At 58.6% G+C, this 46,402-nt stretch carries 30 protein-coding genes (1 of these 30 running past the window's edge); 16 read left to right on the top strand and 14 right to left on the bottom strand.

Annotated elements, in window-relative coordinates:
* Nucleotides 1-45: 45 nt before the first annotated feature.
* Together AC1DVF_RS17410 and AC1DVF_RS17405 are read right to left on the bottom strand one after the other, a co-directional pair.
* Entirely contained in the window at nucleotides 46-1,146 is a 1,101-nt protein-coding gene (locus AC1DVF_RS17410; protein WP_186624236.1) for a polyamine ABC transporter substrate-binding protein, read from the bottom strand.
* Nucleotides 1,147-1,394: 248 nt separating this feature from the next.
* Nucleotides 1,395-2,801: a purine-cytosine permease family protein gene (locus AC1DVF_RS17405; RefSeq protein ID WP_102902122.1), complete on the bottom strand. Its 1,407-nt coding sequence runs from the start codon at nucleotides 2,799-2,801 to the stop codon at nucleotides 1,395-1,397.
* A 324-nt stretch (nucleotides 2,802-3,125) separates the two neighbouring features.
* On the opposite strand from AC1DVF_RS17405, the gene AC1DVF_RS17400 reads away from it, so the two are divergent.
* Together AC1DVF_RS17400 and AC1DVF_RS17395 are read left to right on the top strand one after the other, a co-directional pair.
* Nucleotides 3,126-3,611 carry a flavin reductase family protein gene (locus AC1DVF_RS17400; RefSeq protein ID WP_016987069.1) on the top strand — a complete coding sequence of 162 codons (486 nt, stop codon included), beginning with the start codon at nucleotides 3,126-3,128 and terminating at the stop codon, nucleotides 3,609-3,611.
* A 152-nt stretch (nucleotides 3,612-3,763) separates the two neighbouring features.
* Nucleotides 3,764-4,807, top strand: a complete 1,044-nt coding sequence (locus tag AC1DVF_RS17395; RefSeq protein WP_077573303.1) for an LLM class flavin-dependent oxidoreductase — start codon at nucleotides 3,764-3,766, stop codon at nucleotides 4,805-4,807.
* 114 nt (nucleotides 4,808-4,921) lie between these two features.
* Here the strand turns inward: AC1DVF_RS17395 and AC1DVF_RS17390 are convergent, their stop codons facing one another.
* From AC1DVF_RS17390 to AC1DVF_RS17360, 7 genes are all read right to left on the bottom strand, one after another.
* Nucleotides 4,922-5,413 carry a hypothetical protein gene (locus AC1DVF_RS17390; RefSeq protein ID WP_477782855.1) on the bottom strand — a complete coding sequence of 164 codons (492 nt, stop codon included), beginning with the start codon at nucleotides 5,411-5,413 and terminating at the stop codon, nucleotides 4,922-4,924.
* Between the two features lie 205 nt (nucleotides 5,414-5,618).
* Entirely contained in the window at nucleotides 5,619-5,975 is a 357-nt protein-coding gene (locus AC1DVF_RS17385) for a hypothetical protein (RefSeq protein WP_477782854.1), read from the bottom strand.
* A 168-nt stretch (nucleotides 5,976-6,143) separates the two neighbouring features.
* The gene (locus AC1DVF_RS17380) at nucleotides 6,144-6,836 is read right to left on the bottom strand and encodes a transposase (RefSeq protein ID WP_477782853.1); all 693 of its coding nucleotides are present in this window, start codon (nucleotides 6,834-6,836) and stop codon (nucleotides 6,144-6,146) included.
* Nucleotides 6,837-7,086: 250 nt separating this feature from the next.
* A complete protein-coding gene (locus AC1DVF_RS17375) occupies nucleotides 7,087-7,614 on the bottom strand; it encodes a hypothetical protein (RefSeq protein WP_477782852.1) in 528 nt (175 codons plus the stop codon).
* Between the two features lie 2 nt (nucleotides 7,615-7,616).
* Nucleotides 7,617-18,002 carry a two-partner secretion domain-containing protein gene (locus AC1DVF_RS17370; protein ID WP_477782851.1) on the bottom strand — a complete coding sequence of 3,462 codons (10,386 nt, stop codon included), beginning with the start codon at nucleotides 18,000-18,002 and terminating at the stop codon, nucleotides 7,617-7,619.
* A gap of 24 nt (nucleotides 18,003-18,026) precedes the next feature.
* On the bottom strand, nucleotides 18,027-19,733 hold the full coding sequence (locus AC1DVF_RS17365) for a ShlB/FhaC/HecB family hemolysin secretion/activation protein (protein ID WP_477782850.1): 1,707 nt from the start codon (nucleotides 19,731-19,733) through the stop codon (nucleotides 18,027-18,029).
* A 167-nt stretch (nucleotides 19,734-19,900) separates the two neighbouring features.
* Nucleotides 19,901-20,350 (bottom strand): winged helix-turn-helix transcriptional regulator, encoded by a 450-nt coding sequence (locus AC1DVF_RS17360; protein ID WP_477782849.1) that lies wholly within the window; start codon nucleotides 20,348-20,350, stop codon nucleotides 19,901-19,903.
* A 186-nt stretch (nucleotides 20,351-20,536) separates the two neighbouring features.
* Here AC1DVF_RS17360 and AC1DVF_RS17355 point away from each other — a divergent pair, with 186 nt between their 5' ends.
* Nucleotides 20,537-21,355, top strand: a complete 819-nt coding sequence (locus AC1DVF_RS17355) for an alpha/beta fold hydrolase (RefSeq protein WP_477782848.1) — start codon at nucleotides 20,537-20,539, stop codon at nucleotides 21,353-21,355.
* A 119-nt stretch (nucleotides 21,356-21,474) separates the two neighbouring features.
* Here AC1DVF_RS17355 and AC1DVF_RS17350 read toward each other — a convergent pair whose 3' ends face one another.
* On the bottom strand, nucleotides 21,475-27,420 hold the full coding sequence (locus tag AC1DVF_RS17350) for a peroxidase family protein (RefSeq protein ID WP_477782847.1): 5,946 nt from the start codon (nucleotides 27,418-27,420) through the stop codon (nucleotides 21,475-21,477).
* Between the two features lie 73 nt (nucleotides 27,421-27,493).
* Between AC1DVF_RS17350 and AC1DVF_RS17345 the strand changes: the two genes are divergently transcribed.
* Nucleotides 27,494-28,972 (top strand): sensor histidine kinase, encoded by a 1,479-nt coding sequence (locus tag AC1DVF_RS17345; protein ID WP_477782846.1) that lies wholly within the window; start codon nucleotides 27,494-27,496, stop codon nucleotides 28,970-28,972.
* Here the strand turns inward: AC1DVF_RS17345 and AC1DVF_RS17340 are convergent, their stop codons facing one another.
* Nucleotides 28,973-29,671, bottom strand: coding sequence for a response regulator transcription factor (locus AC1DVF_RS17340; protein ID WP_320337042.1), 699 nt, complete (start codon nucleotides 29,669-29,671; stop codon nucleotides 28,973-28,975).
* A gap of 315 nt (nucleotides 29,672-29,986) precedes the next feature.
* Between AC1DVF_RS17340 and AC1DVF_RS17335 the strand changes: the two genes are divergently transcribed.
* The 7 genes from AC1DVF_RS17335 (at nucleotide 29,987) to argE (ending at nucleotide 38,338) form a co-directional block, all read left to right on the top strand.
* Nucleotides 29,987-31,723: a type I secretion system permease/ATPase gene (locus tag AC1DVF_RS17335; RefSeq protein ID WP_477782845.1), complete on the top strand. Its 1,737-nt coding sequence runs from the start codon at nucleotides 29,987-29,989 to the stop codon at nucleotides 31,721-31,723.
* A complete protein-coding gene (locus AC1DVF_RS17330) occupies nucleotides 31,724-33,070 on the top strand; it encodes an HlyD family type I secretion periplasmic adaptor subunit (RefSeq protein WP_477782844.1) in 1,347 nt (448 codons plus the stop codon).
* Between the two features lie 10 nt (nucleotides 33,071-33,080).
* Nucleotides 33,081-34,415: a TolC family outer membrane protein gene (locus AC1DVF_RS17325; protein ID WP_477782857.1), complete on the top strand. Its 1,335-nt coding sequence runs from the start codon at nucleotides 33,081-33,083 to the stop codon at nucleotides 34,413-34,415.
* A gap of 187 nt (nucleotides 34,416-34,602) precedes the next feature.
* A complete protein-coding gene (locus AC1DVF_RS17320) occupies nucleotides 34,603-35,922 on the top strand; it encodes a flavin-containing monooxygenase (protein WP_116255458.1) in 1,320 nt (439 codons plus the stop codon).
* Between the two features lie 57 nt (nucleotides 35,923-35,979).
* Nucleotides 35,980-36,396 carry a RidA family protein gene (locus tag AC1DVF_RS17315; RefSeq protein ID WP_007910844.1) on the top strand — a complete coding sequence of 139 codons (417 nt, stop codon included), beginning with the start codon at nucleotides 35,980-35,982 and terminating at the stop codon, nucleotides 36,394-36,396.
* Nucleotides 36,397-36,515: 119 nt separating this feature from the next.
* Entirely contained in the window at nucleotides 36,516-37,193 is a 678-nt protein-coding gene (locus AC1DVF_RS17310) for a DUF1028 domain-containing protein (RefSeq protein WP_477782843.1), read from the top strand.
* Entirely contained in the window at nucleotides 37,190-38,338 is a 1,149-nt protein-coding gene (gene argE, locus AC1DVF_RS17305) for an acetylornithine deacetylase (protein WP_477782842.1), read from the top strand. The genes AC1DVF_RS17310 and argE overlap by 4 nt, the downstream gene beginning before the upstream one ends.
* 18 nt (nucleotides 38,339-38,356) lie before the next feature.
* Here argE and AC1DVF_RS17300 read toward each other — a convergent pair whose 3' ends face one another.
* Nucleotides 38,357-39,268 carry a LysR family transcriptional regulator gene (locus AC1DVF_RS17300; protein ID WP_095050050.1) on the bottom strand — a complete coding sequence of 304 codons (912 nt, stop codon included), beginning with the start codon at nucleotides 39,266-39,268 and terminating at the stop codon, nucleotides 38,357-38,359.
* 235 nt (nucleotides 39,269-39,503) lie between these two features.
* Between AC1DVF_RS17300 and AC1DVF_RS17295 the strand changes: the two genes are divergently transcribed.
* Nucleotides 39,504-40,919, top strand: a complete 1,416-nt coding sequence (locus AC1DVF_RS17295; RefSeq protein WP_460128140.1) for a purine-cytosine permease family protein — start codon at nucleotides 39,504-39,506, stop codon at nucleotides 40,917-40,919.
* A 100-nt stretch (nucleotides 40,920-41,019) separates the two neighbouring features.
* Nucleotides 41,020-41,643 carry a glutathione S-transferase gene (locus tag AC1DVF_RS17290; RefSeq protein WP_477782841.1) on the top strand — a complete coding sequence of 208 codons (624 nt, stop codon included), beginning with the start codon at nucleotides 41,020-41,022 and terminating at the stop codon, nucleotides 41,641-41,643.
* A gap of 6 nt (nucleotides 41,644-41,649) precedes the next feature.
* On the opposite strand, the gene AC1DVF_RS17285 is transcribed toward AC1DVF_RS17290, so the two are convergent.
* A complete protein-coding gene (locus AC1DVF_RS17285) occupies nucleotides 41,650-42,147 on the bottom strand; it encodes a winged helix-turn-helix transcriptional regulator (protein ID WP_460090582.1) in 498 nt (165 codons plus the stop codon).
* A 98-nt stretch (nucleotides 42,148-42,245) separates the two neighbouring features.
* Here AC1DVF_RS17285 and AC1DVF_RS17280 point away from each other — a divergent pair, with 98 nt between their 5' ends.
* On the top strand, nucleotides 42,246-42,884 hold the full coding sequence (locus tag AC1DVF_RS17280; protein ID WP_093437504.1) for a cysteine hydrolase family protein: 639 nt from the start codon (nucleotides 42,246-42,248) through the stop codon (nucleotides 42,882-42,884).
* Nucleotides 42,881-44,446, top strand: a complete 1,566-nt coding sequence (locus tag AC1DVF_RS17275) for an aldehyde dehydrogenase (NADP(+)) (RefSeq protein WP_477782840.1) — start codon at nucleotides 42,881-42,883, stop codon at nucleotides 44,444-44,446. Before AC1DVF_RS17280 ends, AC1DVF_RS17275 begins: the two co-directional genes overlap by 4 nt.
* 27 nt (nucleotides 44,447-44,473) lie before the next feature.
* On the opposite strand, the gene ptrR is transcribed toward AC1DVF_RS17275, so the two are convergent.
* Nucleotides 44,474-45,352, bottom strand: coding sequence for a putrescine utilization regulator PtrR (ptrR, locus tag AC1DVF_RS17270; protein WP_093437993.1), 879 nt, complete (start codon nucleotides 45,350-45,352; stop codon nucleotides 44,474-44,476).
* A 103-nt stretch (nucleotides 45,353-45,455) separates the two neighbouring features.
* On the opposite strand from ptrR, the gene AC1DVF_RS17265 reads away from it, so the two are divergent.
* On the top strand, nucleotides 45,456-46,402 hold the 5' portion of the coding sequence (locus AC1DVF_RS17265; protein WP_320337052.1) for an aldehyde dehydrogenase family protein. 445 nt of this gene lie beyond the right edge of the window; the window shows 947 of its 1,392 coding nt (coding positions 1-947); it begins with the start codon at nucleotides 45,456-45,458; its stop codon lies off the right edge, out of view.

Here is a 46,402-nt window from a genome sequence, read left to right as displayed (position 1 = left end):
GACAGACCGCTATCGCGAGCAGGCTCACTCCTACAGGGGATCGTGTTACTTATCGGACTTGATGTTGGTCCACACCCGCGTACGCACGCGCTCGAGCTTCTGCGGTAATGGCTGCACGACGTAGAGATTTTTCAGCGCTTCGGGGGTCGGTGTCAGGTTCGGGTTGCCGGTGATTTCCTTGTTGATCAGCGGCATCGAATCCTTGTTTGCATTCGGGTAGCCGAGGAAGTCGCTGATCGGTGCGATCACTTTCGGATCGAGCAGGTTATTGAGGAATTCATGCGCCTCGGCGACGTTTTTCGCGCTCTTCGGAATCGCGAAGGTGTCGAACCAGATCGGCGCGCCTTCCTTGGGCAGACGCCAGTCGACCACTACGCCGTTTTTCGCCTCTTTGGCGCGGTTGCCGAACTGATAGAAGCTGCCGGAGTAACCGATCGCCACGCAGATGTCGCCGTTGGCGATGTCGGTCATGTACTTGGCCGAGTTGAAGTAGGTCACGTACGGGCGAACCTTGAGCATCAGCTCCTTGGCTTTTTCATAGTCGGCGGGGTTCTGGCTGTTCGGGTCGAGGCCCAGGTAATGCAGGGCCAACGGGAGGATTTCCGTCGGCGAGTCAAGCATCGCCACGCCGCAGGATTTGAGCTTTTCCATGTTCTCCGGTTTGAACACCAGATCCCAGCTGTCGACCGGCGCGTTGTCGCCCAGTGCAGCCTTGACCTTGGCCGGGTTGAAGCCGATCAGCACAGTGCCGACCATGTAAGGCACGCCGTACTGGTTGCCCGGATCGTTCTTGCCCAGCAGTTTCAACAGTTCCGGATCCTGATGGCTCCAGTTCGGCAGTTTCGATTTATCCAGTTTCTGAAATACGCCAGCCTTGATCTGCGTTTCGAGGAACTGGTTCGACGGCACCACCAGGTCGTAACCGGAGTTGCCGGTCAGCAGCTTGGCTTCGAGGGATTCGTTAGTGTCGAAGGTGTCCCAGGTCACTTTGATGCCGCTTTTTGCAGCGAAATCCTTGGGCACGGACGGCAGGATGTAGTCCGCCCAGTTGTACACGCGCAGTTCGCGTTGCTCAGCCTGGACAGCGCCGGCCAGCAGCGTCAGCCCACACACAGTGGCACCCAGAATGCGTTTCATCGTGACCATGGTTGTTCCCCAAAAGGCAGCGTGAGTTCGATGGTTTTTATGTTCTGTACACGGCAGCGGCTGTAAAGGTAGCCAAGGGTAAAAAGGTTCAGCGTCTGGTTATGGCTTTGATTCTTGCTGACAGCGTAGCCGCAGCACAGTGGGGGATGGGCCAAAAGGGGATAGATGTGGCCAATTTGATTGACCGCCGGGATGCGGAAACAACAATGCCCGGCACTTGGCCGGGCATTGTCGAGTAACGGATCAGCTCAGTCGGTGTAACCCAATCTCGCCGCCCTGCTTTGCTGAGTCTGGCCGCGTGTGGCCAGGCAGTAATACAACGGCACGGTGACCACCAGGCCCACCAGCCAGGACAAGTCCGCGCCCTCGACCAGATTGGCGTACGGCCCGACGTATAGCGAGGTGTTGGCGAATGGCAACTGCACAATAATGCCGATGAAGTAGGCAATGATCGCGTGGAGATTAAAGCGCCCGTAAACCCCGCCATCAGCGCGGAAGATCGAGGTGATGTCGTAGCAGCCGCGCTTGATCAGGTAGAAGTCGATCAGGTTGATCGACGCCCACGGCACCAGCACCAGTAACAACGCCAGAATCAAACCGATGAACTCGGAAATGAAATCCGCCGATGCACCCAACGCAACCACGCAGCAACCCGCCAGTACCACGCTCGACAACACTACGCGCACCTTGATGCTCGGCGTCCATTGGCTGGCGAAGGTCTGGATCGAGGTGATGATCGACAGCACCGCGCCATACAGATTCAGCGCGTTGTGGCTGATGATATTCAGCAGAAACAACACCATCAGAATCGGCCCGAGCCACCCGGTCGATTGCTTGACCGCGACCATCGCTTCGGTGCCTTCCGGGGTCGCCAGCACCGCAACGGCGCCAAAGCTGAACGACAGAATCGTGCCCAGCGTCGCTCCCAGATAAGTCGCCCAGAACGGCTTGGCAATGCCAATGTCCGCCGGCAGGTAACGCGAGTAATCGGACACGTACGGCGAGAAACTGATCTGCCAGATGATCCCCAGCGATACCGTCGCCAGCCAGCCGGACAAGTTAAAACTGCCGCGAGTGAGAAAGTCCGCCGGCAAGTCATGGGCAAAGATATAGATGAACCCGGCGAGCAACGCGCTGCCCATCACCCAAGTGCCGATGCGGTTCAGCGTGTGAATGAAGTTGTAGCCGATCACACCAATCGCCGTGGCCGCCAGTGCGCCGATCAGAATGCTCAATGGCGCCGGCACAGACGGCGCAATGCCGACGATGGATTTACCCGCCAGGACGATGTTGGAAATAAAGAAACCGATGTAGATGAGCGCGGCGAAGAACACGATCAGCAGCGCGCCGTAACGCCCGAACTGGCCGCGACTCTGGACCATTTGCGGAATACCCATGCGCGGACCTTGCGCCGACGCCAGCGCGATCACCACGCCGCCGATCATGTGCCCGAGCGCAATCGCCAGCAGCCCCCAGAGCAAATCGAGATGGAACACCTGAACCACCATTGCGCCGGTGACGATGGGCAGTGGCGCAATGTTGGTGCTGAACCAAAGGGTGAATAGGTCGCGGGCCTTCCCGTGGCGTTCCGCGAGTGGGACGTAGTCGACCGTATGGTTCTCGATCAACGGATCTTGCCGGGACATCTGGGACATATGCATGAACTCGAGTTTGTCTGTTCTTATCGTTGTATGAAGCCAAACCGGGGGGACTCTGTGGCCGCCCCTCAGATGCAGACCATATTATGGTATTCCAAACAATTCACAAGACTGATCCGTAGTTTACGGCGCCAGCTGATACACCATCCTCGCTGAAACCGTGGCCTGCATACCAGCCGAAAGCCCCGTAAATACTGAGTTTCCGACGAACGCGGCACGTTTATCGGTTCAGCTTAAAAGGCCTTGCAAAGATCGAATACTGGTATACCATCAGACCAACAAACACATAAAAACAGCAGCACCACACCCGAGGACCGACCAATGATCGATGCCGCCATCTACAAACAAGTCATGGGCTCGTTCCCGTCCGGCGTAACCGTTATCACCACGCTGGACGATGACGGCCAGATCGTCGGCCTGACGGCCAGTGCGTTCAGCTCGCTGTCGATGGACCCGGCGCTGGTGCTGTTCTGCCCCAACTACAGCTCTGATTCCTACCCGGTGCTGATCAAGAACAAGCGCTTTGCCATTCACGTTCTCTCCGGCGGACAGCAAAGCGAAGCCTACGCCTTCGCCCGCAAAGGCAAGGACAAGGCGCAAGGCATCGAATGGACCTTGAGCGAACTGGGTAACCCGATCCTGGCCAACGCGACAGCTATCATCGAGTGTGAGCTGTGGCGCGAATACGAAGGCGGCGACCACGCCATCATGGTCGGCGCGGTGAAGAACCTGATCGTTCCCGAGCAAATCGCCGGACCGCTGGTGTATTGCCACGGCAAGATGGGCGCCCTGCCCGTCCTGGCCTGATCGTCAGCCCCGCACAAATCAACTGTAGGAGTGAGCCTGCTCGCGATAGCGATTTATCCGATGTCGATATGTTTTCTGACACACCGCCATCGCGAGCAGGCTCACTCCTACAAGTTTTGTAGCCTCAACAACAAAAGATCCGAGGAAGCGTCATGAAATTTTCCCTGTTCATCCACATGGAACGCTGGGACGAAAGCGTCAGCCACCGCCAACTGTTCGAAGACCTCACCGAACTGACCCTGATGGCCGAAGCCGGCGGTTTCAGCACCGTGTGGATCGGCGAACACCACGCCATGGAATACACCATCTCGCCAAGCCCGATGCCATTGCTCGCCTACCTCGCCGCCAAAACCACCACCATCCACCTCGGCGCCGGCACCATCATCGCGCCGTTCTGGCACCCGTTGCGCGTTGCCGGTGAATGCGCGTTGCTCGACGTCATCAGCAACGGTCGCATGGAAGTCGGCCTGGCCCGTGGCGCCTATCAGGTTGAATTCGATCGCATGGCCGGCGGTATGCCTGCCTCCAGCGGTGGCCAGGCACTGCGGGAAATGGTCCCTGTGGTCCGCGCCCTGTGGCAAGGCGACTACGCACACGACGGCGACATCTGGAAATTCCCCACCTCCACCAGCGTGCCAAAACCGATCCAGCAGCCTAACCCGCCGATGTGGATCGCCGCCCGCGACCCCGACTCGCACAACTTCGCAGTGGCTAACGGTTGCAACGTGATGGTCACGCCGCTGATGAAGGGCGACGAAGAAGTCCTCGACCTGAAGAACAAGTTCCAGACTGCGCTGGATAACAACCCGGATGTGCCGCGTCCGCAACTGATGGTGCTGCGCCACACTCACGTGCACACCGCTGACAATCCGGATGGCTGGAAAGTTGGCGCAAAAGCGATCTCACGTTTCTATCGCACCTTCGATGCGTGGTTCGGCAACAAGCAAACCCCGGTCAACGGCTTCCTCGCACCGAGCCCGGAAGAGAAGTTTGCCGGACGTCCGGAGTTTGAGCTGGAAAGCCTGCACAAGACGGCGATGATTGGTACGCCGGAAGAGATCATTCCGCGGATCAAGTACTACCAGGAACTGGGGGTGGATGAGTTCAGTTTCTGGTGTGACAACAGCTTGCCACATGAGGAGAAGAAGAAATCGCTGGAGCTGTTTATCAAGCATGTGGTGCCGGCTTTTCGCTGAGTCACTGCTGATTGCCTGCGCCAAATAAAAAAGCCCCGAGCAGTTCGGGGCTTTTTCTTTTAAATGGGAAAATGCATATTCCTGCCTGCGAACTCAACCACTTTTAAAGCAACATCACACTCGCGCCAATAAACGGCGTGCATGCTCGGACATTTCAGCGTTATCAACTTTGGTCAGCAATCGCAATTTTTCTCTAGCCTTATCGGTACCAATCTCGTGTAAAGCATAAAGGCATTTCACACCCAGAGCATGCTCGGAAGCGATATACGGATAGCAGGTCAGCGCCGTCTTGAATAAATAGTCGACCGCCCCAGAGTATCTGAACCCCTTCAATTCCCTTGCAATATTCTCGTGACTGATGTGCCAGTCTTCAACGAGTAAACGGCATAACACATCCGCACAACCCTGAGTGAAACCGAACACCGCACCGAATATCAGCAAGCATTCCACACTGTCAGCGTCTTTAATTTCAAGCGCAGTTTCGAGCTCAGCACGCAGGTAATCTTCTGGGATCTCCCCACCCTCAAATAGAGACTCAAGAAAACAGTCTTTTGAGATCCGATGCGACACCAGATCAATCATCAAGTCCTGCTGTTGTTGATTCATAGCCCGCCTCCGAAAAAACTGCTCTCATCGCCAGATTTCTATTCATATCCAGGAAAATCAGACGTGATTTCACAAACAAAACCCGCTAACACAAGAAAATTTCTAGCCTGAGAGAAAACGGAGAAACCGGGAGAAACCGGGGACAGACCACGTTTTCGGAGTTCTTTCTAATCGTGGCCTGCCCCCCATTTACCCTCAAGCCCTCCTAACTGATTGAAACGGGACAAATTCCATGTCGAGTTGTGAGAACATAAGATTCAAGACCATTTTCCTCAGGAATTATCTCAAGCAACTTACGATCATCAAACGTTATTACTAACTTTTCTCCTTTTTCTAAACCCGCCTCTTTCACACAACGATTCAATAGTTCAAAAAGGACGACAGCACTATGAAGATGTTCGCCGTGCCCATGTTTCAACGCCCCCTCATCACCGCAGGCGAAGGGGCACTGAATCAGCACTGACACACCATTATCAAAAATCAGAACAAACGATCCTATTCCGACAATCACGCCTGTAAGAATTGCTGATTTAAACTCAGCCAAATCTCTCTGTTCAATCATTATTACCACCTCATCTTTTTGGCGGAAAGGTATCAGGTGCCAAAGGCACATGTGTATGTCCTCTCGTGCCGGTTCCGCCTGTCGCCGGGTCAATCGGTTGCCCATTTTTCACCGAGATCCAATAACCGTTTTCCAATCCTGAAAAAATGGGGACAGACCACATTTTCACTAGATGGTCGATTTTTTTGGCCGCCCCGGGCTCCCTCGCTGCACGCGACGACCGATGATTGCCTCGACATCAACAGCAAACTTTGAACCGCCAAAAACATTATTTCCATTGGTCGCGTCACGAAGCTGGTCAACCAACTCTGACTCTAAGTCATTTTTGAACAGTTCGCGGTAAGCGTTTGCCGGCTGCCCGCCCTGCCCTCCAAGCGCCAAATACTGAGCATGAGGGGTAACAATGTGCGACCGCTCTGATTGTGCGTTAACACGGTAACTTGACCAGCGATATTTTGCCGGATGATTTACCATTTTCGCTCTGACGGGATTCATTTCGATGTATCGATAACAGCACAACAAATATTGTTCACTCTCAACAAGGCATGAACGAAACCGGCCTTCCCGCAAACTTCCGCTGCGACTATACGTACGATTTATATATTGAACGTATCGCTGCCCGACACCTTTCATCAGCAGGCTTGCGCTGTTGGCACTATGAGGACTGACTAACAAATGAACATGATTGGTCATTAAGCACCACGCATGAATATCACAATTATTTTTAGAAGCGTGCTCGACCAAAAGCTCCAAATAAAAAAGGTAATCTTCCTCGGTAAAAAAACAGACAGATCTATTGTTTCCTCGCTGAATCAAGTGCAATGGTACGCCTGGTATCAAAACTCGGGGTCTACGCGGCATCGATGAATCCTTTCAATTGGTCGAACTGAAAGCTTAGCGGGCCGCACAGCACAAATGACGGCAAATTTTTACGTATTGTTGCAGTCAACTACATTAAACGTGGTCTGTCCCCTTTACCCCCTTTACCCTTTCCTCAGTACCCTTTCCTCAGGGTCTGCTCCCATTTCCCCTTGTCCCCATTTACCCGATCCCGGATGACTCTAGCTGGAGGCGATTTGCTAAGCCCCTTCGGTGTCTGCCTCTTTCATCTTTATCCGCAAGAGGTAAAACTTTTCAACAAAGCCATTTTATCAAGGTCCAGGCATGACACTTCAATCGATAACAATTCACCGCTTGATGAAACCCCAAAACTCACTGAACCATTTCTTACTAACTGAACAATGTCCTGCTGCACATCAAAGACGATACAAGCTCTATCGGCATCCACAAACAGATCAAATCCAACACTGAAATCATCTAAAAATCTATTTGAATAACTTTCACCACTCGCCCACCCATCCACACAAAAAAGCGGAACCCCGACATCAAACGCGCAACTTTTCGCCTGACATTCGTAATGCTGCAATGCCACAGAATGAATAGTTACAACAGTTACACTTACAATTTTCCCAGTGGAGGCACTTAAACCGACTTCCAAAAGAGAATCCTTACCATTGCCCGCACGCCAATAGAGGGGCGACGCATCGCGGCCCGACCCAAACCGAACTGTCAAAGGCACGTATTCATCGACTTCGACAACATTGTCTTCACACTCACCAATACTATTAATTTTCAGCATGATTATTTATAAAGTGCATGTTTAACTACCGGAAGCGGCTCTCCGGGACGACCAGCGCTGATAATCAATTCCCATCGCCCCACCTGCATTACCTCCCCATATTTAATTCCCTGTGCTGCAGCGTTGTTAAGAGCAATCTGGAAACTGCTCAGCATCGCTTGGCTAGCCAAGGAAGATGAATGCGAGAGCCCATTGCGCGTCAAAAACTCTTCCATATGCTTAGTGGCATTTGGATGAACCCAGAAACTACCACCATCTGTAGAAATTTCAAACGATTTCGGGATCGATGTACCACGCAACGAAGGGTCAGTAGGTTTGACCTTATCCCAAACTGTACTCGTTAATTTTCCTCCGCCCTTACCTCCACCCAGCATTCCCCCCATGACCGCTAACAGATCACTAAGCCATCCGGCTTTCTCAGGTGAAACCCCTCTATTTATCAAGTCCAACTGTGACTGCGCTTGAGTCAATGTCGTAATAGCGGAGTTATTTTGGAGCTGCAAGCGATGCAGATCCTCCTTGAACATCGAAGGAATATTATCGTCGAAATACATATGCGCGAGGCGTTCTTGCAGACTGTATCGATCGTGGAGTAAATCACCATAGTACTGAACACATTGTTCTGGACTGATTTTACACAAAGAGGCAAGAGCATCATCATCTGCAACCGACTGATTTCGAATATCTTTTTTGACCTTTTCGCAAGTTCCTTTTGATTCGCAGGTGCGTGCGGAGTTTTCAAAATCGTCTAGTTCTTGGTGCCCAGAAAAGTTAAATTGAGTCGCGTTATTGGTAATCCAAGCCGTTTGTTGCAACGTGCTTGCATCTGTATTACCTAAAGCGGTAGCCGAAAGAACTCCAACAATTTGCGACCCCATCAGCAATAAATTTGGATTGCCCTTGAACCAACTGCTCATCTCTTTAACGAGGGCCTCATTCGCACCAGCCGCCAACGCGCCAGTCGCAAAATCCCCACCGGTCATTTCCGACAACAACCCGCCAACCGCAGCATGAATGATGACTTTGCTCGCAGAACCATCATCGACCACACCTTGTGTGAGATCACCCACCAAGTTAAAGCTGAACGCAGCTACTGTATTGAAAAGCGCGGTTTGCAGCAGATCACCAATATCTGCATCGCCGCCCACTGCCTTGGTGATCAGCGCAGAAGTACCGCCTTGAAGGATCTGGCTTCCCGCGAACTTGCTTACACCTTCCCACGTAGCTAATGAGGTCCCGGCATATTTGCCGTTCGCGTCGAATTTCACGCCGGTTAGTTTGGTCAGATATTCAGACATCAATCCGGCCGTCAGCCCGGAAATCACATAGCCCTGCAGCGCATCGGATGAAGTCACGTCCGCGAACACCGCTCCAAGGTTTCCGCCGTTATTGATGAAGCTTGTCGTGGCATTCGTAGCCGCTCCGGTAGCCACAGCAGCAAAGGTTGCGGCCCAGAACGTGCCCATTCCGCTCAACGCTGTCAGGGCAGCCGGTCCGACGACGGCGGCCATGACGATCGCGATGATCATCTGCGATGCCGGACCAAGCCCCGAGTTGTTGTATTTGAACGACTCGTGAATCTCCTTCACAAGCCGCCAATCCACATCCCCCCGCGCCTCGGCTTCTTTCAACCATGCCAACTGCGGGTCAGCCTTGACCATGCTGTCGATGGTCTGGCTGACGGACTGCTGGTTCACATCCTTGATGTCGATTTTCAGACCGTCAACGGCCTTGATCACGATGTTGCCTTTGGCAATCATCTGGGTCTGGCGCAGGGTTTCGTCAGTGTTGCCGCGACCTTTTGAAGAGACCCAGGCGGCGTTGTTATTGGTCTTGGTGTGGCTTTCATTGTGAAGGTCTTTGACACCTTCAAAGGTGATCGCCCCACCGCTGTCCAGGGTGATGTCGTTACCACTTTCAAGCTTGGCAACCTGATAAAGCTGATCGCCCTTGCTCTTGAGCGTCAGATCGCCGCCAGACTTGATCTCGGAGCCGACATACTTGTTGTCGGTCACCTCGTCGTGCTGCATCTTCAGCTTGCCGAAGCTGCCCTTTTTCTTCTTGTCATACAGGGAGTAATCGGTGTCCTGCAGGGCCAGGATTTGCAGGTTGTCACCCGCAACCAGATAGGCTTCGTCTCCTGCAGTAACGCGACTGGAAATCACACTCAGGTCTTTACCCGCATCCAGTCTGACGTCACCGCCCGCGGTAATGCCGGACATGACCTGACTGACATGGTCTTCCTGGCGTGTCACCTTTTTGTTTTTGGACAGCGAGTGCTCCTCATCCGCCGCCGAGGTGATCACCATGTTTTCGACAGCTTTCATCGCCACATCACGCTTGGCATCGATGTCACTGGCAATGATATTGATGTCGCGCTTGGCGTCGGCCTTGAAGTCACGCCCGGCATCGATGTCGGCACCCAGTTGAGTGACGTCACTGCGGTTGTGCTTCGCGTCCAGATATACGCTGTTGTTGACTTGCACTGACGACACGTTAATGTCGCGACCGGCGTTCAACGCCATGTCGCGGCCGCTCGCCATCACGCCGCCGACGATATTGATATCCTTGGCCGCTTCGACAGTCAGGTCATTGGCTGCCTCGATCCGTGCCGCGCTATCGGCATAGTCATGTTGCTGAGTGCCAAATCGGGTGCTGTTGTCGGACGAGGTGATTGTCCTTTCGTTGATCACATCGCCCGTGCGCGTGGTCAGGCTGACATCGCGTCCGGCAATGATTCCGCCAGCCTTGTTGACGATGTTGTTGGTTGCCAACAGATCCAGACGATTGCCAGCCTCGATCGATCCACTGTTAACCAGATCCTTACCCGCCGTCGCCGACAGATTATTCGTCGCCTTCAACGTCCCGACGTTGTCCAGGTTCTCACCGGCAATCAGCGTCACATCATTACCGGCAATCAATGCCCCGGTCGGGCCCAAACGGCCATTGGCCTGCGCCAGATACACCACCGGCACCAGCACTTTTTCGCCATTCACTTCATGCTCTTCGAGCCAGACAATGTCGTGGGTCAGTGCCGCGACTTGCTGCGAGGTGAGACCGACGCCGACCGACAGGTTGAGTGCGTCCTTGCTGGCGATGGCGTTGTTCATCAGGTACTTGAACATGCCCTCGTTGGAGGTCTGGCCATCAAGGAAAGCCTGGCCGGTTCGGGCGGTGACGGCTTGCTGGATCAGGCGTTGTTCGTAGAGACCGTCGCCCAAGCGCTTGGCGCTCTGGTCGGGGTCATAACCGAGTTTTTCCAGCAGGTAGTCGGAGCTCATGAACGACTTGAGGTCGGTGAGTACCGGATTGGTTTCGATCAGGTATTTGTGCGCGCTGGACGGCGCCTTGGTGTCCGGCAGGCCGGCGACGCGGGTCACCGGGCGGTTGTCGATCGAGTCTTTGGCGTCGCTGCCAACACTCGGCGTGCGACGGAATGTATCGACTGCGCGGGTGCTGTCGGAGACCTGAGCCGGCGCGTCAATAAACAGATTGCGCGGACCGCCAGTGGTCGCGACGGCCACATGGTCCTGAGCACTGATCGCGCCACCGCCGACAGTCCAGGTCGGCGCTGGGCCGTTGCCGGACGACGCGGTGCTGCTGCCCTGCCCGCTCAAACGAAACAGGCCGTTTTCACCGGTGGGCAGGGAGAAGCCCGGCAAGCTCAGCGGATTGACTTGCTGCTGCGCAAGATCTGGCGGCAATTGGCTGTTGATGCGGACAACGGTGGTGCCACTCTTGCCGACGTTGGTGTCGGCGATTTTGTTAGTACCGCCAGCGGAGCTGTAGTCCTCATGGATAACGCTGTTTTCGACTTCCCGGGTGGCCGTGATCGAGACTTTGCCGCCCGCCTGGATGACCGCGTTGCGACTGGTGACTGTACCGGTGGAGCCGGTGCTGTCAGTGGGTAGCTCGATGGCATCGCCTTGCTGGTATGGCGCCAGTTCGCTCGGTAACGCAACCAGGTTATTGGGGTCGTACAGCGATGGCATCGAGGTTTCAAAGCCATATTTCAGCCCCGATAGCCCCCGACCATACTTGCGATCACTAACGATTTCGCCTGTTTCACTGTCTGTGAGAATAACGACTCGAAAGGTCTCTCCGTCTCGCCCGCCCTCCCTTTTACTGCCTGATTTCGCGATGGCTTTGCGCACCGTGCTATCAGGGGCGAGGTAATACACATACGGAAAATCGGGGTTGTTGTGCTGGTTGTAAGGCGCAACGTAGTCGGCCATGAAATTTTCCGTGCTGCCGCCCCCCATCTCAAAGGCGTAATTGCGGGTGACTTCGATAGTTCCGCTTTTTGCGCCAATGTTCTTCAGGCTCACGGCGTTAATATCGACGTTGCCACCGGCTGCCACGGTGCTTTTACTGTTGAGAAACGTGCCTCCCTGGAACACAAAATCCTTGCCGACGTTTAGAACGGCAGAGGCACTGACGTCAGTGTCGACACTTTCATAAATCTCACGGGAAGTGAGGAAGTTGCTGAAAGTACCTCCGACGCAGTCGCCACAGCTTGCCGCGATATACCCCGATATCAGCTTGCGTTCAGCCACCGTCGTCGGGCCTTCAGTTCGGTTCTCGAACACATCGGCATTGAGCGTGAACCCGCCCACGCTCTCCATCGAGCCGGAAATGTTGTAGACCCCGGCAGCCCTTGCCGCACCGCCATACCCGCCGATCAGGACATTGCCCAGACTGTAGGAATCACCGCTCTGGTTGGTCAATGTATTAACGCGAAGCGTCATGTCATTGCCGCTGAAAATCAGCCCGCGATCGTTGAGCAACGATGGCGTGTTGATGGACAGGTTCTGCGCTGCACCCAGGCTGCCGTAGTTGACAACGCTGCCGGCGTTGACGGTCAGATCTTCGCTAGATGATATGCGTCCCGAGTTGAGCAGTTGCCCACCGACGCGGAGGGTCGATGTCGCGCCTGCAGCGAAACTGCCGCCTGCACCAATGTTCATCTGTGCGACGGTCAGTTCGCTGCCACGCAGGCTGGTCAAGCGGCCGGTGCCCGCATAAACACCGCCCAACTGCATGTCGAGGGTGCCATCACTGGCGATGAGTCCGTTGTTGGTCCAGTTGCCGCCCCGAGCCTGCAAAGACTCCGAAGCCAGCAGTTTGCCGCTGGCGCTCTGGCTGAATTCGCGCACGTTCACGTTCAGGCGACCGGCCTGAATCGCGCTGGTGTTGTTCCAGCTATCGGCATTGAGTTCCAGCAGCCCACCGGTGACGATGCTGCCACCCGCGCCCAGCACATTGGCTGTGGAGATATCGAACTTGCCGCGCCCAACGTGGTTGAGCTGCCCGCCGCTGTTGAGGAAGCTGCCGACCGCCAGGGTCATGTTAGTGTTAGCGGTTTCCAGTACGCCATTGCGGTTGTCGAGCAAACCTGCAATCTGAAATTCGGTCTTGCCGGTGACGCCCAGCGAGCGCAGGCGCCCGTTCTGGTTATCGAGCGTTCCCGCTTTGACGCTCAGTTGTGTGTCGCTTTCGATGACGCCCGCGCCATTGCGCAGCGCACCGCTGAGGCCGAAGTCGATGCGCTCGGCGGCGATCTGTCCGCCACTGTTATCGAGGCTCGCGCCGGTAACACCCAGCAGTCCTTTCGCGTAAAGCACACCAGCGCTGTTATCCAGCGCAGCCGTGGTGATGCTGCTGTCTGCCGCTTGCGCCGAGATCCGTCCGCCGTTGTTGTTGAGGCCCGCCAATGCCGACAGCGTCAGGCTCTGCGCCTGAATGATGCCACCCTGACGGTTGTTGTTCAGGTCGAAACCATTGCGCAGAACACCAACCGTGCGCGCTTCCAGTGCACCCTTGATGCTGGCGAGCGTACCGCCACGGTTATCAATGTTGGCTGCCTTGATCAGCACATCACCGTTCTGGGCGATGACTTTGCCGCTCTGGTTGTCGAAATCGCCGCTGATTTCCAGAGTCAGCGCGCTGTCGCTCTGGATCGCGCCTTTGCCGTTAAGCAGCCTGGCCGCGTGCAGTTGCACATCGGCACTTTTACTGTAGATCAGGCCGTCGGCATTGTTGCTGACGGCGCCCGAGGCGGTGATCAGTAATTGGTTATTGGCGGCGACGGTGCCCTTGTTGCTGTTGTCCAGCGAGCCGGTACGCAGGTCCAGATTTTTCTGGCTGGCGAGCTGACCGTTCTGGTTATTCAGATCGGTTACACCCTTGATCAGCAGCGGGCCGGCAGCCGCGAGTTTACCGGTGTTGTTGTTCAGCTCACCGCTCAGGTTGAGGGTGATTGCATCGTTGCTGGCGATCTGTCCACCACGGTTGTCGAGGCTCGATGCGGTGGCGTTGAAGACCTGCTCTGCATTGATCACGCCGCCGATATTGCTGAACGCCGTGCTGACGATATCCAGCGCCGCAGCACTGGCAATCAGGCCGCCCTGATTGTTATTAAGCGCACCAGCCAGCGTCAGGGTCTGCCCTGCTCCACTGCTAAGGTTGCCCTTGTCGCTGTTATCGACGCTGCCAGCATTGACGCTCAGATTGCCCTGAGCGACCACGGCACCCGCGCCGCTGTTGAGTAGCGCCCCCTTGAGATCAACAGTGACATCGGCGAACTTGCTGGATAGCGTGCCGCTGTCGCGGTTATCGAGGCTGTCGCCGCTGACCGTGAGCCCTTGCCAGCCGGACAGCAGGCCTTTCTGGTTGATCAGTCCGGTGCCCCGTACGAGCAGCTTTTCACCGCTGATGATTTTACCGGCGCTGTTGTTTATCGTTCGGGCGATGAGGTCAAAACCGAGGTTGCTGGAGACTTCGCCGTTCTGGTTACTCAGATCGCGCAGGCGCTTGAGGGTCAGCGGGCCTTTGGCGGTGAGCAGACCGTTCTGGTTGTCGAGGTCGCCGCTGGCCAGATCCACGGTGAGCGATTTGTCACTCAGCAGTCGCCCACCGTTCTGGGTCAACGAGGTCAGTGTCAGATCAACGTCACCGTTGGCGGAGACTTCGCCATCGTTGCTGGAGTCAAGACCGGTCGCCTTCAGCGTCAGGTTGCCTTTGCTGTTGATCAAACCACTGTTGCGGTTATTGATCTCGGCACTGTCGATGTGCAGCGTTTGTGCAGCGCTGATCAACCCTCTGGCGTCGTTACGCAGTTGGCCGTCGACGGTGATGTCCAGATCGCCTCGACTGACCAGGCCACCACCGCCGTTGCTCACGCTTCCCGCGCGGACATCAATGGAAGCGGCGCCGATCATGCCCTTGACGTTATCCAGTGCTGCGGCAATGCGCAGAGTCAGGCCCTGATTGCTCAAAAGATTGCCGTTGCCGTTATCCAGACTTTGCGCGGTCAGCGTGAAGGCTTCCGCGCTGGAAATCGTCCCGCCCTGGTTGTTGACGCCGTTGAGTTGTTTGAGCAGCAGCGCGCCGGGGGCGTTGATCAAACCGCCGTTGTTCAACTGACCGTGATTCAAATCCAGGCTAAGACGCGTGTTGCTGAACAGCTTGCCGCCCTGTTGATCGAGACCTGTGACCGAAGCTGTCAGAGCGCCTTGACTACCGATAATGCCGTTACCGGCATTGGTGACCTGAGCGGCGATGAGGTTCAGGGTGTCGGCACTGCTGAGCAGGCCATTGCTGTTATCGAATGCGCCGGTGGTAACGGTGACTGCACCTTTACCGCTGAGCGTGCCCTGCTGACGGTTGTCGAGGCTGCCGCTTTCAATGACGAGTGCACCATCAGTAACAACCTTGCCGCCCTGGTTATCGATGCCACGACGGCTGACCAGTTTCAAATCGGCGGCACTGGAAAGACTGCCCTGGACGTTGTTCATCTGTGCAGTGTCGACCGTCAACGTCGATTCACTGCTGACCTTGCCCTGAGTGTTATCGAAGGCGTCGTCGGCGGTCAGGTGCATGGTTTGCTGACTGCGCAATTCACCGCCGTTGTTGGCCAGAGTACGCGCTTGCACAGTCAAGAGCGTGCCCGCATCGATCAGGCCTTTGTTGCGGTTGAGCACTTCATCGATGGTCAGCTTCAGCGCCTTGCCGGAGAACAGCTTGCCGCCATCGCTGTTGTCGAGTTTTTTACCGGTGAGCAGCAGATCGCTGTTGGTGCTGATTTCGCCGCCACGGTTATCCATTTCACCCACGGTCAGGGTCATGGCTTTGGTTGAACCCAACAGACCGTTTTGACGATTATCAAGTTGACCGGCGTTGAGTTTGAGCACACCGGTGGCGATCAACTTACCGTTCTGGTTGTCGGCGTGCTCTGCCAGCACGCTGACGTCCGATTTGCCGGCGACGTTGCCGCCACGGTTGTCCAGAATACCCGCCGTAAGCGAGAGCTGACCGTCGGCAATCACCGTGCCCGACTGATTATCCAACGTCTTGTCGGTGGTCAACAGCAACACGCCGCGACTGCTGATCAGGCCTTCGTGGTTATCGAGACTGGCGCTGTGGCTGTCCACAGAGGCGCCGGAAATCACACCTTTGACGTTGTTCAATGCTTGCGCCATGCGTAGCGTCAAGCCTTGTTGTCCGAGGAGTTGACCATTGCTGTTGTTGAACAGGCCAGTATCAATCCGGCTGTTTTGTTTACTGATGATCAGGCCTTTTTGACTGTTGTCCAGGCTTGCACTGTTGACGGCCAATAGGCTATCGGTGCTGATCGAACCTGCCCGATTCAGCAATACTCCCGCGCTGGTGATCGTGAGCTTGCCGGCACTGCTCAGGTTGCCGGTGCTGTTATCGATACGCCCGGCGTTGAGGGTCAGCGTACCTTCACTGCTGATGACGCCGCCAGCATTGGTCAGCGCATCATCAAGCGTAATCACCAAGCCATTGAGACTGCTGAAATTGCCGCCGCTGTTGTCCAGCCTTTGGCCGGTCAGGATCGTCGCGCCTTTGGCGGTGATCTCGCCCTTGTTGCGATTGTCGAGCAAGCCACTGACGCGCAGCGTCAGACCACCATCGCTGACCACCGAGCCGGCATCGCGGTTATCGACACTGGAGGCTTTGAGGTCTACCGCCCGCCCGGAACCGAGCACGCCATCACGGTTGTCCAGCGCTGCGCTCAGATCAATATTCAACCCGAGATCGCCAAGAATCTGACCGCTGCGGTTGTCCAGAGACCCGCCGGTGAGGGCGATGTTTTTTGCACTGAGCAAACCGTTCTGGTTGTTCAGGGTGGCGGCGTTGACCGTCAGATTGCGGCTGGCGAGCAAGCTCTTGCCGGTGTTGTCCAGATGCTGAGCGGTCAGGCTCAGATCGCCGCTGGCATTGCGGCTGCCGTCGGCGTTGACGCCGGCTTCGATGGCGCCGGCGTTGGTCAGTTGGCCGCCGGCGCTGAGGATGAGGTTGTCGCGGGCTGCGAGGGTCTGGCGGTTGGTCAGGTTGCCCTGGGTTTGCACGTTCAGCGCGGTGCCGGCGTAAACCGGGCCGCGTGCGTCGAGGCTGGCCGCCTTGACGTTGACCGCGCCGGTGGCCGAGGTGTCGGCCAGACTCAGTTGGCCGTTGGCATCGAGTTGAATATCACCGCCGCTGGCAATCAGCTTGCCGTCGAGCTTCACCCCGACGCCTGCTTCGGTGCCAACCAGTTTGATCGCCCCGGCGTACATGCCGCCGAGTGCCGAAGAATCGATGGCCAATTGCGGTTTCGCACTGCCGTCCTCGGCGCGTGCGGTGGCATTGAGGGTTTGTGCATTGACGTCGTTGCGACCGGCGACAATCGTCAGGTTCTGCGCCTGAAGTTGCGCATTGATCTTTGCGCTGCGGGTGATGATTTCAAAACGGTCGACGTTGGTCGCGTTGAGGCCCGCGCCCTCGATGGCCACAGAACCTTGATCAACCTGAAAGCGATCCAGCCGGCCGTTGTCGAGCACCGGTTTGCCAGTGGTCAGCGTCACCCATGGCGAGTTGATGAAACCGCAACCGTTGCAAGTAATGCCATAAGGGTTGGCGACAATCACCCGCGCCGACTGCCCCGCCACTTCGGTGTAACCGCGCAACTGGCTCGGGTTGCCACTGATGACTTCGTTGAGAATCGCCTGCGCCGAACCGCTGTTCTTCAGGTTCGGGTTGTCGACAATGTGCCCACCCAGTTGAGTGAGATTATTCTGCGTCGAGCCGTTATTGAGGATCAGCCCCTGCGCACCGACGTTGTAATCGTGGAACTGGTTATGCGACAGGCCGCTGGCATTGGGCGTGGCGATGTTGATGATGGGCACGCCATTGCCAGCGCGATCGAGCGAGGTGTTCGGGTTGGCCACCACGATGCCGTCGGCCTGCGCCCACATCGGTTGCCAGAACATGACGTTCGCCAACAGGAACGCCAACCCGCGTTTGGGCATGCCCAAGAAGGACTCACGTGTTTTCACGGCCGCAGACGGTTGTTCTGCAAGGAAGGCGAACTGACGAACATCCATGTCGATGGTCTCGAAAAGTTGTTTTTAGATAAAAAAGTCGAGGCGGAAATAGATCGGCGCTTCGCGCTCGGTCAGCGCGTCCGGCCGTTCCAGGGAATGGGCAAAGGTCACGCTGGCAGCCACGTGCTGACCACGGGCGAACAGCTCCAGCGAGTTGCTCGACATGCGCCCATGCTGATTGCCGTTGTAGCGATCACCACGGATCACGCCCTGGTCGTAGCCCAGGCTGGTGCCGTATTCGGCGAACACCGGTTGCAGCCATTCGGCGGTCACCGGGCGCGCCCAGCGCAGATCGTTGCGCCAGTAGCCACCGCTGTCGCCGGATAGCGACTGATCCTTGTAACCACGAATCGATGACGATCCGCCGAGGCTGGTGCGCTGCGGGCTAAATAGCACATCTTCACTGCGCTGACCGGTCATCAGGCTGCTGAAGCTGAACGATTCGCCCCACACCTTGAACGGTTGCAGGTAGCTCAAGGTCGCGGTGTATTTGCGGTAGCGGGCATCCGGTTCACCCGGACCAGGGTCGTGGCTACCCTGCGCGTCGAACGCACCGATGCCTTCCTGCATGCCGGCATCGAAGTTGACGAAGGCGCTGCCGATTCGACGACCATGGTTGATGCCGAACTGCGCTTCGCTGATGCGGTTGCTGCTCAGCTTGAGCTTGCTGTCTTCGATGAAGTTATTGGTGCGCAGGTACGACAGGCCGGCGCTGAGGGACGTCTTGCTGACGGCATCACGATGGACCACCCGCTCGGCGCGCAACTGATGGTTTTCGCTGTCGCCGGTCTGTTTGAAGTTGTAGCCATTGGCGGCGATTTGCGAGCGGTACTCGCTCTGGCTGTAGGTGTAGGTGAAATTCCACCAGCCCCACGGCAGGTTGTAATTGAGCATGGCGTTGTTGGAGGTGTGCTGGTGGTCGGTCATTGCATCGTGACCGCCGCGCAGGCTCAACTGATCGGCCAGGCCGAGCGGGCTGTCCCAGTCAAACGTGGTGCCCCACTGCTGCTCGCCGGTGCTGCGCTGGCCGTCGTTACTGCGTGACAGGCCGGCACGCCATGGTTTTTGCGGCGTGTTGGTGACCAGCACCTCGCTGCCACCGACGTTCTGGCCGGGCGCCAGTTCCATTTTTGCCTGGTTCGAAGGCAGACGATTGAGCTGATCGACCATTTGCTCGATCTCGCGCAGGTTGACCAGGTCACCGGTTTTGCCGGGAAAGGCCATGGCCAGTTCGCGCTCAGAGAGCTGGCTGTTATCCGCGCCCTTCATGCCTTCCAGTTTGCCTTCGACCACCAGCACTTGCAGGTGCCCAGTGGACAGATCTTGCTGCGGCAAGTAGGCGCGGCTGGTCACCAGGCCTTTCTCGATGTAGTGATCGGTGATGACCTTTAGCAGCTCGTTGAGCCGCGGCACGCCCAGGCATTCGCCGATGTAGGGTTTGAGCAGGCGAGTCTTGTCGCGCTCGGAAAGGCTGTCGGCGCCCTTGAGCTCGATGTCTTTGATCGGGAAGCAACGGGTGTCGGCGGGGGCTGCCGGTTGCGCAGGCCTGGCGTCTTTGCCGGGCAAATCCTTGAGCTCTTCGAGGCGCCGCTGCTGCTCTTCGAGCAAGCGATTCTGGCGATCACGGATAAGGTCGGTGTCGCCGGGTGTAGGGGCCGCAATGGCAATCTGGAGTGGAGACAGGCACAGCAACGCTACGCACAACCTCGCCACGAGGGCGGGTGAGGACATGTTCGATCCCTCGATACGAAAGTGACATCAAAATAGTGGCGCGATATTAGATGGCCATCATTTTGACGTCAAACAATCGTTTCGACCTCTTGTCGGGTTTGTAACGAGGAATGTACAAATGGGATCGCAGTCCCGCGAGGCATACCCTGATTAAGCAGCGCCGCCTCTCAGTGTTCAACACCCAGCCGCGTCGCGACGTCTACCGGAGCCAGCGACCGACCATCTGCCGAGATCAATTCCAGCTTGCGAATCGGCTGACGATCCTTTGCATCAACCATCACCGACCCCGGCTCACCCGGCGCGTACATGAATTCTCCGCCCCACTGCGACAGCGCGACGATCACGGTCTGCAAGGCTTTGCCGCGCTCAGTCAGCACGTATTCCTTATAAGCGCCGCCGTCGGCGGCTGGCAGCGCTTGCAAAATCCCCTGCTCCACCAGCCCCTTGAGGCGCGCGCTGAGCATGTTTTTGGCGATATCCAGACTCTTCTGGAAATCATTGAAACGCCGGATGCCATCCAGCGCATCACGAATGATCAGCAGCGACCACCAGTCACCGATCAGGTCCAGCGTGCGGGCGACCGGGCAGGCATTGCCCTGCAGACTTTTGCGTTTCACGTAAACGTACTCCCTCGATTCAGTGGGCGACCGGGCGGCCTTGAGTTGCATCATACAACTCTGGCGCGGATCCACGACCTAGCTGACCTAAAACCAGCACCTGCATACAAGTAGCCGGATCGCTTTGCGTTGATAGTGAATGTCGCCATTTCGGCATCACTCGCGATCCCTGACGCAGGAGTTTCCATGAGCACCTTCACCACGCAAGACGGTACCGAGATTTACTACAAGGATTGGGGCAGCGGTAAACCTGTGCTGTTCAGCCACGGCTGGCCGCTGGATGCCGACATGTGGGAATACCAGATGGAATACCTGAGCAGCCGTGGCTATCGCACCATTGCCTTTGATCGTCGTGGTTTCGGCCGTTCCGATCAGCCGTGGACCGGATATGACTACGACACCTTCGCCGATGACATCGCGCAGCTGATCAACCATTTGGACCTGCGTGACGTGACGCTGGTGGGCTTTTCCATGGGCGGCGGCGACGTCAGCCGCTACATCGCCCGGCATGGCAGCGAGCGCGTTGCCGGTCTGGTGTTGTTGGGCGCGGTGACACCGCTGTTCGGCAAGAAAGCCGACTTCCCGCAGGGCGTCGATAATTCAGTGTTTGACGGCATCAAGGCCGGCCTGCTGCAGGATCGTGCGCAGTTCATCGCCGATTTCGCCGCGCCGTTCTATGGCACCAATCAAGGCCAGAAAGTCTCCGACGGCGTGCTCACGCAAACGCTGAATATCGCTCTGATGGCCTCGCTCAAAGGCACCGTGGATTGCGTCACGGCGTTCTCGGAAACCGACTTCCGCCCGGACATGGCCAGGATCGACGTGCCGACGCTGGTGATTCATGGCGACGGCGACCAGATCGTGCCGTTCGAAACCACCGGCAAACAGGCGGCGGCGCAGATCAAGGGCGCTGAACTGAAGGTTTACGCCGGGGCGCCACACGGTTTTGCGGTGACGCATGCGCAGGCCTTGAATGAGGATCTGCTGGCGTTTCTCAAACGCTGAGAGGCATTGCGTCTGGATTTGATTCACCGTGCGCTGGGTCCGATTCCTTGATTGCCAAATGCCGTCCACGAAAAAGGCGCCCCCTTCCTGAGGTGGGCGCCTTTTTACCGGTTGCCGATTCAAACCACGCCGACAAAGTCACTCGCTGTCAGCGCAACATGCCCAACCAGATCGATTTGAATATCCGCTCCAGATCCCGTGTTTACATTGCCCTCCACATAGGTGTGATCCACGCCGCCAACGTTCACGAAGTGATACTTCAGTTGTGACTGATTACTGAACTCGGTACCCACGCCATTCCATTCGCCGAGGAACGTGAAATCCTGATTACCGGCCGAGCCGGCGCCGGAAGTTCGCGAGTCAATCAGTGACAGATCAATATGATCCTGCCCCTGAGTGAAATCATTGATGACATCGCGCGTGAAAATCGTCGTTCCCGAGTCGCCTGTGGCAGAGAACACAAACAAATCATTGCCTGCGCCGCCAGACAGGATGTCGCGATTGCCGCCGCCTTCGAGCGTGTCATTGCCACCTCCGCCGGCGAGTGTGTCGCTGCTGCCCTGCCCCGTCAGGACGTTGTTGCCAGCATCGCCAGTCAAGGTGTTGGCACCGCTGCTGCCGATCACGTTTTCAACGTTGATCAGTGTGTCGCTACCGGTCTGCGAGCTGCTCGCCAAGCCGGTCGCCAGGTTGACCGTGGCATTGGCCGACGTGCCCGACAAGTCGTATGTATCGTTGTCGCCACCGCCGTCATAGGTGTCATTGCCGTCGTTGACCGACGCGCGCAGAGTGTCATTGCCCTGGCCACCAAACACACTGTCCAGGCCTTGACCGCCGACCAGCGTGTCGTTACCGCTGCCACCGTCCAGCCAGTCATTGCCGCCCTGACCTTGCAGTACGTTGCTGGCGCCGTCGCCCTGGATATGATCATTGCCGGAACTGCCGTTGACGTTCTCAATGCCGGTCAATGTGTCACTGCCGGTCTGTGTGCTGGTCGAGGTGCCCGCCTGCAAGTCCACAGTGGCTGCCGCCGAAGTGGCTGACAGATCATAGGTGTCGGTGCCGGTGCCGCCGTCATAATGGTCATTACCATCGTTGAGCGACGCCAGCATCGTGTCGTTGCCAGCACCACCGGACAGCGTGTCATTGCCGGCCAGCCCGGTGAGCTGGTTGTTGCCACTGTTGCCGGTGATGACGTTGTCCAGAGCGTTCCCGGTGCCATTGATATTGGCCGAGCCGAGCAAGGTCAAGTTCTCGACGTTGGCGCCCAGGGTGTAACTGATCGACGACGTCACAGTGTCGGTGCCCTCATTGAGGTTTTCCTGCACCACATCGCCATTGGCGTCGACCACGTAGATGTCGTTGCCGGCATTGCCACGCATCGTGTCGTTGCCGCTACCGCCATCCAGCAGATCCGAGCCGAGGCCACCATTGAGCACATCGTTGCCCGAGTAGCCCATCAGGATGTCCTGATAGTTGGTGCCATTGAGGGTGTTGCTGAAGAAGTTGGTGCCTTCGATAAAGCGTCCGACCGCTTCCGTCGGATCTGAAGTCAATTGCTCCACGGTGCCGTTATTGTCGGTGTAGGTGGTCAGCACTCGCACCTGTTGACCGAACTGTGCCGAAGTCGGAGCAAATGTCGAAGCATTCGCGCCGGCGATGTTCAGCCACGCAGCGCCTGCCAGTGCCTGCCATTGATAGGAGAAGCCGCTTGATCCGGGTAAACCGTCGGCATCCTGAATCGCCGAGGTGTTCGCGGTCAGCCGGTATTGCGCCGGCACCGGCCGAGCGGGCGTGGTCGGCGCGGTGGCAAATCCGGACACAGCGACATTGCCGGTCGGTAGATGGTTATTGATGCTCAGATTGACCGTGCGATCGGCAAAACGCAGTTTTTCCACACCGATCACGATGTCAGTGCCGTCGACATTGGCCGCCCCCACACGAAGATCGACGACTTTGAACGCCGTGATCAACTCGCCACCCGGACGGGTGTCGGTGAACTTGGTGATGCTGTAGTCGGCGAAGTTGCCACTGAGGATTGCGGTATCGGCTGCACCATCCGCCGTGCCGGGTGCGGCGTGATTGTCGCCCAGAATGAAATCCGGACGGCTGGCCTGCAGGCTAGTGAAATGCTCGGCAAAGCCCTGGCTGGCGAGCAAGTGATTGAGGTCGGCAAGTTTGATCGAATCGCCGACAATCACATCATTGCCACCGTTGCCTTGGGCGACATCATCGCCGCTGCCGCCAATCAGCCAGTTCTCGGTCGTGTTGCCGATCAGGCCGGCCGTCGGATTGGCCGGCGAGGCGCTGTTGGGCCGACTGTCACTGAAGCGCGAACCGATCAGCCCTTCAATGTCGGTGAGCAAGGCGTTGAACGGCTGGAACAGCACGCCGGTACCCGGAGCGGCGACGATGTTCTGGTTGTTCAGGTCCGCCGCCGCATCCAGCGCGATGTTCACGTCGCTGAACGCGGCAATGTCGAAGCCGACATCACCAATGGCCTCATCGCCATCGCCCTGGCCGGGAGCACCACCGAGCCCCGGCAGCAAAATGTCGTCGCCGGCACCACCAAATTCCTGGTCACCAGTGGAGCCGCCGGAAATGATGTCGTCGCCGTCTTCGCCGAAGAGGATGTCCGGGCCGTCGCCGCCATAGATTTCATCGTTGCCGTCGCCGCCATGCACCAGGTCGGTGTCGCCACCGGCGTCGATATAGTCGTTACCAGCGCCACCGTACAGCTCATCAATACCGGCTTCGCCATAGAGGTGATCATTGCCGTTGCCGCCGATGACCACGTCCAGGGCTCCAGCGCTGGTACCGGCATAGATCGTGTCGTCACCCTCACCGCCATCGAGGAAGTCCTCGATGTCGCCACCGTAGATCACGTCGTTACCGTCGCCGCCGTAGATATGGTCGGCGCCGGCCTTGCCATCAAGGATGTCGTCGCCGCCCTCGCCGTAGATCGTATCGTCGCCGTCACCGGCATCGAGCCAGTCGTTGTAGTCAGTACCGACCAGCACCTCGTGAGAGTTGTAGCCCACGGCTGCGGTGCCGTCAGGGTTCTCGCCCTGATCCGGCCGATAGTCACGGATGTAGGTTTGCGCGGTGTGCGTTTCCGGATTGCTCAGGCTCACCAGCAAGCCGTTGCCACCGATCCCGCCGACGCCCCCGGTGGAGTAGACCCCCATGTGATTGGCTTCGATCAGCGTGCCGTACTTGTGTTCGCTCTTGTACGCGGTCGCGCTGGAACCGGAGTCGGTGTAGCTCAACTCGACGTAGCTGTCGGCATAGCCAAACACATCACCGGCCAGGTGCCGCGCGTCGGTGGTGCGTTCGATGATGTCCTTGAACTGCTCGGTGACCACCTGCTCGTTGAGGTTGGTCATCGCTGGCAAGCCGAGGTCGAGGCGGAACAGGTAGTAGAAGCGGTCGCCGTCCATCAGCCGTTCCATCTGGTCTTCGAAGATGGCGTTGAAGGTGGTGCCCAGTTGCCCGGTGTACACATGTTTTTCCGCCAGCCCGCCGATCCACAGATCGATCGCGTTGTAACCGTCATAACCGGCCACGTGATTGCCGGCAGGATCTGCCGCACCGGAGAGGAAATAGGCCGCTTGCTCTGCCGTCACACTGCCGCCGGCATAGTTGGTGGTCAGGCCGGTTGCATCTGCATCGATAATGGCCTGGGCGTGCGCAATATCACCGTCGAACGAATAGGCCGCAATGAAGTTCACCAGCGACTCGGGGTGAATCATGTTGTTGGCGAAGTCGCTCCAGCTGGTATAGGGCGTCAGGCCGTCAACGATCAGGTTGGTGTGGTGCTGCGCACCGGCCGGTGACGCCCGTTCGGCGATCAACGCATCGTGGATCTGCTGCCGCGCCTGGTTCAGGGTTGGCAGCCCCAGATCCCGACCGCGTGCCAGGTTGATGGTCGCCAGATCCAATGGCTGGCCGAGCAAACCTTGCTGCAGCGCCGGGGTAACGAACTCATCGATTTCGTTGCTGATCTGCCGGGTCATGCCCAGCGCAATCGCGGTCGGCCCCACTTCGGCAAAACCACCCGGATTGAGGAAGGCCTGCTCCAGCGCATAGTGGGTGATTGCGCCCGTCAGGTCGTAGCCGCCACTGGCGTTTTTCTCCAGCGCGTCGATGGTTTCGCGCAGTTGCGAGTGGCCGAAGCGGAACGCGGCCTGACCGTATTCCAGCGAGATATTGGTGTTGATGCCCGAGTCATAGGTGACGAATTCGGGCAGGTCCGGCGTGATCAGCCGAGCGTACTGGTCGATCGCCACATGCTGATATTCCATCTCCACGGTGAGCTTGGCGGCATAGAACAGCTTGTCCTGATCCCAAGACACCGTAACGCCATCGGCCAAGCTGAAGTTGCCATTGGCATCGGTGTAAAAACCGCCGCTGCCATTGCTGATCTGAACTTGCCAGTTATGCCGGACATTGACGTCGGTCTGGCTCAGCACTTCGTTCTGCAGGTTGATCAGCTGCACGTTGTGGTCTTCGTGGAACACGTGATGGATCGCCGTGAGACCGAAGTTTTCGTTCACCCGCCCGTCGCCGGCAATGTAGTGATCACCGACCGACTGCAGCAACAACTCGTTGGCCACCGCGTAATCGGCACTGCCCGGCGCCGAGCTGATGGTGAAATCGGCAAAGTTGACGAAACTGAACAGATTCTTCGGCCCGGCATTATCGTAATTGACGACCATGCCGTAAGGGTTATTGGCGTCGAAGGTGATGCTGGTGATATGTGAGTCCAGCGACATCAGGCGGGCCTGGTCGATATGCGCGTCATCGAAGTGCGGGTTCATGTCCAGCAACAGCGCCTCACGGGTGTACACCACCTGCACCCCAGCCGTGTTGGGATCGGCATCGAGCACATGGCCATGGGCATCGCGCACGCGGAAGTTGGCGATGTCGTCCCAGGTCAGATCATCACGACCGGTGGCCAGCACATGGGCACGCAATTCGCTCAGCGTCGGCAGGGTTTGGTGGGTCAGCACGCCGTTGAGTGTCCAGGCCGCTTCATCGCTCAGGGTCGTGCCATCGAACAGCGCTGCGCCGGCGATAAATTGCCCCGGATGATTCGGATCCGCCACCCACTGGCGCAACAACTGCGTGACGGCGTCATTGGAGCCGTAGGTCTGGTTTTGATCAATGTAGGGCGAGTCGAGGTTGACGTACTGCGCCTGCCCTTGGCCGTCCACTTCAGCCACGGAGGCCCGATGAACCTTGATCGAATACACCGGCTGCCCGTCCGGCCCGATCGTACCGTAGAGCGGATCGTCCGGCGCCAGCGGAATGGTGATCGTCGCGTTCTGATTGGGCTTGTTGATGAAGTCCAGCCCGTGGTCGAAGAACTGTCCGAACAGGGTGAACCAGCCCGTGGTCGACGGGTCGCCCGACACAGTGTTCTGGTTACGGATGTAGTACTGACCGGAGTCTGGAGCACTGGTGTCGACTTCACCAATGGTGCCGAGGATGCCGGGATCGGTGACGATCGCCACGCCCGTGGCGGTGTGCTGGATATGGCCATTGGCGTCTGTGGCAAAGGTGACGCCGCCGCTGACGATGGTCTGGCTGATCATCCGTGGCGTGTAGTCCACCAGCGATGCTGTCGGATCGCTATAGAGTGAACTACTGTCAGACATGGGCGTGGCGCCTGCCGGAACGCCAGCGCCGGTCAAGGCGTCGTTACTCAGGTTTTGCTGAACGTAGTGACTGTAATCGGAATGGGTCAGCCGGATGAAGTTCTGACCGAAACTGCCCCAACTCTGTCCATCCTGGGTCAGGTTGTTGAAGTGGCCCGAGACGTTGCGCAGACCGATCGGATCGCGGGCGCCGTTGTACCAGACAGTTTCCCCGGGCGGTGTGTCGAGGGGATTGAAACTGCCAAGCAAACCGAGCACATGGACGTTGCCATCGGAACCGTCATAGCCGTAGAGCGGCTGGCCGGCGCTGTCGTAGCCAACGATATGGATAGTCGGAAATGACACTTGCTGCTCAAGGAACGAAACATCGTTGGCATTGAGGGTGAAGCGCTTTAGCTGGTACATGGCAAACTCCGGATATCCGTTGGCTCGCAAGGTTTTTCAACCGACTTACCACGATCATCAGGAAATCGACGCAATGGCAAAAGATGCAAAAGTCCAATCAAAAAACGAGACTTTTGTCGCCGATGAAACCGAGACTTTGGTCGAACCGGAACCCGCTCACAGAGGGGCCTGGCATTTGCGTGTTAGGTCGCGCGCGCGCCATCTGAGCCGCTCTACGCAGTTTGTACTGGCCGCTGCACTGATACTGGGGTTGACGATGTTTTTCGTCGGCAAACTGGTAAGTGCACGTATTGAGCGTGCAGCCGTACAAAGCGCTGCCGAGGCTGGCGCGCATTACATGGAAGCGTTTCTGGAGCCTTACGTGCAGGAGATGAGTCGCGATAACGGCCTGTCCCCCACCAGCGTCAAATCCCTGGACCGGCTGATGGAAAGCCGCTCGCTGAAGCGCCACATTGTCTCGATCAAGATCTGGCGAGCCGACGGCACGGTGGTTTACAGCACGGACAAATCCATCACCAACCGCCAGTTCCCGATGGATGAAATTGCCGAGGCGGTCAAAGGCAACGTGGTCACTGACCTTGAAGACCTGGATCAGGAAGAGAACGAATTCGAACGCAAGCTCAACGTCCCGCTCTACGAAATCTATGCACCGCTTCGCGAGTTCAATACCCGGAAAATCATCGCCGTGGGCGAGTTCTACGAAAAAGCGGAAAGCCTCGAACAGGAAATCAATCGGGTACGCCAACAAGTATGGCTGGTGGTCGGAACGGCCACGCTGGCAATGCTGACGCTGCTGTTTTTCATCGTCCGGCGCAGCGACCAGATCATCCAGCGTCAACAGGTCACCCTGCGAATGCGGCTGCTGGAGCAGACCCGACTGCACATCAGCAACGCGGCCCTGCATCGCAAAGTCAACACCGCGACCCAAGAGTTCTCGCGCATCAACGAATTGACCCTGCGCCGCATTGGCGCCGATCTGCACGACGGGCCGGCCCAACTGCTGACCCTGATTCTGATCCGCCTGGATGACTTGGCCGAGCACTGCACGACACTGGATCAAGAGTCGCTGGAAACCATCCGCGGCGCCGCCACCGACGCCCTGCGTGAGGTGCGCGACCTTTCACGAGGCCTGGCCCTTCCGGAAATCAATGATTTGACCCTGACGCAAGAACTGCAGTTGGTGGCTCAGCGGCATGAGCAACGCACGGGCAGCAAAGTGCAACTGAATGTCGCGTCATTGCCCGGCTCGGCACCACTGCCGGTCAAACTGTGCCTTTACCGATTTGTTCAGGAGGCATTGAACAATGCCTACCGACATGCCCAAGGCAAAGGTCAGACGATCACCGCGAATCACCAGGAAGGAACACTGACCATCACCGTCAAAGACGATGGGCCGGGCATGGCGGCCGACGCTTTAGTGGTCGATGGCCACGGCCGAAACCGCCTCGGACTGGCCGGCTTGCGCTATCGCGTGGAGTCACTGGGCGGCGCGTTCAGTATCGAGTCCTCGCCGGGCGTCGGCACTGCTGTCAGCGCGCAATTGAAGTGGTAGTCAGGAGCCCCCGTGAACATCCAGCGGCGTCGGCACCGGGTTGATGTGCAAGCGTCCGACAGCCTCGCGTTCCCAGTGACGCCTGAGCGCCGTGACCGCTTCCACACGATTGCGTGCGTGCAACTTCTGCATCACGCAGGTCATGTAGTACTTGACGGTTTTTTCACTGATAAACAGCTTGGATGCCACCTCTTTGTTGGTCAGGCCTTTGGAGACTTCGCGAATGATCTGCTCTTCCCGATGGGTGAGATCGATCTTGCGCACTTCAGCTTCATGCTTTTTGAAATTGCTCAGCAGCCTGTTGGCAAACTCGGGCGTGATAAAAGTTTCGCCTCTGGCAATCGAGCGGATCGCCAACACCAGGTCCGGCCCGCTGACCCCTTTCAACACATAGCCGCGCGCGCCCGCTTCCAGGGCTGAATAGGCGTCATCCTCAGACTCTGACACCGTCAGCATCAGCACTTTCACCTGCGGTAATTGCGTGGAGATGAACTTCACTGCGGCAAACACGTCACCCGGCATGTTGACGTCCATCAACATCACGTCCGGTCTCATCCGCTGAGCAATATCCCGTGCCTCGTCTGCACTGCCGCCCTGTTCCACGACTTGCAGGTCTGCCCTTTTCCTCAGCGTGTTGGCAACACCTTCACGCAGCAGAGGATGATCATCGGCAATGCCGATGCGGATGAAAGGATTCATGACGCGCTCCTGAAAAGGCCATGCGTTTTAACTCCCATTGATTAATAGCAGCTAACCGGCCCAGCCGTCGGGCTTCGATCCGGTGCAAACAGGGTCGCCAGCGCCAAAATTAGACTTAAGTCGGGCGATTTTTCGCCGTCAACAAGCCATCCGCGTAACAAGCGACCACAAAACAGGCCGGCAAACCGTTGTTTCTAAATCAATAAAAAACCGTCAGAAATATAGCGCCAGCAAAAACCCGGCCCTGGTGGCCATCCGACCAACAGTCGCTCTCCTACGCTGAGGTACATCAGGCCACGGCACTGGAACTTTGCGATGAACAAGAAAAATCACCCGCGATCCGAGTTTGCCGACGTGTTTTTTCGGCTGCGCCACACGCTTTATTCCCTGGCCGGATTCAGTGGTGTGATCAACGTGCTGATGCTCTCTCCTGCCATCTACATGCTGCAGGTGTATGACCGGGCGCTGGTCAGCAGCAACCTCACCACCCTGTTGATGCTGACCTTTTTGATGATCGGCCTGTACACCTTGCTGGCGATGCTCGAAGTCGTGCGCACTCGTGTGATGATCCGGGTCGGCAACCGCCTCGACATGGCCCTCAATCGTCGAGTGTTCACCGCCGCGTTCGAGCGCAACTTGCAACGCGCCGGCGGCAACCCCGCCCAGGCGCTGCAGGACCTTTCCCAGGTACGCCAGTTTTTGACCGGCAACGGACTGTTCGCCTTTTTCGACGCGCCGTGGACGCCGATCTACCTGTTTGTCGCTTACCTGATTCACCCGTTGCTGGGCATCGTCACCCTGTGCGGCTCGCTGATCCTGGTGGCGCTGACCTGGCTCACCGAAATCGCCACGAAGAAGCCCTTGGCCGAAGCCAATATGGCGGCTCAGGTCTCAGGCACATTCGCCAACAACAATTTGCGCAATGCCGAAGTCATCGAAGCGATGGGCATGCTGCCGGCAATCACCGGCCGCTGGTTTGGCAGCCATCTGCAGATTCTGCAAATGCAGACCCTGGCCTCGGATCGCGCGGCCTACATCAGCGGGCTGGGGCGTTTTGTGCGCATTACCTTGCAATCGCTGATCCTCGGCACCGGCGCCTTGCTGGCCATCGAAGGTTCGATCACACCGGGCATGATGATCGCCTGTTCCATACTCAGTGGTCGGGCGCTGGCCCCCGTTGAACAGCTGATTGGTGCCTGGAAACAACTGCTGACCAGTCGTCGTGCCTGGGCGCGCCTGAGGAGCCTGTTGCAGGACTTCCCGGCCCGCGCCGATGCGATGAAACTGCAAAAACCGTTGGGCATGATCTCGGTGGAACACCTGCACGCGGGTGCGCCGGGCATGACGCAAGCCATCATTCACGGGCCTAACTTCAACCTTTCACCGGGTGAATCACTGGGCATCATCGGACCTTCGGCGTCGGGCAAATCGACCCTGGCGCGTTTACTGGTCGGTATCTGGCCGGCGCTCAGCGGCAAGGTGCGACTCGACGGCGCCGACGTCTACCTGTGGAACAAACAAGAGCTGGGCCCGTGGATCGGCTACCTGCCGCAGGACGTGGAATTGTTCGAAGGGACCATCGCCGACAACATCGCGCGTTTCGGCAACCTCGACAGTGAAGCGGTGATCATCGCCGCCAGGCGCGCCGGCGTGCACGACATGATCCTGCGCTTTGCCCGAGGTTACGACACCACACTGGACGTCGACGGTAACCCATTGTCCGGTGGTCAGCGTCAACGCATCGGCCTGGCCCGAGCGCTGTATGGCGAACCTTCGCTGATTGTGCTCGATGAACCCAACGCCAACCTCGACGATGCCGGCGAGAAAGCACTGATCGAAGTGCTGGAGGACCTGAAGCAGCGGCGCTGCACCACGGTGTTGATCAGCCATAGGCCGAGCATCCTCGGCACCGTCGATAAAATCCTGATGCTGCGCGAAGGCAGCACCCAATTGTTCGGCCCACGGGAAGAGGTATTCGCGGCGTTGCGCCAAACCAGTGTGCTGCCGACCGTGGGCTCACCCACCCTGTCAGCCGTGCGCGGGAGAGAGTAAATGGGGGCCTTGAGCGTTGACCCGCATGGCCAGGAACTGCTACGTGCAGTGGCCGAGATCGACGTCGACGACCGACGCCCGGCGCGCTGGGGCGTGCTGTTGGTGATCGTCGGCTTCGGCAGTTTTTTACTCTGGTCATGGCTCGCGCCGCTGGACGCGGGGATCGTTGCCACCGCCACGGTCAAGGTCACCAGTAACCGCAAGGCCATTCAGCACCAGACCGGCGGCACCATTGACGCAATTCTGGTACGGGAAGGCGACAACGTCAGCAAGGATCAGGAACTGGTCAGGCTCGATGCCACTCAGGCGCTCTCCGAGCAAGGAGTGGTCAACGCCCAATTCATCGCCACGAAAACCATGGAAAATCGTCTGCAAGCCGAGCGCGACGGTTTATCGGAGGTGGTCTTCGACCCGCTCATGCTGCAGCGCTACGCCGACAATGAGCACCTGAACGAGGCGATCCGCCTGCAGCGTCATCTGTTCGAAACGCGCCGCGCCAGCCTCGCCGGCGAGCTCGATATTCTGCGCGAGTCGCTCAACTCCGCCGACGCGCAAATCAAGGGGCTGCAGCGCGTCTACAACGCCCGCTCATCACAGATCGGCTTCCTCAATCAGGAACTGACAGGCGTGCGCCAACTCGCCGCCGAAGGCTACGTGCCGCGCAACCGCATGCTGGAACTGGAGCGTACCGGTTCCGACCTGAATGCCTCTCAGGCCGATAACCTCAACAACATCGCCCGCGCCCGGGGCCAGGCCGCCGATATCAAGTTACGCATCATTCAGCGCGAGTACGACTACCGCAAGGAAGTGCAATCGCTGCTGGCCGATGTGCAGAAGGAAAACAGCGCCCTCACCGATCGCTTGCAGGCGCTGGACTATCAGGTGCGGCACACGGTGATCCGCTCGCCCATCGACGGCATCGTCCAGGGCTTGAGTGTGTCGACCGTCGGCGGAGTCATCGCCCCCGGATTCAAGATCATGGAAGTCGTTCCCGCCCATGAGCCGCTGCAAATCGATGCGATGATTCCGGTCCAGGCCATCGACCGCATGAACCCCGGGCTGCCGGTGATGATTTCGTTCCCCGCGTTCAACCATGTGCAGACGCCCAACATTCCCGGCAAGGTGCTGACCATCTCTGCCGACCGCCTGATGAGTGAGGACAACAAGCAGCCCTATTACCTGGCCCAGATCGAAGTGACTCAAGCCGGTATGGCCATGCTCGGCGACAATCACATCCGTGCCGGCATGCCTGCTTCGGTCACCATCAAGACCGGCGAGCGCAACCTGCTCAGCTACCTGTTGAAACCCCTGCTCGACCGCGTCAACAGCGCGTTCAAGGAGCAATGAGGTGAATGGCATGCGGCGGGTGATCGCGATGGCCACGCTACTGGGGCTGGCGCAATCAGCTGCAGCGCTGGACCTGCGCGAATCCTGGAACCTGATGCAGTTCCAGGGTCCGACCTTCCTGTCTGCCGGGCACGAGCGAGATGCCGCGTTGGAAAACCGCGCCATCGGCAAATCCGGCCTGCTGCCGAAAATAGGTATCACCGCGTTCGACAACCACATCAACGGCACGCAGCAACAGCCGGATTTCTACGGTAACAACCACACCAACGACCTCAACTACGCCTCACGCGGCGCCACCCTGCAACTGCGCCAGCCGTTGTTCAACAAGCAGAAAATGGCCGAGTATCGCCAGGGCCAGTATCAGGCCGAGTACGGCAACGCGGTATACGACGGCAAGGCCCAGGATTCGGCGGTGCGCCTGGCCGGGCGCTACTTCGACGTGCTTCTGGCCCATGAAACCGTCAAGCTGGCAACGGCCAAACTCAACGCACTCAATGAACAGGTGGCGTCAACTCAGCGCCGTCGGGAACTAGGCGATGGCACCATCACCGATGTCGACGAGGCCGTGGCCAGACGCGATCTCGCTCAGGCTGAACTGATTGAGGCGCAAGACAGCCTTGTCGTCGCCAAACGCCAGTTGCAGGAGTTCGTCGGTGAGGCTCCTGAGCAGATCGCGACGTTGCAGGAGAGCTTTCCCACGCCACCGTTGCAGCCCGACAATCTTCAGGAATGGATCATTCGCGCAGGCACCGACAATCCTTCTGTTCGCGCCCGCCGCCTGAATGTAAACACCGCCGATGAAGAGGTGGCCAAAGCCAAGGCGGGCCACTGGCCTACCCTTGATCTGGTACTGGGCTATACCGCCGCCGACAGCGAAACCCTGTCTACCCAGAATCAACGCAACCGTTACACCTCGGCCGGCGTGGAGCTGAACATTCCGCTGTACAGCGGTGGTTATGTGAGTGCCCGGGCCCGGCAAAGTGTGGCCACGCGCGACCAGGCTGAAGAGGATCTGAATGCCACCCGCGAAGAGATCATCTCGGGTACGACCCGAGAGTTTCGTGCAGTACAAAGTGGTGAAGCGCGCATCCATGCCCTGGAAAAAGCCGTCAGCTCCAGCGAGCGCTCGCTTTTGTCATCAAAGAAAGGGTTCCAGGCCGGCAGCAGCACCAACATCGACATCCTCAACGCACAGGAACAGATCTTCAACGCACGCCGGGACCTGTTCGAAGCCAAACTTCGCTATCTGCTGGCCAGGCTGCGTCTTGCCGCCGACGTCGGCGCGCTGGGCGACGACGATATCGCCGACGCCAATGCCTATCTGGGTCCACGTTTGACGTTCTGAGCCACCCCGACTGACCCTACAGCCCTTGATATACGCGGACTTTGAGTTTCTGCATCAGAATTTTATCTTCACATCCCAGCTTAATAATATTTTACCGATATCCCCCTCCTCCCTAGTCTGACCTCAAGCCAAACGGACAAGCCAACAGCGGCCCGAATCCCACTGCCTTGCTAGGAAGGATGTAGAAATGACCCCTGAGATAATAAAAACAGACACGCTGATCGTGGGTGCCGGCCAGGCAGGCGTCGCCATGAGCGAGCACCTGAGCAAACTCGGTGTGCCGCACCTGGTGCTGGAGCGCAATCGCATTGCCGAACGCTGGCGCAGCGGGCGCTGGGACTCGCTGGTGGCCAACGGCCCGGCGTGGCACGACCGCTTTCCCGGCCTGGAATTCGATGACGTGGATCCCGACGGTTTCGCCCCGAAAGAACGTGTAGCTGACTACTTCGAAGCCTACGCAAAGAAATTCAATGCACCGGTCCGTACCGGTGTGGAAGTGAAAAGCGTGGTACGCAATGTCGGCCGCCCGGGTTTCACTGTCGAGACCTCCGAAGGCGTGATCGAAGCCAGCCGCGTAGTCGCCGCGACCGGACCATTTCAGAAACCGGTGATCCCGGCGATTGCCCCGCAAGACCAACGTCTGTTGCAGATCCACTCCGCTGACTATCGCAACCCGCAGCAACTGCCGGCAGGCGCAGTGCTGGTGGTCGGTGCCGGTTCTTCCGGCGTGCAGATCGCCGATGAGCTGCAACGTTCCGGCAAACAGGTTTACCTGTCGGTCGGCGCCCATGACCGCCCGCCTCGCGCTTATCGCAACCGCGATTTCTGCTGGTGGCTCGGCGTGCTCGGCGAGTGGGATCAAGCGGCGATGAAACCCGGTCGTGAGCACGTGACCATCGCAGTCAGCGGCGCACATGGCGGTCGCACCATCGATTTCCGTGGTCTGGCCCATCGCGGCATGACCCTGGTCGGCGTCACCGAATCGTTCAATAACGGCGTGGTGACTTTCAAGCAGGACCTGGTCGGCAACCTCACTCGCGGCGACGAGAATTATCTGGCGCTGCTCGATGCCGCCGATGCCTACATTGAGCGCAACGGCCTCGATCTGCCGGAAGAACCAGAAGCGCGCGAAACCTATCCCGACCCTGAGTGCGTGAAAAATCCGCTAGTCGACCTGGATCTGGCCAAGGCTGGCGTCACCGCGATCATCTGGGCCACCGGGTTTGCCGTGGATTACTCGTGGTTGCAGGTCGCAGCGTTCGATGACAAGGGCAAGCCTGTGCATCAGCGCGGCGTGTCGAGTGAGCCGGGGGTGTATTTCCTCGGTCTGCCGTGGCAGTCGCGCCGTGGCTCGTCATTTATCTGGGGCGTTTGGCACGACGCCAAACATGTCGCCGACCACATCGCCACCCAGCGCAAGTACCTCGACTACCGCGATGCCGAACAGCGCGAGGCCGAGTTGCACCAGAACAGCCACAGCAAAGCCGCCGACACCGTCGACGCTTGACAGCCCTTTACGCCCCGGCGCCGATTGCGCCGGGCATACCTTCTTCAGGAGCTTTCCATGAGCCAGCCCACCCACACTCGCATTCGTATGTTCAACACCAAGGACACCTACCCGAACCAGACGCTGGACAATGACCTGTGCCAGGCCGTGCGCGCCGGCAACACGGTGTATGTGCGCGGCCAGGTCGGCACAGATTTCGACGGCAATCTGGTCGGCCTTGGAGATCCGCGCGCGCAGGCTGAACAGGCCATGCGCAACGTCAAGCAATTGCTCGAAGAGGCTGGCAGCGACATGAGCCATATCGTCAAAACCACCACTTACCTGATCGATCCGCGTTATCGCGAGGCGGTGTATGGCGAAGTCGGCAAGTGGCTCAAGGGTGTGTTCCCAATTTCAACTGGGTTGGTGGTGTCGGCACTGGGGCAGCCGCAGTGGTTGATGGAGATTGATGTGATTGCGGTGATTCCTGAGTAAGGCATCACACCGAGTCGCGGCCTTCGCGAGCAAGCTCGCTCCCACAGGGGAATGTATTTCAATGTGGGAGTGAGCCTGCTCGCGAAGAGGCCAGTCCAGACACACAAGGAGTTCAATAGATGACCTTTTCAATCGCAGCCCGCTGCGCCGAAACCGGCCAGTTCGGTGTCGCCATCAGTTCCTCCAGCATCGCCGTCGGCGCCCGTTGCCCGTGGCTGCTGCCGGGTGTTGGCGCGGTGTCGAGCCAGAACATCACCCTGCCGTCTCTCGGCCCGGAAGTCCTTGCGCTGATGGAGCAAGGTCTAGCGCCGGACGATGCGCTGGACAAAGTCCTCACGCGCAACGGCTACAGCCAGTACCGGCAGATCACTGCGATCAACCATCTCGGCCAGACCGCGTATTTCAGCGGTGCGCAAACCCTCGGCGTGCACAATGCTGTCACCGGCGAGCAGTGCGTCGCCGCTGGCAACATGCTCGCCGGGCGTTCGGTGATCGAAGCCATGGTCAGCGCCTTCGAGAATGGCGAAGGGCAACTCGCTGATCGTCTGCTCAAGGCCCTGCACGCCGCGCAAGCCCTCGGTGGTGAAGCCGGCCCGGTGCATTCGGCCGCTGTCGTGGTGGTCGGCGAGCAGACCTGGCCGATCGTCAATCTACGCGTGGATTGGGCTGAGGAAGATCCGATCGGCGAGTTGCAAACTCTCTGGGATGCCTATGCGCCGCAGCTTCAGGATTACATCGACCGCGCCCTCGATCCGGCCAAGGCACCGGGTTATGGCGTGGCCGGTGATGACCGATGAACAGCGTCGAGTTGCTCAAGACGTTGGTGGGTTTCGATACCACCAGCCGTGAATCCAACTTGCAGCTGATCAAATTCGTCCGCGATTACCTCGAAGGTTTCGACGTGCCATGCGCGCTGATCTACAACGATGAGCGCAGCAAAGCCAACCTGTTCGCCACGATCGGCCCGGTGGATCAACCGGGCATTGTGCTGTCCGGGCACACCGATGTGGTGCCGGTCGATGGCCAGCCGTGGACGCTGCCGCCGTTCGAACTGACCGAGCGCGACGGCAAAGTGTTCGGCCGTGGCACGGCGGACATGAAGGGCTACATCGCCTGTGTGCTCGCACTGGTGCCGTCACTGGTTAAAACGCCGCTGCGCATGCCGGTGCACATTGCTTTGTCCTATGACGAAGAAGTCGGCTGCCTCGGCGTGCGTTCGTTGCTCAAGGTTTTGCAGCAACGCCCAATCAAACCGTTGCTGTGCATCATCGGCGAACCGACCGAACTGAAACCGGTGCTCGGCCACAAGGGCAAACTGGCGATGCGCTGCGATGTGCAGGGCCATCCGTGCCATTCGGCGTACGCGCCGCTCGGGGTCAACGCGATTGAATACGCCGCCGAACTGATCGGCGAACTGGGTCGCCTCGGCCAGCAACTGAAAGCGCCGGAGCATCACGACGCGCGCTTCGACCCGCCCTACAGCACGGTGCAGACCGGTGTGATCAGCGGCGGCAAGGCCTTGAACATCGTGCCGGCCGATTGCCGTTTCGATTTCGAGATCCGCGCCCTGCCCTCGCAGGATCCGGCGCTCGTTGCCGAAGCGCTGCAAGCCTACGCCGAGCGCGAAGTGCTGCCGCGTATGCGCGCGGTCAGTGCGCAGAGTGATATTCGCTTCAGCGCCTTGTCGGCGTATCCGGGACTGGCCACCGATGCGCAAAGCCAGGCCGCCGAGTTGATCTCTGCGTTCTGCGGTTCAACGGATTTCGGCACCGTGGCCTTCGGCACTGAAGGCGGGTTGTTTGATGCAGTAGGCATTCCCACGGTGGTCTGCGGTCCAGGCAGCATGGATCAGGGTCACAAGCCCGATGAGTTTGTCAGCCTCGATCAGTTGCAGGCGTGCGATCAGATGCTTCAGCGCATGCGTGCGTTTATCAGTGATTGAACCCCGGCCCGACCGCCCTCACGGGTGCACTCGGGCCAGTTCTTCGCGGCAATGATCGACAAACAACTGCGCCGGTTTGGTCAGTTGCACCCGCCGCAGCCAGGCCGCCGACAATCCCGAACCGGTGACGTTTTCCGCCAGCGGCACGCACACGACTTGCTGGCCGTCGTAGGTGTAGTCGCTGAACGGTTTGGTCACCAGAATCGAAAAGCCGAAACCATTGCCGACCATGCCGCGCACCATCTCTATCGACGGTGAGCTGAAGACAATATTCGGCGTCAGCCCGCGCTCTTCGAAGATGCTCACGAAATAGGTGCGGCTCGGCACCACGTCGAGCAGGATCATCGGTTCCAGCACCAGATCAGCCAGCGAGACCTTTGCCTGTTGCGCAAAGCGGTGGCTGGCCGGCAGCAACGCATAAGGCTGCTGCGGCGGCATCAGCGGCGTGGTTTCGATGGTGCTGTCCAGGTCGTGTTCAAACATCATCGCAACGTCGATGCTGCCGGCGGTGAGGGCCTGCACCAACTCTTGTTGTTCGCCATCACGAATACGGATTTCCACCCCTGGCCAGCGCGCCTTGAACCCGGCGATCAAGCGCGGCAGGTACAGCGGCGCGACGGTTTCGAAACAACCAATATCGATCTGCCCCGCGACCACATCATTGTCAGCCAGCGCGTTCTGCTCGAACTCGTGCGCCACCCGTAGCAACTCCAGTGCCTTGCGATAGAACCGCGAGCCACTGGGCGTCAGCGAAACCCCTTGGGCATGGTGGCGGATGAACAACTGCACGCCGAAACTTTCTTCCAGATGCTTAATGGCCGTGGAGACCGACGGTTGCGCGATGTAGAGCTTACGCGATGCCTCGGCGACGCTGCCGCAGTCGGCGGTGGTGACGAAGTATTTGAGCTGGCGCAGGTTGTAGGCAGCCATGTGAGTCTCCCGAAGAGCGCGAGTGTTCGCCCTGTTTCCCTGGCGCACGATCAAGCTTGAACATACCGGACGCAGGCACCAGCCGAAGCATATTTTTTTTAAGGTCTGTAGCAACAAACTTACTAATTTATCTATCCCGACGCTTTGCACATGATCACTTCAACAAGAAATGCGCCGCCCGTGCCGGCGCTTGCCGAAGTACGTCCACGTACTCATCCTTGCCTTGGAGTTCGTCATGGCTACCCCAACAGCATCCTCCGCTCCGCTGATTGAAAAACACACGATAGGATACGTGCCCCCCGAAGATCGCCACGGAAAGGTCAGGGATCTGTTCACGCTCTGGTTCGGCGGCAATATCGCGCCGTTGCCCATCGTCACCGGTGCACTGGGCGTGCAGTTGTTTCACTTGAATCTGCTCTGGGGCATCGTCGCGATTCTCGTCGGCCATCTGGTCGGCGGCGTGTTGATGGCGCTGCACTCGGCGCAAGGCCCGCAGATGGGCATCCCGCAGATGATCCAGAGCCGTGCGCAGTTCGGCTCCCTCGGCGCGCTGTTGGTGGTGTTGATTGCCGGCGTCATGTACATCGGCTTTTTCGCCTCCAACATCGTGCTGGCCGGCAAGTCGCTGCATGGCGTGGTCGACAGCGTTCCGGTGCCGGTCGGCATCGTCATCGGCGCAGTCGGTTCGGGAGTCATCGGCATCATCGGCTACCGCTTTATCCACGTGCTCAACCGCATCGGCACCTGGGTGTTGGGAGTCGGCATCGTCGTCGGTTTCGGCTACATCTTTACCCACATTCAAACCGATGATTTCCTCACTCGTGGCAGCTTCAACCTGTCCGGCTGGCTGGCCACTGTGTCGTTGGCGGCGTTGTGGCAGATCGCGTTTGCGCCCTACGTGTCTGATTATTCGCGTTACTTGCCGGCCGACGTCAAAGTCTCGTCGACGTTCTGGACCACGTATCTGGGTTCAGCGCTGGGGTCGAGTCTGGCGTTCATCTTCGGTGCCGTCGCGGTGCTGGCGACACCGGTGGGGATGGACACCATGGACGCGGTGAAGCTCGCCACCGGTTCCATTGGCCCGCTGATGCTGGTGCTGTTTCTGCTCAGCGTGATCAGCCACAACGCCCTCAACCTCTACGGCGCGGTGCTGTCGTTGATCACTCTGGTGCAAACCTTCGCCTACCGCTGGATCCCCACCGCCAAGAGCCGCGCGGTGATCTCGATCATCGTGTTGCTGGCCTGCTGCTTTGCCGCCGTCGGCGCCTCGAAGGACTTTATTGGCCACTTCGTCGACATGGTGCTGGTGTTGTTGGTGGTGCTAGTGCCGTGGACCGCGATCAACCTGATCGACTTCTACGCGATCCACAAAGGTCAGTACGACATCCAGTCGATCTTCCAGGTCGACGGCGGCATCTACGGCCGCTACAACCCGCAAGCGCTGCTGGCCTACGCGATCGGCATCGCCGTGCAGATCCCGTTCATGAACACGCCGCTGTACGTCGGCCCGGTGTCGGCGCACATCAACGGCGCGGACCTGTCCTGGCTGGTGGGGCTGCTGGTGACCTCGCCGCTGTACTTCTGGCTGGCCAATCGGGACACCTCCTACCGTCGGCGGATGATGGGCGGGAAACTGGCGAGCAGTCTGTGATTTTGACCTGATGAACAACCAAGGCCCGCCCAGTGCGGGCCTTGTCTATTGCGGTGTGGTATTACTTCAGGCCTGACGATTATTGGGTAAGGGAAATCCAATGCTGCGAATACTGGGTAAAGCCTCATCGATCAACGTGCGCAAAGTCCTGTGRACTTGCGCTGAACTGCAGATTCCCTTCGAGCGTGAAGACTGGGGTTCGGGATTCAGATCGACGCACGATGCGCAGTTTCTCGCGCTCAATCCCTGTGCCATGGTGCCGGTGATTCAGGACGGCGATTTCACGTTGTGGGAATCGAACACGATCATTCGTTATCTGGTGTCGAGCTACAACGGTTCGCAGCTTTATCCCCTTGAGTCGATGGCGCGGGCGCGGATTGATCAATGGATTGACTGGCAGGCTTCGGAGCTGAATCGCTCGTGGTCGTATGCGTTTCTATCGCTGGTGCGTCAGTCGCCGGGGCATCAGGACAGCACGGCATTGGCTGCAGGGATCAAACAATGGTCGAAGAACATGGCCATCCTCGACCGGCAACTGGACAAGACCGGCGCCTACGTCAGCGGCGAACAGTTTTCCCTGGCGGACATTCCCATCGGGCTGTCGGTGAACCGCTGGTTCGAAACCCCACTGGCTCACCCGGATTTTGCCGCAGTGAAAGCCTATTACGAACGTTTGAGCCTGCGCCCAGGCTACTTGCTGCACGGTCGCAACGGCACGCCGTAATCGCGGTTATTTGCTTTTGAACGCCTCACGCCGCGCCAGCCGTTCGGCGGCGTAGGCTTCTTGTGGCTGGCTGATCAGATCTTGCCGACGCAACGGTTCGCCGCAGTGCTCGCACAGCGGCCCGAGGCCGGCGCTATGGTTGCAGTTTTTGTGGGTCATGTTCACCGCCAGCCCCTCTTCCGGTGATTTGCACCAGGTCTCTCCCCACGCTCGCAACGCAATGATCACCGGGTAGAACGCCTCACCTTTCGCCGTGAGGTGGTACTCGTAGCGTTTCGGCCGTTCGTTGTACAACCGGCGCTCAACCAGCCCCTCCGCTTCCAGGCATTTCAGACGCGCGGCAACCATCTGCGGCGTACCGCCGGTCTGCGCCTGAATCTCGTCATAGCGATGATTGGCCATGAACAACTCGCGCAAAACCAGCACGGTCCAGCGGTCGCCGACGATCGTCTCGGCCCGGGAAATCGGGCACAGCGTGTCGGGAAGGCTATCGTTTACTGCCATCAGGGCTTGCCTCTTTTACAGTTACTATGATTATCATATCTACACGATGCCGGGACAAGCCCTGTGCACCGATAATCCCATTGCCGGAGCAAGCAGCCATGTCGAATATCCCCTATCCGCTGGACAGAACCGCCTACCTGTTGGTCGATCCGTACAACGATTTTCTCTCGGAGGGTGGCAAGATTTTCCCTTTGATCAAACCCATGGCCGAGCAGAACGGCCTGCTCGACAACCTGCGCAAACTCGACCGCACGGTGCGCGACCTGAACATTCCGGTGGTCATCGTACCCCATCATCGCTGGGAAAAAGGCGACTACGAAACCTGGGACCACCCGACCCCGACCCAATGCAAAATCATGCACATGCATCATTTTGCCCGGGGCGAATGGGGCGGCGAATGGCACCCGGATTTTGCGCCGAAGGACGGCGACATCGTGGTTCAAGAACACTGGGGTTCCAGTGGTTTCGCCAACACCGACCTGGATTTTCGCCTGAAGCAGCAAGGCATCACCCACGTAATCATCGTCGGCCTGCTGGCCAACACCTGCATCGAAGCCACCGCGCGCTATGCCTCGGAACTGGGCTACCACGTCACCCTGGTCCGCGATGCAACAGCGGCCTTCAAAGCGGAAATGATGCACGCCGCCCACGAACTCAACGGCCCGACATTCGCTCACGTGATTGCCAGCACCGACGAACTGATTGCCAACCTCAAATCCCAAGGTGAATCGAAATGAGCCTGACCGGCCATTTGCTGATCGGCGCGGCGGATGTCGCCGCCACCGAAGGCACGATGAAAGCGCTGAACCCGGCCACCGATCAACGGATAGAACCGGACTTCGCTTTCGGCGGTGCGGCACAGGTTGATCAGGCTGCAACACTCGCCGATGCCGCGTTCGACCACTACAGCCACACCTCGCTGGCCGAGCGTGCCGCGTTTCTCGAGAGCATCGCTGACAACCTCGATGAGGTGCGCAGCGAACTGGCGGCACGCGCGGCACTCGAAACCGGGCTGCCCGAAGCTCAGCTTGAGGGCGAAGCTTTGAGAGCCGCAATCCAGTTCCGCCAGTTCGCCGATGTGGTGCGCCGGGGCCGCTTTCTACAACTGGCGATCGACCCGGCACAACCCCAGCGTCAGCCGCGTCCACGGATGGATCATCGCTTGCAAAAAATCGCCATCGGCCCGGTGGCGATTTTCGGCGCGAGCAACTTCCCGATTTCCTACTCGGTGGCGGGTGGCGATACCGCGTCAGCATTGGCGGCCGGCGCTACCGTGATTCTCAAGGCGCACAACGCCCACCCCGGCGCCTCGGAAATCCAGGCGCGAGCCATTCGTAAAGCCGTGCAGGCGCATGACTTGCCCGAAGGGGTTTTCTCAATGGTGCGTGGCGGCGGCAATGCCATCGGCGAAGCGCTGGTCGATCATCCGTTGATCAAAACCGTGACCTTCACCGGCTCCGAACCGGGTGGCATGGCGCTCTACCGCCGTGCGCAATTGCGCCCCGAGCCGATCCCGGTGTTCACCGAAATGACCAGCGTCAACCCGACCTTCATCCTGCCCGAGGCGCTGGCGGCTCGCGGCGCCGAAATCGGCGACGGCTTTATCGAACGGATGCTGGTCAACGTCGGGCAGGCCTGTTTGTGTCCGTCGATCCTGATCGCCATCCGTGGTGCGGGGTTTGAAGAGCTGCGCAACGCCATGCGCAATCGGGTCAGCGAGGCATCGGCGCGGACAATGCTGACGCCGGGCATTCATGGTGCCTACGTCGAGGGTCTGATTGCGATGGAAGGTACCGGCGCGCAGGTGATAGCGGCAGGCACGCCGGCCGATGCCACATTCGCTGGACGCGCTGTGTTGCTGGAAGTCGAGGGCCACCAATTACTCAGCGAGCCGGCATTGGCTCATGAGGTGTTTGGTCCATCGGCGCTCCTGGTTGCTGTCAACGATGAAGCCGAGCTGCTGGCAGTCGCCCGTTCGTTCAAGGGACAGCTCAGCGCGGCGATTCACCTTGAAGGTGGCGATCTGGGATTGGCGCGGCGCCTGCTGCCGATTCTCGAACGCCGCACTGGACGCATCGTGGTCAACGCCTTCGCGCATCCACAGGAAGTGACCTTTGCTACGGTGCACGGCGGCCCTTTTCCGGCTACATCGGACAGCCGCTTCACTTCCGTGGGCATGACCTCGATCGAGCGCTTCTTACGGCCCGTGGCTTATCAGGGGTTTCCGGATGAGTTGTTGCCAGAGGTGTTGCGCGAGAGTAATCCGCTGAATCTGCCGCGCAGCATCGACGGGCAATAACGGCAACCCAGTGCGCGGCAGACGCGATCATGCATCTGCACGCACCACCCCGCGCTCTTCCAGCAAGCGCACAAACATGCTCAAACTGCGCGATACCGTACCCCGCCGCCATACCAGCCACGTGGTCAGATAGCGAAAATCCGCCGCCAATGGCCAGACGCTGACGGTCGCGCTGCCGGGCATGCTCTGCAGCATTTTGCGCGGCATCAGCGCCAGCCCGGCGCCTGCACTGACGCAGGCGAGCATGCCGTGATAGGACTCCATTTCGAAAATCTTGCCCGGTACGGCGGCGTCGGTGCTGAACCATTTTTCAAAGTGGTGACGGTAGGAACAGTTGGAACGGAAGGCATAAATATTCTCGCCGTTGACATCCGCCGCGCGCTTGACGGGCGCGTGGTTGAGCGGCGCGATGATGACCATTTCTTCCTCGAATGCCGGCACACCTTCCAGCGTCGGATGCAGCACCGGGCCGTCGACAAACGCTGCAGCCAGACGCCCGGACAGCACGCCGTCGATCATCGTGCCCGAGGGGCCGGTGGACAGGTCGAGATCGACCTTGGGGTGCAATTGATTGTACGCCGCGAGCAATTCGGGAATGCGCACCGCCGCCGTGCTTTCCAGTGAGCCTAGCGGAAACGCGCCCTGCGGTTCCTCTCCCGCCACCGTCGCCCGGGCCTCTTGCACCAGGTCGAGAATTCGCCGCGCGTATTCAAGGAAACTCCACCCGGCCGGGGACAAACGCAAACGGCTTTTCTCACGGATAAACAGATCAACCCCGAGATCCTGCTCAAGTTGCTTGATCCGCGTGGTCAGGTTCGACGGCACGCGATGAATCTGCGTGGCGGCGGCGCTGATGCTGCCGTGCTCGGCAACGGCTTTGAAGATTTCCAGCTGCACCAGATCCACAGTCATTCTCCAATCGTGAAAGAAACGATCTTTATTATTCAGTTTCCAGAAAACAAACACCACCCTACTCTAGGCCCATCCGACGAACATGCAGGACGATGCCATGAGCCAGATTTCCAGCCAGACCCACGCCATCTCGATCAACCCCGCCACCGGCGAGCAGATCGGTCACTACGCGTTTGAGTCCGCCACTGCCCTTGACGCTGCGCTGACCCGCGCCGCCTATGGCTTTGGCAAGTGGAAGCGCAAGCCGCTGCAAGATCGCTCGCGCTTGTTGAGCGCCCTGGCCGGTGCGTTGCGTGAAACCAGCGAAGCCATGGCCACGATGATCACCCAGGAAATGGGCAAGCCGATTGCTCAGGCCCGTGGTGAAATCGAGAAATGCGCCAAGCTCTGCGAGTGGTACGCCGAGAATGGCCCGGCCATGCTTGACGCTGAACCGACCCAGGTTGAAGGCGGCAAGGCGCGCATCGAATACCGTCCGCTCGGCCCGATCCTCGCGGTAATGCCGTGGAACTTCCCGATCTGGCAAGTGCTGCGCGGTGCCGTGCCGGCGCTGATCGCCGGCAACACTTACGTGCTCAAACATGCGCCGAACGTGATGGGCAGCGCCTATCTGCTGCGCGACGCCTTCACCCGCGCAGGTTTCGCCGATGGCGTGTTTGAAGTGATCAACGTCACCCCGGAAGGCGTTTCCACTGCCATCGCCGACTCGCGTATCGCCGCCGTGACCCTGACCGGCAGCGTGCGTGCCGGCATGGCCATCGGCGCTCAGGCCGGTGCCGCGCTGAAGAAATGCGTGCTGGAACTCGGCGGTTCCGATCCGTTTATCGTGCTCAACGACGCCGATCTGGATGAAGCCGTGCAAGCCGCTGTGATCGGTCGCTATCAGAACTCCGGTCAGGTCTGCGCAGCGGCCAAACGATTGATCATCGAAGCAGGCGTGGTTGAAGAGTTCACCCGCAAGTTCGTCGAGGCCACGCGCAAGTTGAAGGTCGGTGATCCGCTGTCTGCCGAGACCTACATCGGCCCGATGGCACGTTTCGACCT

This window comes from Pseudomonas sp. P4_D7 (assembly GCF_056401755.1).
The sequence above is the reverse complement of the archived record's forward strand: the minus strand, read 5'-3'. Positions and strand labels throughout refer to the sequence as shown.

What these genes read in the sequence shown, in the direction of transcription:
- AC1DVF_RS17410 (WP_186624236.1), bottom strand. Translation starts at nt 1,146, where the DNA reads ATGGTCACGATGAAACGCATTCTGGGTGCCACTGTGTGTGGGCTGACG.
- AC1DVF_RS17405 (WP_102902122.1), bottom strand. Translation starts at nt 2,801, where the DNA reads ATGTCCCAGATGTCCCGGCAAGATCCGTTGATCGAGAACCATACGGTC.
- AC1DVF_RS17400 (WP_016987069.1), top strand. Translation starts at nt 3,126, where the DNA reads ATGATCGATGCCGCCATCTACAAACAAGTCATGGGCTCGTTCCCGTCC.
- AC1DVF_RS17395 (WP_077573303.1), top strand. Translation starts at nt 3,764, where the DNA reads ATGAAATTTTCCCTGTTCATCCACATGGAACGCTGGGACGAAAGCGTC.
- AC1DVF_RS17390 (WP_477782855.1), bottom strand. Translation starts at nt 5,413, where the DNA reads ATGAATCAACAACAGCAGGACTTGATGATTGATCTGGTGTCGCATCGG.
- AC1DVF_RS17385 (WP_477782854.1), bottom strand. Translation starts at nt 5,975, where the DNA reads ATGATTGAACAGAGAGATTTGGCTGAGTTTAAATCAGCAATTCTTACA.
- AC1DVF_RS17380 (WP_477782853.1), bottom strand. Translation starts at nt 6,836, where the DNA reads ATGCCGCGTAGACCCCGAGTTTTGATACCAGGCGTACCATTGCACTTG.
- AC1DVF_RS17375 (WP_477782852.1), bottom strand. Translation starts at nt 7,614, where the DNA reads ATGCTGAAAATTAATAGTATTGGTGAGTGTGAAGACAATGTTGTCGAA.
- AC1DVF_RS17370 (WP_477782851.1), bottom strand. Translation starts at nt 18,002, where the DNA reads ATGGATGTTCGTCAGTTCGCCTTCCTTGCAGAACAACCGTCTGCGGCC.
- AC1DVF_RS17365 (WP_477782850.1), bottom strand. Translation starts at nt 19,733, where the DNA reads ATGTCCTCACCCGCCCTCGTGGCGAGGTTGTGCGTAGCGTTGCTGTGC.
- AC1DVF_RS17355 (WP_477782848.1), top strand. Translation starts at nt 20,537, where the DNA reads ATGAGCACCTTCACCACGCAAGACGGTACCGAGATTTACTACAAGGAT.
- AC1DVF_RS17350 (WP_477782847.1), bottom strand. Translation starts at nt 27,420, where the DNA reads ATGTACCAGCTAAAGCGCTTCACCCTCAATGCCAACGATGTTTCGTTC.
- AC1DVF_RS17345 (WP_477782846.1), top strand. Translation starts at nt 27,494, where the DNA reads ATGGCAAAAGATGCAAAAGTCCAATCAAAAAACGAGACTTTTGTCGCC.
- AC1DVF_RS17340 (WP_320337042.1), bottom strand. Translation starts at nt 29,671, where the DNA reads ATGAATCCTTTCATCCGCATCGGCATTGCCGATGATCATCCTCTGCTG.
- AC1DVF_RS17335 (WP_477782845.1), top strand. Translation starts at nt 29,987, where the DNA reads ATGAACAAGAAAAATCACCCGCGATCCGAGTTTGCCGACGTGTTTTTT.
- AC1DVF_RS17330 (WP_477782844.1), top strand. Translation starts at nt 31,724, where the DNA reads ATGGGGGCCTTGAGCGTTGACCCGCATGGCCAGGAACTGCTACGTGCA.
- AC1DVF_RS17325 (WP_477782857.1), top strand. Translation starts at nt 33,081, where the DNA reads ATGCGGCGGGTGATCGCGATGGCCACGCTACTGGGGCTGGCGCAATCA.
- AC1DVF_RS17320 (WP_116255458.1), top strand. Translation starts at nt 34,603, where the DNA reads ATGACCCCTGAGATAATAAAAACAGACACGCTGATCGTGGGTGCCGGC.
- AC1DVF_RS17315 (WP_007910844.1), top strand. Translation starts at nt 35,980, where the DNA reads ATGAGCCAGCCCACCCACACTCGCATTCGTATGTTCAACACCAAGGAC.
- AC1DVF_RS17310 (WP_477782843.1), top strand. Translation starts at nt 36,516, where the DNA reads ATGACCTTTTCAATCGCAGCCCGCTGCGCCGAAACCGGCCAGTTCGGT.
- argE (WP_477782842.1), top strand. Translation starts at nt 37,190, where the DNA reads ATGAACAGCGTCGAGTTGCTCAAGACGTTGGTGGGTTTCGATACCACC.
- AC1DVF_RS17300 (WP_095050050.1), bottom strand. Translation starts at nt 39,268, where the DNA reads ATGGCTGCCTACAACCTGCGCCAGCTCAAATACTTCGTCACCACCGCC.
- AC1DVF_RS17295 (WP_460128140.1), top strand. Translation starts at nt 39,504, where the DNA reads ATGGCTACCCCAACAGCATCCTCCGCTCCGCTGATTGAAAAACACACG.
- AC1DVF_RS17285 (WP_460090582.1), bottom strand. Translation starts at nt 42,147, where the DNA reads ATGGCAGTAAACGATAGCCTTCCCGACACGCTGTGCCCGATTTCCCGG.
- AC1DVF_RS17280 (WP_093437504.1), top strand. Translation starts at nt 42,246, where the DNA reads ATGTCGAATATCCCCTATCCGCTGGACAGAACCGCCTACCTGTTGGTC.
- AC1DVF_RS17275 (WP_477782840.1), top strand. Translation starts at nt 42,881, where the DNA reads ATGAGCCTGACCGGCCATTTGCTGATCGGCGCGGCGGATGTCGCCGCC.